Genomic DNA, 57,671 nt, shown 5'->3' with positions numbered 1-57,671 from the left:
AATCGACGGAATTATGGTAGACGCTCCGTATGATTTTGCTCCGGGAGAAATAGAATCTATGCAGGTTTTAAAAGACGCTTCTTCGGCAGCAATTTATGGTGTTCGCGGTGCAAATGGAGTCGTAATTATTACAACAAAAAAAGGGAAAGCGGGCCGAATGGACGTTAAATTCAAATCGATCGTAGGACTTCAGAATGTGGCTAAAAAATGGGATGTTACAGATCGTGAAGGTTACCAAAAAATCACCAGCGAAGCCGAAAGAAACAGAGATATTAGAGCGGGTGTTCCCGTAAGTATTGCACCGGGAAATGATCCAAACAGCCCTTCTTATATTACAAATGTAAACACAGACTGGCAAAAAGAAGCTTTACAAACAGGAGTTGTACAAAATCAGGCGCTTACACTTAACGGAGGTGCAGAAAACATTGCCTATAGTTTTAATGTCGATTATTTTAAAAACACCAGTTATATTAAAACGCCTCAGGATTATGAGAGATTGTCTACCAATTTGAATTTGAATGGTAAAAAAGGAAAATTCAAATACGGTGTAAAAATAGGCTACACACAATCTGATAAAGAAATTTTTAATGAATACAACGCAGGACAAACGGTTATCAGCGACATATTAGGAGCAGTTCCAACAATGCCCGTTTATGATTCTAACCGATTGGGCGGATACGGCGGAACAGATAATTTAACGCAAAGAGCGATTTCTATGAACCCAATTGGATATAATAATCTAATTGAAAACAATGGAAAAAGAAACCGTTTCCTTGGTGATGTATGGGGAGAAATTGAAATCGTAAAAGGATTAAAATATAAACTCGATGTAAGTTATGACAGAACCGACTGGCAAAACAGAAAATTTATTCCGCCAAGTGATTTAGGATGGTATTATATCACCACAAATGACGAAGCTTCCTTAGATATTTCTAACGGAAATGAATTAAGAACGTTCCTGAATAATTTACTGACTTATGAAGTTACGCTTGGAAAACATAAACTAGACGCTCTTGCCGGATGGATTCAGGAAAGAAGAGAAAATTACAATCACTGGTCAAGAGGCGTAGGTTTTAAACCGGGCGAAATAAGCATGATGCAGTACGCAGATTCCAGAGATGCAGGTGAATATAAATTTACCATAACCGGAATATCTTATATCAGCAGATTAAATTATTCTTATGATGACAGATATTTGCTTCAGGCCAATTTTAGACAAGATAAAACCTCTCTTTTTAGTGAGATCAATAATTCGGCAAATTTTTATTCTTTTTCAGGAGGATGGAAAATCAGCAACGAAAAATTCATAACCTTACCAAAATGGATCAGCAATATTAAACTTCGCGGTGGTTACGGTACATTAGGTAATAACACGATTCCGCAATACTTTTTTGCTTCAACAGTAAACAGTTTCGCCGGATACGATTTCAACAACGAACTGGCACCGGGTACAACCGTAGTAAGTTCTCTTGACCCAAATGTAAAATGGGAGAAAACAAGCAGTAACAACATTGCCTTAGAACTTGGTTTTTTTAATAACGATTTACAATTTACAGCAGAATATTTTTCTAAAAAAGTAACAGATATCTTAGTTACGGTGCCGCTGCCGTTTTCTACAGGAGCTTTTCCGGCGAGTATTTTTACTAATGCAGGAGACATGAAAAATCATGGTTTAGAATTTACAGCATCATACAGTAATCATCATCATAAATTTAAATATGATATTTCGGCCAATTTTGGAACGCTGAAAAATGAAGTTACTAAAATTGGAGTGAACTCAAATCCACTTTATGGAGCAGTTTCAAAAACAGAAGTAGGAAGATCTGTGGGTGAACTTTTTGCATGGGAAGCAATTGGAATTTTCCAAAATGCAGCTGAGGTTGCGGCTTCTCCAACACAAACCGGAGCAGCTCCCGGAGATATTAAATTTAAAGATGTAAACGGCGACGGCGCCATTACAGATGCCGACAGAACTTTTCAGGGTGTAACAATTCCTAAATATGGTTTCGGAGTGAATTTTAGTGCTTCTTATGCCAATTTTGATTTCTCCATGTTCTGGCAGGGCAGCGGCGGAAATAAAATTTTCAATGCCATGTACCGTAATTTGATGATTGGACAATATACAAATCACCACACAGACGAATTAAATTACTGGACGCCAACTAATACAAATACTAACGTTCCGGCTCCGGTTATTGGTGATCCTAACGGAAATTCAAGAGACTCAAACAGATTTATTGAAAGCGGTGATTATGTAAGACTGCAAACAATGGAATTAGGTTATAACATTCCGTTAAAAGATAAATTTATTCAAAGCGCTAAGGTTTACATCAATGGGCAGAACTTATTAACGATCACGAAATACAAGGGTTACGATCCTGATTTTAATAGTGACGGACTACTTTCGAGAGGATATGACGCAGGATCTTTTCCAAATCCAAGAACTATTTCTTTGGGTGTTGAAGTAAATTTTTAAACTAGCCTAACCAACTAAAAACGTATTAAAATGAAATATAAAATATTTAACTATATAGCGATTTTCTTTTCACTGGCTGTTGTAACTACAAGCTGTGTTGATGATGAAGATTTGACCCAACTCGACCCAAATAATGATGCAGTAGATTCTTTTTGGAAAACAGATCAGGATGCACTTGAAGGAATTAATGCCGTATACGGGAGTTTATTAACAGATGGAACGTACATGAGAAGTACGCCATTATTATTAGATGCCAAAGCAGATGATTCTCGTACAAACAGTCCTTGGCCGTCTATGTATAATGTTGGACATTTTAATTCCAATGTAGCCGATGCAGCGATTTACGGATGGGCTTTTGAAACTTATTATCAAGGTATTTATCGTGCCAATCAGGTTTTAACCAATGTTCCTGATATTCAATTTGAAAATGAAGCGCTTAAAAACAGAATTTTGGGACAAGCTTATTTTTTAAGAGGATTGTATTTATTTCACGCCGTAAATATGTTTAAAAATGTACCAATTCCGTTAGACGTTGAGGTATATCATCCGCAGAAATCAAATGAAGAAGGCTGGGCTCAGGTTATTGCCGATTTTAAAACAGCAGCTGAATTACTGCCTAATTCTTACGTTGGAGTTACAGGTCCGGATGCAGGTCAAAAAGGACGTGCTACAAAAGGAGCCGCTTTAGGATATTTAGGAAAAGCCTATTTATTTACTAAAGATTTTACAAATGCCAGAACTACTTTTAAACAAGTTATTGATTTAGGAGTGTATTCATTGGTTTCAAACTATCGAGATAATTTTACAACAGCAAACGAAAATAATTCAGAATCCCTGTTTGAAGTACAATTTAGCAGAGATGCCGGCGGTGTTGATTTAGGCTGGGGCGGTGCACCTGCATCTGGCTGGGGGAAAACATCTGCTCGTGCGATTACGTATGCACCAAGAGCTTTTGGATGGACAGATGTGCAGCCAACATGGGCATTATTTAATGAATTTCAGGAAGAAAAAACAAAAACTGGAGACGTTGATCCGCGTTTAGATGCTACTATTTTTTACAATAAACCCGGAACAAAATTATACGGAAGAGATTTTGCGGCTTTTTATGCTTCAAGTCCCGGAGATTTAAACGATTTATTCTGTAGAAAATACCAAAATTCTGATGGAGAATTTGCAGACGAATACGACTGGCGTTCGGGAATTAACGAACGATTGTTAAGATATGCCGATATCCTTTTAATGTATGCCGAAACTTTAAACGAAACTGGCGATACTCCAGGAGCATATACGTATATTCAAATGGTTAGAAACCGAGTAAATCTTCCCGATTTATCCGTTACAAAACCGGGAATGAACCAAGACCAAATGAGAGAGCAGATTGGTCACGAAAGATTTTTAGAATTCCCTCTGGAAGGCCACCGTTTCGATGACATACGCCGCTGGGGTTGGCTTCAAAATCCAACAAAATTAGCATGGCTGAAAACAAGAGACGCCGAGTTTAATTCGTATACAGCAGGACGTGAATATTTCCCAATTCCGCAGTTAGAAATGGATAATAATCCGGGAACAAAACAGAATGACAGTTATTGAGTTTTCAGTTTTCAGTCGCAGTTTTCAGTGAGACTGTGACTGAAAACTGAAAACTGTGACTAAAAATAAATTTTGAGTTAGTTAGAATACCTAATATCATGTGAAGAGTTCAAAACCTTCACATGATATTCCAACATTAAAAACCTATGAAAAAAGCACTTTTAATTACATTTCTTATCGCCTTTTGTAATCAGGCAGGATTCTCCCAAAGCACAGTTGTTACCATAAAAAACAATGCTGATGCTCCAACAATCGACAAAAATATCTACGGACATTTTGCAGAACATTTAGGACGCTGTATTTATGGAGGTTTTTTTGTGGGAGATACATCAAAAATACCTAACACAAAAGGAGTCAGAAATGATATTATCGCTGCTTTAAAAGATCTAAAAATTCCAAATTTAAGATGGCCCGGAGGATGTTTTGCCGATACGTATCATTGGAAAGACGGAATTGGACCAAAAGAACAAAGACCTACAATTGTAAATCAATGGTGGGGTGGTGTAACCGAAGATAACAGCTTTGGAACACACGACTTTTTAAACCTTTGTGAAGTATTGGGAGCAGAACCGTATTTATCAGGAAACGTAGGCAGCGGAACCGTTCAGGAATTATCAGACTGGGTTCAGTATACCAATTTTGGAGGTAAAAGTCCGATGAGTGATTTGCGTGTAAAAAACGGAAGAACAGAACCATGGAAAGTAAAATTCTGGGGAATTGGTAACGAAGCTTGGGGCTGCGGCGGAAATATGACAGCAGATTATTACGCTGGCGAATACCGCAAATTCACCACATTTATGTCTGACTGGAATAATTCAGGCGGAATTACCCGAATTGCATCTGGAGCAAACAGCAGCGATTACAACTGGACAGAAGTTTTAATGAAAAACATTCCACTAAATATGTTAGGCGGAGTTGGCGTTCACCATTATGCCGTAATTGATTGGGGTAAAAAAGGTGAAGGAGTTAATTTTTCTGAAGAAGAATATTTCAAAACCATGCAGTCTGCCTTAAAAATGGAAGAACTCGTTACTAAACACGCAGTCGTAATGGACAAATATGATCCTGAGAAAAAAGTGGCTATGGTTGTAGACGAATGGGGCGGCTGGTACGAAGTAGAAAAAGGAACAAATCCAGGATTTTTATATCAGCAAAATACTATGCGTGATGCTGTTTTAGCCGGAGCAACTTTAAACATTTTCAATAATCATGCTGACAGAGTTCGTATGGCAAATTTAGCACAATGTGTAAACGTTCTGCAAGCCGTAATTCTTACCGATAAAGCTAAAATGATTGTAACGCCAACCTATCATGTAATGAAAATGTACAGCGTTCATCAGGATGCAAAATTACTGCCAATCAGTTTTCAATCGCCATTGTATACCGTAAAAGGAGAAACACTTCCTGCCGTATCCGTTTCAGCATCAAAAGATAAAAACGGAGCCGTTCATATTTCAGTAGTAAATGTTGATGCTAAAAATAAAAACAAAATAGAAATCGACACCAACGATCTTGGCGTTAAAAACTTTACAGCAACAGTTTTAACATCGGCAAAATTACAGGATTACAATTCATTCGATGCACCAAACAAAATTGTACCAACAGTTTTTAAAGGTTTCGAAAACAAAAAAGGAAAACTTGAAATTACAATTCCTCCTTTCTCAGTAATTGTTTTAGAAGGAAAATAAAAGATAAAAAAGATGAAAAAAGCGAATTCCATTTTAAAAATAGTTCCTTTCATCGGGTTTTTGGTGATAGCTGTTTTATCCAGCTGTTCCAAAGATGATCCAGCGTTAGAAACTCCTACTCCGCCGGTAGTCGTAGATTCGCCTGTGGTTACGCCGGCTTTTCCCGGACCGACTTATGCAGATAATTACACAGCAATAGCAAGTTGGGGAAACAGAATACAATGGAATTTAGCCAACGTACACGATCCGTCAGTAGAAAAATCGGGAGAGTATTATTATATGTACCAAACCGACGCTTCTTACGGAAATACTCATGAAGGAAACGGACATTTTTTCTACAGAAGATCAAAAGATTTAATCAATTGGGAATTCATGGGATCTTCAATGACTCAGGCTCCGGCTTGGGTAAAAGATTCCTTAAACAATAAAAGAGCCAGAATGAATCCGGCACTTCCTCCAATTACAAATCCTAATTATGGATATTGGGCACCTTGTGTTCGAAAAGTGGGCAATATCTACAGAATGTATTACAGCATTGTAGTGACCAACCCAATTACAGGAACAGATACAAATACTTCCTGGACAGAACGTGCTTTTATTGGTTTGGCAGAAACGAATGATCTAGCCTCAAACAATTGGACAGATAAAGGAATGGTAGTCTGCTCAGAACCCGACGGCGTAAAAAGTTACGTTCGAAACGGAGGAAACGATTGGGACGCTTATTTTAAATTCAACGCCATTGACCCCAGTTTTATCGAAACTCCCGAAGGCGATCAATATTTAATTTACGGATCTTGGCATTCCGGAATTGCCGCTTTAAAACTAAATCCAGCAACCGGAAAACCAGACAAATTAAAAACAATCGATGATTACGGAACACGAATCGCCGGACGCGGAAATGTAAATACAAACCGCTGGCAGGCACTCGAAGGTCCTGAAATTATCTACAATCCAGATACACAATTCTATTATTTATTTTTGGCTTATGATGAATTATCAGTTGCCTATAATACCCGTGTAGCACGTTCAAAAAACATTTTAGGTCCTTACGTAACCAATACTGGAATCAGTATTACCAACGGAGCAGAATGTTACCCGATGGTAACGCATCCGTATCAATTTAAAAACCATACAGGCTGGGTTGGATTTTCGCACTGTGCTGTTTTTCAAAATCCTACAACCAAACAATGGTATTACGCTTCACAAGCACGATTGCCCGAAGGTGTTGCCGGAATCAACGTTTCAAATGCAGTTATGATGGGACATGTTCACGGTATTCAATGGACAGAAGACGGCTGGCCTGTTGTAGAACCGGAACGTTATGCAGGAGTTCCATCAACTACAATTGCAGATGCAAGTTTAGTGGGAACCTGGGAACAAATTACCATGAATTACCAATATAAAACCATGCAAAAATCAGTTACGATTTATTTAACAGCAGATAAAAAAGTAAGCGGTGATGTAACCGGAACTTGGTCGTATGACGCAACCAAAAAAATTGCAACCATAAACGGAGTTAAATGCAACGTCATCGATGCCTGGGATTGGGAATCAGCAACAAGAAAAGTGACTTTAACTTATACCGGAATAAACAGCTCAGGATTAGCCGTTTGGGGTAAAAAAATAAATTAAAAACTCAATGAGAAAATTCCAATTTTTTAAAATCCCAAATTCCAAGTATTAAAGAATGGTCACAGATTAAAGGATTAAAAAGATTAAAAAATCTGTGTGAGAAAAAATAAGCCACGAATTTCACAAATTTCCACAAATTAAATTCGAGAAAATTGGTGCAATTCGCGGCAAAAAATAAAGCCAAAGATTAAAAAGAAATCATTTTAATCCATTTAATCTGTGGCAAAAAATATAAAACTATATCACAATGAAGAATTTATTTAAAAGCCTATTCATTTTATTCTTAATTGTTTCGTGCAAAAGCATTGCTCAGGTCGATTCGTCAAAATTTAATAATCCCATTATTAAAGATAAATACACCGGAGATCCCGCAGCATTGGTTTATAAAGACAAAGTCTATTTATACGCAGGTTACGACGAAGCACCAAACGATTTTCATTTCTATAAAATGAACGAATGGCTGGTATATTCTTCATCAGATATGAAAACATGGGAATCACATCCCGTACCCTTAAAAGTAACCGATTTTAAATGGGCAAAAAGCGATGCATGGGCTTCGCAGGTAATCGAAAGAAACGGAAAATTTTATTGGTATGTAACAGTAGAACACAGTTCTGTACCCGGAAAATCAATAGGCGTTGCCGTTTCAGACAGTCCAACAGGCCCTTTTAAAGATGCGTTGGGAAAAGCCTTAATTACAAACGATATGACCAAATTTTCCAATATAAGCTGGGACGATATCGACCCAACAGTTTATATCGATACTGACGGACAAGCGTATTTGTTTTGGGGAAACACAGCATGTCATTATGCTAAATTAAAAGAAAACATGATTGAACTTGACGGTGAAATTCATCACATAGAATTACCACATTTCACCGAAGCACCGTGGATTCACAAACATAAAAACTGGTATTATTTATCATATGCCTATGAATTTCCTGAAAAAATCGCCTACGCGATGAGCAAATCGATCAACGGCCCATGGGAATTTAAAGGAATTTTGAACGAAATAGCAGGAAATAGCAACACGAATCATCAATCGATAATTGAGTTTAAAGGACAATCGTATTTCATTTATCACAACGGAGCATCAATTCCCGACGGAGGAAGTTTTAGAAGATCAGTCTGTGTCGATAAATTATTTTATAACAAAGACGGAACGATGAAAAGAGTAATTATGACATCGGAAGGAATTCAATGATTAGTGTTCAGTATTCAGGTTTTTAGTAATCAGTCACAGTTTTCAGCCTCAGCTTATATGACCTAAAAACATTCAGATAAAACCAAACTTAAATTTACTTATATAACTTATATGGTTTACAAAAACATAAAATACGCACTTTCTATTCTAATCTTCTGGATTAGTTTAGTTTCGTTTGCACAGGAAATTGTAGTACACGATCCCGTTGTCATCAAACAAAAAGACATGTATTATTTGTTCTGTACCGGAAAAGGAATCAGTGTTTTTAGCTCCAAAGATTTAAAAAACTGGAATCCCGAACCACAGGTTTTCAAAGACAAACCAGTTTGGGCAGACGGAGTTGCAGCCGATTTCAAAAACCATATTTGGGCGCCCGATATTTCATTTCATAACAACACTTATTATCTATATTATTCCGTTTCGGCTTTCGCCAAAAATACTTCGGCGATTGGCGTTGCGACCAACACAACTTTAGATTCAAAAGATAAAAATTACAAATGGGTCGATCAGGGAATTGTGATTCAGTCGCAGCCAAACCGTGATATGTGGAATGCTATTGACCCGAATTTAATCTTCGATGAAAACAATACACCATGGCTTGCTTTCGGTTCTTTTTGGGAAGGACTGAAAATGGTAAAACTAAATCCCGATTTAAAATCAATTTCACAACCACAGGAATGGCATACCATTTCAAAACGCAAAAGAACTTTTGAACTTCAGGATTCTGATCCCGGAGATGGCGCGCTTGAAGCTCCATTTATCTTTAAGAAAAACGGATATTATTATCAATTTCTTTCTTGGGATTTATGCTGTCGCGGAGAAAAAAGCACTTATAAAGTGGTTGTTGGAAGATCTAAAAATGTAACCGGACCTTACGTTGATAAAGACGGAAAATTATTAACCGAAGACGGCGGAAGTTTAGTCGTTCAAGGCGATGAAAATTACTTTGGTGCAGGCCATAACAGTGCTTATACATTTGAAGGAAAAGATTATATTTTTTACCACGCTTACGAAAAGAAAACCAACGGAACACCAAGATTAGTAGTAAAAGAAATGCAATGGGACGCAGATTTTTGGCCAATTTTAAAATAGAATATCCAAAATAATGAAAAAATATAATTTACCAATAGTAACGATTTTCATGTCAATTCTGATTTTTGTTTCCTGTAAAGAAACGAAGAACGATGGCGTGCAATCAACTAAAACTTCTGTTCTAAAAGCAGGTTACGAAATAGAGCCTGTTAATATTCAAAATGTAAAATTGACAGATTCATTTTGGCTGCCTATTATCAAAAGAGTGCAGGAAGTTACGATTGCATACGCCATTCAAAAATGTAATGAAGAAGGCCGTTTCGACAATTTCTTAATCGCCGGAAAACAAAAAAAAGGAGAAGTTCGAGGGCAAATGCCTTTTGACGATACTGATGTTTATAAGATTATCGAAGGTGCATCAAACACTTTAATTTCTGCTCCAAATCCGAAATTGGAAAAAGTACTCGATTCCTTAATTGCCATTGTAAAAATTGGTCAGGAAAAAGACGGTTATTTAACCACATGGAGAACCATAAATCCTGCAAAACCGCCAGCACCTTGGGTTCCTGTAATTGAAGGAAAACGGTGGGAATCATTGCAAATAAGCCACGAATGCTACAACGCAGGACATTTAATAGAAGCTGCCGTTGTACATTATGAAGCAACAGGAAAAAGAAATTTTCTTGATATCGCCATCAAAAATGCCGATTTATTAGTCAAAACTTTCGGCGATAAACCGGGTCAGGTAAAAGGAGTTCCGGGACATCAAATTGTAGAAACGGGTTTGATAAAATTGTATCAAATTACAGGAAAAGAAGAGTATCTAAAACTGGCAAAATACTTTCTAGACAATCGCGGAAATCCAAACAATCATAAATTATATGGCGAATATGCACAAGATCATATTCCGGTAATTCAGCAAAATGAAGTAGTTGGTCACGCGGTAAGAGCCGTTTATATGTACGCAGGAATGACAGATATTGCAGCGATGACAAAAGACAAAGGTTATACCGATGCGGTAAATAATTTATGGGAAAATATGGTGAACAAAAAAATGTACATAACAGGCGGGATTGGTTCCAGACACGATGGAGAAGCTTTTGGAGCCAATTACGAATTGCCAAACTTAACGGCATACAACGAAACCTGCGCCGCAATTGGCGATGTTTACTGGAACCACAGACTGCATAATTTATACGGAAAATCACAATATTTTGATGTGATCGAAAGAACCATGTACAACGGATTAATCTCGGGGATTTCATTAGACGGAAAAGAATTTTTCTATCCAAATGCCTTAGAAGCCGATGGCATTTTTAAATCAAACAGAGGTTCTTGTACGCGTCAGGCTTGGTTTGATTGTTCTTGCTGCCCAACTAATTTAATCCGATTTATTCCGTCGATTCCGGGACTTATTTATTCGAAATCAAAAGATGTTTTATATGTGAATTTGTATGCTTCAAACAACGCATCATTCGCTCTAGGAAAAACCGATTTACAGATTTCTCAACAAACCGGATATCCTTGGAACGGAAAAATAAATATTTCGGTTAACCCGAAAAAAGAAAGCCAATTCACAATTAAACTTAGAGTTCCGGGCTGGGCAAGAAATGAAGTTTTGCCGGGCGATTTATATTCTTATAAAAAAGCTTCAACCCAAAAACCAACTATTAGTTTGAATGGAGAAACATTGACAATTCAGCCTGAAAATGGATATTATATCATTACAAGAAATTGGAAAAAAGGCGACAAAATCAATCTTAATTTCCCAATGGAAGTTCAGGAAGTAGAAACGAATTCAAAAGTAGAAAGCAATAAAAATAAAGTTTCTTTAGAATACGGGCCAATCGTTTACGCCGTAGAAGAAATCGACAACAAAACCAATTTCGACAAAATAAATGTAGCGTCTGAAGATACTTTCAAAGTAAAAAAAGAAGCCAATTTATTGCAAGGCGTAAACGTCATCGAAAATGAAAAATTCAAAGCAATTCCATATTATTCTTGGTCAAATCGCGGAGTTGGGAAAATGAAAGTTTGGTTGGACTATAAGAACTAAGATTCTATTCCTGCAAGGTTTCCAAAACCTTGTAGGTTTAATTTTTAAACTTGAGGAACTTAATAATACCTACAAGGTTTTGGAAACCTTGCAGGAGAACAAAAAATTAAAAATCCGTTTTTATCCGCGTCCTCTGCGTGCCATAAAAACATAAACATAAAAAAATGAAGCCCAATTTAATTACCAAAATTACCCTTTGCGGAGCGTTACTGACAAGCATGTATACATTGGCACAAAAAAACAATCTTGAGGTTGATGCATCCAAAACCATCACGAAAATTCAGCCGACGATGTACGGAGTGTTTTTTGAAGATATCAATTTTGCTGCTGACGGAGGTTTGTACGCCGAAATGATCAAAAACAGATCGTTCGAATTTCTGTTTCCAATGATGGGATGGAACGAGCCAAACAGCGATCGTCATAAACTAAACCAGCAATCGGGAATTGCAACAGTAATTCAGTATTCGCAAAAAGGAACAAATCACAATTATTGCAGAGTTACGATTAATGATGCAAATGGTTATCAACTGGTCAATGAAGGTTTTAGAGGAATGGGAATCAAGAAAGATTTGAAATACAACCTAACTTTAAAAGCAGCCAAAATTTCCGGGAATATTTCGAAAATCAAATTTCAGTTTATAGATAAAGACAACAAAGTTTTGGGAGAAACTTCTGTGGTACCAACATCAAAAGACTGGTCAAATTATACGGCACAACTAACATCAAATGCAACAGAAGCCAAAGCAAAACTCAAAATCACTTTTGAAGGAAACGGAGTAATCGATCTGGATAATATTTCATTGTTTCCGGAAGATACCTGGGCAGGAAGAAAAAACGGACTTCGTAAAGATTTAGTACAATTATTATACGATTTAAAACCGGGATTTTTACGTTTTCCAGGAGGCTGTATTGTTGAAGGAAGAACTTTGGCAGAACGTTATCAATGGAAAAAATCAGTTGGAAATGTTGAAGAAAGAGAAACCGCAGTAAACCGCTGGAACATGGAATTTGCACACAGACCCGCACCGGATTATTTCCAAAGTTTTGGTTTAGGATTTTTCGAATATTTTCAGCTTTCAGAAGATATTGGCGCTTCTCCGCTTCCCATTTTAAGCTGCGGAATGGCTTGTCAATTCAACACAGGACAATTAGTTCCGATGGATCAGTTAGATCCCTATGTGCAGGACGCTTTAGATTTAATCGAATTCGCAAATGGCGGAACAGAAACCGCTTGGGGAAAAGTTAGGGCAGATATGGGGCATCCGAAACCATTCAATTTAAAATTCATTGGAGTTGGAAATGAGCAATGGGGACCTGATTATATAGAGCGTTTTAAAGTGTTTCAAAAAGCCATCAAATCAAAATATCCAAACATTACTATTGTTTCAGGTTCAGGACCATTTCCTGACGGAGATTTCTATGATTACGGTATGAAAGAATTGAAGCAGTTAAATGCAGAAATTGTTGATGAACATTACTATAAAGATCCAGCTTGGTTTCGTAAAAATGTAACACGTTATGATAATTATGACCGAAAAGGGCCAAAGATTTTTGCTGGAGAATATGCAGCGCAAAGTGTTGCAATTGCAAGTCCTGATAATAAAAATAATTGGGAATGTGCATTTTCTGAAGCCGCTTTCATGACCGGAATGGAACGCAATGCCGAGGTTGTTCATTTAACATCTTACGCACCTTTATTGGCTCACGTTGAAGGCTGGCAATGGACGCCGGACATGATTTGGTTTAATAATTTACAATCGTACGGAACGCCAAATTATTATGTTCAAAAGTTATTCTCAAATAATAAAGGAACTGATTTAATCAACATTACAAAAGATGGAAAAGCAGTTACAGGGCAAAATGATTTGTTTGCATCGGCAGTAAAAGATGTGAATTCTAAAGAAGTGATTTTTAAAATCGTAAACACATCGGCAGCGTCTAAAAATGTATCAATTGATGTAAAAGGAGCAAAATTAGATTCAAAAGGAACAGCTCTAATTTTAAAAGGAGACGGAATAAATGACGAGAATTCTTTTGAAAATCCGACTAAAATAAGTCCAAAAGAAAGTGAATTTAAAGTGTCTGGAAATAAAGTTCAATATGATTTTCCGGCATACTCAGTTACTGTTTTGAAAATTAAGATGAAATAATCGCAATGTAATAAATGTAACACTAACATTTATTTTTTGTTTTGGTCTTAAACCCTTGTTTTAATGCATTATTTGTAAAAATTCAGAAGCTATATTTTATTAAGTGTTTTTAATACACTTATAAATTATTTATAATTATATTTGTCATTATTTAAAATTAATTTCGAATGAAAAATTACGTAATAGGATTAGACTACGGAACAGATTCTGTTCGTGCGGTGCTTATTGATACTGAGAATGGACAGGAATTAGCATCTAATGTTTCTCATTACAAAAGATGGAAAAACAAGCAATATTGTGATGCTTCTATAAATCAATTTCGTCAGCATCCTTTAGACCATATTGAGGGTTTAGAAATCACAATTCAAACTGTTATAAAAGAAAGTAAAGTTGATCCAAAACTGGTTCGAGGAATTTGTATCGATACAACCGGATCTTCTCCGGTTCCGGTTACAAAAGATGGAACGCCATTAGCATTGACAAAAGGTTTTGAGGAAAACCCAAATGCAATGATGGTTTTATGGAAAGATCATACATCAATAAACGAAGCAAACGAAATCAACGAACTGGCACTAAGCTGGGGTGGAGAAGATGTTACGAAATATGTGGGCGGAATTTATTCATCAGAATGGTTTTGGGCAAAAATCCTGCATATTGCAAGACAAGATGAAGCGGTTAGAAATGCAGCGCATACCTGGATGGAACACTGTGATTTAATGACGTATTTATTAATTGAAAATAAAGATTTAAAAACATTCAAAAGAAGCCGTTGCGCAGCAGGACACAAAGCAATGTGGCACGCAGACTGGAACGGACTTCCGCCAGTTGAATTCTTAGAAAAATTGCATCCGTATTTAGCTCAGCTTCGCGGAAATTTATATGATGAAACGTATACATCAGATTTATCAGCAGGAAATTTAAGTAAAGAATGGGCAGATCGTTTAGGGCTTTCGACAGAAACGATTGTTGCTGTTGGAACTTTCGACGCGCATTCTGGAGCGGTTGGAGCTAAAATTGGAGAAAATACTTTAGTTCGTGTTATGGGAACTTCAACCTGCGATATTTTGGTTGGTTCTTATGATGAAGTAGGAACAAAAACTGTTCGCGGAATCTGCGGACAAGTTGATGGTTCGGTTATCCCAGGATTTATTGGTTTAGAAGCCGGACAATCTGCTTTTGGCGATTTATTGGCTTGGTATAAAGAATTATTGCTTTGGCCAACAGAACATTTATTAGGTTCTTCAACTATTTTAAATGATGCTCAAAAAGAACAATTAAGAGAAGAATTCAGCGATAAATTAATTGTGGAATTGACTAAAGAAGCAGAGAAAATTCCAGTTTCAGAAAGTCTTCCAATTGCTTTAGACTGGATCAACGGAAGAAGAACTCCAGATGCTAATCAGGAACTAAAAAGTGCGATTTCAAATCTTTCTTTAGGAACAAAAGCACCTCATATTTTCAAAGCTTTAGTAAACGCAATTTGTTTTGGAGCTAAGAAAATCGTAGACCGTTTTGAAGAAGAAGGCGTAAAAATTGACAGCGTAATCGGAATTGGAGGCGTTGCCCGTAAATCTCCTTTTATAATGCAGACTTTGGCAAATGTTTTAAATAAGCCAATTAAAATTGCGGCTTCAGATCAGACTCCGGCTTTGGGAGCAGCAATTTACGCAGCGGTTGCAGCAGGAATTTATCCAAATGTAATCGAAGCAAGCCAAAAAATAGGAAGTGATTTTGACGGAGAATATTTCCCTCAATTAGATAAAGTGGCAGCGTATCACAAACTGCTTTTGGGATACGAACAATTAAGTGCTTTTGCAGATCCAAACCTTAAAATATCGGAACATGAGCTCTCTTTATAAAGATTTAAAACAGGAATGTTACGAAGCCAATATGCAGTTAAATGCATTGAATTTGGTGGTATATACTTTTGGAAATGTGAGTGCCGTGGACAGAAAAAATGGTGTTTTTGCTATTAAACCAAGTGGTGTTCCGTATGAAGATTTAAAACCGGAAGATATCGTAATTGTCGATTTTGACAACAACATTATTGAAGGCACAATGCGTCCGTCATCAGACACTAAAACGCATGCTTATTTATATAAAAACTGGCCAAATATTGGCGGAGTTGCACATACACACGCAACCTACTCTGTTGCTTGGGCACAGTCGCAAAGGGATATTCCAATTTTCGGAACAACACACGCTGATCACTTGACTGCTGATATTCCGTGTGCTCCGCCAATGGCAGATTCTCTTATTGAAGGAAACTACGAACACAATACCGGAATTCAGATTTTGGATTGTTTCAAAGAAAAAAATCTTTCCTACGAAGAAGTAGAAATGGTTTTGATAGGAAATCACGGTCCATTTGCATGGGGAAAAAATGCAGCAAAAGCAGTTTATAATAGTAAAGTTTTGGAAGTAGTGGCTGAAATGGCGTACCTCACTTTGCAAATAAACCCAAACGCACCAAAATTAAAAGATTCATTAATAAAGAAACATTACAACCGTAAACACGGAAAAGATTCGTATTACGGACAGTAAGGATTTTAGATTTTAGATTAACGATTTTAGATTTAGGATTGAAATCTGAAACAAAACAAAATAATAAAATAACAATTCAAGCTTTTTAGGTTCAACAACCTGAAACCTGAAACTTGAAACAAAATAAACAAAACAATGATTGATATATCTCAAAAAGAAGTATGGTTTGTAGTAGGGAGCCAGGAATTATACGGTGAAGAAACATTAAGAAAAGTAGCGGAACATTCTCAGATAATTGCAAAAGGATTAGATGCTTCATCTTCAATACCAGTAAAAGTGGTTTATAAAGATGTGGTAAAATCGCCTTCGCAGATTTTAGATGTTTGTTTAGCGGCGAATTCTACTAAAAACTGTATTGGAATTATTGCCTGGATGCATACTTTTTCACCGGCAAAAATGTGGATTGGCGGATTAAATATCCTAAAAAAACCATTATGCCATTTGCATACACAATACAATGCTGAAATTCCGTGGGGATCTATCGATATGGATTTCATGAACCTGAATCAATCAGCTCACGGAGATCGTGAATTTGGTTTCATTATGTCAAGATTGCGTAAAAAACGTAAAGTGGTTGTTGGACATTGGGAAGATCAAAGAGTTCAAAAACAATTAGGAATCTGGTCAAGAGTCGTTTTAGGTTGGGATGAACTTCAAAATTTAAAAGTAGCTCGTATTGGAGATAATATGCGTGAAGTTGCCGTTACAGAAGGTGATAAAGTGGAGGCTCAAATTCGTTTTGGCGTTTCAGTAAACGGATATGATTCTTCAGATGTAACGAAACATATTGAAAAAGTATCGGATAAGGAACTAAACGATTTATTAGCCGTTTACGAACAATCATATACTTTAACGGATTCTTTAAAAGAAGGCGGAGCACAAAGGATTTCTTTAGTTGAAGCTGCAAAAATCGAACTAGGATTAAGAGCTTTCCTTGAAGAAGGAGGTTTTGGTGCTTTTACAGATACATTCGAAAATCTTGGTGTTTGGAAACAATTACCGGGAATTGCTACACAAAGATTAATGGCCGATGGTTACGGTTTCGGTGGAGAAGGAGACTGGAAAACCGCTGCAATGGTGAGAGCTTTAAAAGTAATGAATATTGGGCTTGAAGGGGGAACTTCTTTCATGGAAGATTATACGTATCATTTTACACCACAAAAATCATATGTTTTAGGATCACACATGTTGGAAATTTGTCCATCTATTGCCGATGGAAAACCTTCTTGCGAAGTACATCCTTTAGGAATTGGTGGAAAAGAAGATCCTGCACGTTTGGTATTTAATTCGCCTGCAGGGGATGCAATTAATGTTTCTTTAGTTGATATGGGAACTCGTTTCCGTTTAATTGTAAACGAAGTTGAAGCAGTTAAACCAATGGCTGAATTACCAAAATTACCAGTTGCAAGAGTTTTATGGGATTGTAAACCAAACCTTGAAATTGCTGCAACAGCATGGATTCTTGCCGGAGGAGCGCATCATACCGTTTACAGTCAGTCATTAACAACAGAATATATGGAAGATTTCGCTGATATTGCCGGAATCGAATTATTGGTTATTGATGAAAAAACTACAGTAAGAGAGTTTAAAGATAAGATTAATGCCAATGAAGCTTATTTTCATTTGTTTCAGCATGGACTTTAATTGAAGTTGCAAAGGTTCAAAGAGGCAAAGGTTCAGAGTTTTTTGTACTTTTAACCTTTAACATCTAACTTTTTACAAACCAAAAAATATCATTTATGAATGTATTAAAACGTTGTATTTTTGGAATCGGCCTCTTAAGTGTGGCTTTAGTTTCAGTTCAATGCAAAAACGATAAAAAAATGGATTCGACAGTTTCAGATCAAAAAGCAGCGGTAACAATTGAAAAATCTTCTTATGGAACAACTGCAAAAGGAGAAAAAATCGATAGTTACAAGCTGAAAAACCAAAACGGAATGGAAGTAGATATCATCACTTTTGGTGGTATTATTACGGATTTAAAAGTTCCGAATAAAGAAGGTGTTTCTGAAAACGTGGTAACTGGGTTCAATTCTTTGGCAGAATATGAAAAAGAAAACCCGTTTTTTGGAGCTTTAATTGGAAGATTTGGAAACCGAATCGCTAAAGGAAAATTTACTTTAGATGGAAAAGACTATCAATTGGCAATTAACAACGCTCCAAATGCTTTACACGGCGGACCAAAAGGTTTCTTTAAAGTGGTTTGGAAAGCTGAGCAAATTAAATCGGGTGAAACAGCTTCTTTAAAATTATCTTATTTAAGTAAAGATATGGAAGAAGGTTATCCTGGAAACTTAAAAGTTTTTGTAACATACACGTTGACAAACAATAATGAATTAGAGGTTTTGTATGAAGCTGAAACAGATAAAACAACGGTTGTCAATTTAACACAGCATACTTATTTCAATTTATCCGGAGATTTTTCGAAAACAATCTTAGATCATGAATTGACTTTAAATGCTGATAAAATTGTTCCGGTTGATGCAACTTTAATTCCAACAGGAAAATTAGACGATGTTGCCAATACGCCTTTTGATTTCAGAAAACCAAAATTAATTGGAAAAGATATCGAAGTGAAGAATGAACAATTAGAAAGAGGAAAAGGATACGATCACTGCTGGGTATTGAACAATCCTGAAAAGGGAAAAACCATCATTGCAAAAGTATATCACGCACCAAGCGGAAGAATTCTGGAAATGACTACAGACGAACCTGGAATTCAGTTTTACTCAGGAAATTTCCTTGACGGAACTCTTCCAACACGTGATGGAAAAACATACGCTCACAGAACTGGACTTTGTTTAGAAACAGAGCATTATCCGGATTCTCCAAACCAGAAAAATTTCCCAACAACGGTTTTAAACCCGGGAGAAAAATACAAAACTAAAACTACCTTTAAATTCTCAGTGAAGAAATAGTTTTAGAATTTGTTTATTAGTTTAATTCTCTAAGAAACCTCGAAAGTTTATGCTTTCGAGGTTTTTTTATGTTTTCTGCGGTTTAAAAGTGAGTTTTTTGAATCTCGCAAAGGCGCGAAGACGCAAAGTTTTTATTTTCTTGGCGTCTTCGCGCCTTTGCGAGATTAATCTATTTAGAACTTATAAAAATCTTAACTTAGTGAAATGAAACATTTATTTAAAGCGCAACTAAACTGGACTTCGAAACAAAGCCCATCTGAAGAATTAAAAAAATTCTACAGCAAAAACCATCAAATTAAAATTGAAGGAAAACCAGTTTTAGATGTTTCAGCAGCAAAAGCGTTCAAAGGAGATCCATCATTATATAATCCTGAAGATTTATTGTTGAGTAGTTTGGTTTCCTGTCATATGATGTCATACTTATATGTATGTTCTCAAAATGCAATTGAGGTTCTCGAATATTCAGACAACGCTGAGGCAACACTCGAAGTTTCTCCAGACGGAAGCGGACGTTTTGTTGAGGTTAGATTATATCCGAAAGTAAAAATCTCAAATCCAGATCAAATCGAACTAGCTCTGGATTTACATTTTAAAGCAAATCAATTGTGTTTTATTGCTAATTCGTGCAATTTTCCTGTTTTGCATGAGGCGAGTTGTGAGATTGATTAATGAATAATAATAAACTATGAAAACAGAAAAGATAAAAAATAAGAATGAAGATGATGAATCTTTATTAAGTGATTTTCAAAAGAGAGCTATTGATGAGGCTTTGGATGATATTGAAAAAGGAAAAGTGATTCCTCAGGATGAGGTTATGAAGGAAACTAAAAAACGTTTTCCTCATTTGTTCAATAGATAGTCTGGTTGATGAAAATTAACGACATATATGTTGTTTCGTTTTAAAGATTATGGATATCCGTAAATAAACAAAATCTAAAAAGAATAGATTTGATAATTACAAATTTTAATAAAAGGAAATGAAAAAAACATTAATACTATTGTTTATTGTCTTTGCTTCATGCGAAAAAAAAGAATTACCTTCTAATGTATCAAGTGCGTTGTATGATTTAGATGTCTTTAAAAAAATATGTAGAGATTATGATAGTTTAGTAAGCACTTTAGATGAGTCAAAGATAAATGGTTTACCAATCGATTCTTTAAATAGTATAATTGTAAGAATAAAAGTTAACCGGGAGATGCTTCAAGAAAGAGAATATAAAGTAGAAGAGTTTCTAAAATATAATCCAGAATATTCAGATTATGATGAAATTAAAAATAGAAAAACTATACCATTAATTGATATTAATGAAAATTATGATTTAATTTTAAAAAGACATACTGCTTTAAAAATAAAAAACAACGTTCATAAATGATTATTATTTAAAATCATTCATATAGAGATGGTCAAGAATTGTTTCTTTTAACTTTTCTTAATTCTACAAACTAAAAAAACCTCTTCCGTTAAGAAGAGGTTTTTTGTACCCGGAGCCGGAGTCGAACCGGCACGGTTTCCCACAGGTGTTTGAGACCAGCGCGTCTACCAATTCCGCCATCCGGGCTTAGCAGACGAAAAAATAACTATAAATCAGTTATTTTAACGCAATAGAATGAGATCAAAAATGTGCCCATTCCTTTAACACGGTGCAAATGTAAAAAATAAAATTAAATCATCTACTAAAAATACTTAAATATTTCCTTTCAGTGTCCAATAAATTTTATAAATTTGCACCTCGCTAAAACGACGCACACACAACTAACTACAAAACAACAAATTATAATGTCGCACCTAGAACCAGAAGCTAAAATTTTTGCTTGTTCACAAAGTGTTTATCTTGCAGAAAAAATTGCAGAACAATACGGAATTCCGTTAGGAAAAGTAACGATGTCAACGTATAGTGACGGAGAATTTCAGCCGTCTTACGAAGAGTCAATCAGAGGATTACGTGTTTTTATTGTGTGTTCAACTTTCCCATCTGCAGATAATTTGATGGAATTGTTATTAATGATTGATGCGGCAAAACGTGCATCAGCAAGACATATTACAGCTGTTATGCCTTATTTTGGTTGGGCAAGACAGGATAGAAAAGACAAACCAAGAGTGCCGATTGGAGCGAAGTTAGTAGCAAATCTATTAACTGCTGCAGGAGCAACAAGAATCATGACAATGGATTTGCATGCAGATCAAATTCAGGGATTCTTTGAAAAACCGGTAGATCATTTATTTGCATCTACAATCTTTTTGCCTTATGTACAGAGTTTAAATTTAGAAAATTTGACTATTGCATCTCCAGATATGGGAGGATCAAAAAGAGCTTATGCTTACTCTAAGTTTTTAGAATCAGATGTAGTAATCTGTTATAAACAAAGAAAAGCAGCCAACGTTATCGACACTATGGAATTGATTGGTGAAGTAAAAGGTCGTAACGTAATCTTAGTAGACGACATGATCGATACAGGAGGGACTTTAGCAAAAGCTGCCGACTTAATGATCGAAAAAGGAGCGCTAAGCGTAAGAGCAATTTGTACACACGCTATTTTATCAGGCGGTGCGTATGAGAAAATTGAAAATTCAAAATTAACAGAATTAATCGTAACAGATTCAATCCCGTTAAAGAAAGAGTCAAATAAAATTAGAGTAGTGAGTTGTGCACCTCTTTTTGCAGAAGTTATGCACATGGTGCACCACAACAATTCCATTAGTGGAAAATTTATAATGTAAAAGCAGTAGGCTGTAGGCTTTAAGCCGTAAGCTCTGTTTCTCATTTTAAAAAGCCTAAAGCCTATGGCTAAAGCTTAAAGCAAATTAAGAATATTTATTAATAACTATATTTTTTTACAATGAAATCGATTACAATTAAAGGATCAGAAAGAGAAAGCGTGGGCAAAGTGTCAACTAAAGCCTTACGTAATGCTGGAGCGGTTCCTTGCGTGTTATACGGAGGAAATCAGGCAGTACATTTCTCAGCGGACGCTGCGGCATTCAAAAACTTGGTTTACACTCCAAACGCTCACACAGTTGTGATCGAACTTGGAAAAGGAAAATCATTCAATGCAATTTTGCAAGACATTCAGGTTCACCCGGTATCTGACAAAATTTTACACATTGACTTCTTCCAATTATTTGATGACAAAGAAATCACAATGGAAGTTCCTGTGAAAATTGTTGGTACATCTAAAGGTGTTCTTGCTGGAGGTGTTTTACGTTTAAACACTCGTAAATTAAAAGTAAAAGCTTTACCTAAAAATCTTCCTGATTTTGTTGAAGCTGATATTACTCCACTTGAAATGGGTAACAAATTATATGTTACTAAAGTTGGTGCTCCAGAATACAAAATCATGCACCCAGACAACACAGTTGTTGCTCAAGTAAGAATTTCTCGTGCTGCTATGAAAGCTGCTCAAGAAGCTGCAAAAGCTGCAAAAGCTCCTGCAAAAGGAAAGAAAAAATAATTTTTTTCACTCAATACAAAAAGCCTCAATCTTACGATTGGGGCTTTTTTTTTAAAGGTTCTAAGTTGCTGAGATTCTAAGGTTCTAAGTTTTTCTGCTGTCAGGCTGAGCGAAGTCGAAGCCCACACAAAGTATTATAATTTAGATTATAGAGCACCTTGCGGTCCTTCTCCCGAGACTTCGGGATCGCTCAGGATGACAATATTATACATACAAATAAAAAACCAGTGTAAAACCTGTTTCATCCGCATCATACGTGTGCCATCCTTAAAGAATATTCACAGTTAAAAAAATAATTATCTAATTAACCAATTGGCACATTCTCTAATTAATCTTACTTTTGCAAACATGATAAAATGGATAACAAAACTGTTTTCATCAACACAAAAAGAAGAGAACATAGATAATATGAAGAAATATTTAATCGTTGGTTTAGGAAATATTGGAGCCGAATACGTAAACACAAGACACAATATCGGATTTAAAGTATTGGACTTTTTAGCCAGAAAAGAAAGCCTGTCATTTGAAACCGTAAAACTAGGATCTTTAGCCGAATATAAGTTTAAAGGAAGAACATTTCTTCTGCTTAAACCAAACACTTACATGAACCTTAGCGGAAAAGCAGTAAAATACTGGATGGATAAAGAGAATATTCCGCTGGAAAATATTCTGGTAATCACAGATGATTTAAACCTGTCATTCGGAACCATCAGAATCAAACCAAAAGGAAGCGATGGAGGCCATAACGGATTAAAAAACATTAATCTCGTTTTGAATACACAGCAATATACCCGTTTTAGATTTGGAATCAGCGATCAATTTAAAAAAGGACAGCAGATAGATTATGTTTTGGGAGAATGGAATGATGATGAAAATTCGAAATTACCGGAACGTTTAGAAACTTCAGCCGAAATTATTAGATCTTTTGGAACGGCAGGATTAGAAAATACCATGACAACGTTTAATGGAAAATAAAGATTTTCAGTTATTTATATTAAAAAAAATCAATTTATCAATTAATTAAATTGAATTATAACGAAATAGTATTTTCAATTCCAAAGTTAAATGTCTAAATTTGGGATAAATTATTATAAACCATAAAAATCCTTATATCATGGCTTTTGAATTACCACAATTACCTTATGCATATGATGCATTAGAACCACATATTGATGCGCGTACAATGGAGATCCACCATACAAAGCACCACAATGCATACACTACAAATCTTAACGCTGCTATCGCAGGAACAGATTTAGAGGGAAAAACAATCGAAAATATCTTAATTAACTTAGATAAATCAAACGCTGCAGTTCGTAACAATGGTGGAGGTTTTTACAACCACAACTTGTTTTGGACAGTAATGTCTCCAAACGGAGGAGGATTACCAACAGGAGATTTATTAGCTGCTATCGAAGATTCTTTTGGAACTTTTGAAGAATTTAAAGCAAAATTCGCTAAAGCCGGAGCAACTCAGTTTGGTTCAGGATGGGCTTGGTTAACAGTACTTAAAGGAGGAAAATTAGAAGTTGTAGGTACTCCAAATCAAGATAATCCATTAATGCCGGAAGTTGCTGGTAACGGTGGAACTCCAATCTTAGGAATGGACGTTTGGGAGCACGCTTACTACTTAAACTACCAAAACAGAAGACCAGATTATATTGAAGCTTTCTTCAGTGTAATTAACTGGACAGAAGTTGCTAGAAGATATGCTTTAGATAAATAAGAAAATCGAGCAAAGAATAAAGAGAAAAGACGAGTAACCTTTCGGTACTCGTCTTTTTTTATTTTACCATTTTCCGAAGAAACTGTTGATATCAAAATAATATTTAACCTCTTCTCCTTTTTCGTTAGTTAAACTTAATAAATCGTAATGTTTATTTCCTTCACTCAGTAGAGCCTGTCCGTTCATTTTGCAATTAGGGCACAGCTGTCTCACAATTTGATATTCTTCTGAAACACTTTTTACTTTGATGGCGTTTTTAATAGAACTGCCATCTTTAGTTGTATTTGCAGTAGTAGATTTTGTTCCGGAACAACTGATAAAAGAAAGACTTAGAATAATAAGAATAAAAAACTTTTTAAGGAATTGCATATGATTGGTTTAAATAATTGAAGTGCGATATTAATAATTTTATAAACCGAAAAACTTTGATTTTATTGTAATAAAAAAGGCGGAATCTCTTCCACCTTTTTTGCCCCAAATCTACCATAAACTTAACCTACTAATGTTATGGTTTTATAAATGTATGACAGTTATTTTTATTAAGAAAATTTTTCGGATGAAAGGTAAATATATCCGATGAAATGACTATAATATGTTAAAGGAGAAATACTTGAGTTTATTCCAATAAAAAAGGTGGAATCTCTTCCACCCTTTTTGCCCCAAATCTACCATAAACTTAACCTACTAATGTTATGGTTTCCCAAAAGTATTGTAGCTTTTCATTTTTACCAAACAAACAGGATAAACGGCAAAAAAAACCGATGAAATGCACAAATTAACCTTTTATTAATACTTTTTTAATACGCTCTGGCGTCTTTTCCTTCGTAGAAATTCATAAATGCTCGATTTACAACGCGGTTTCCTCCTGGGGTAGGATAATCACCTGTAAAGTACCAGTCTCCTAAGTTTTTAGGACATGCAATATGTAAGTCTTCTACTTTTTGGAAAATAATTTTTACCTCGGCATTAATTTCCGGAGAACTTAACATCTCGGCAATTTTATCTGAAATTTCTTCTGGTGTAAATTGATCGTAAATTGCAGTTACATAATTCACAACATCTGTGTCTGCAAAGTTTTCCTGAGCTTTACATTTAGCATAAACTTCGTCAACAATATGATATAAGTTTCTTTCTTTCAATAACGTTAAAGCAGCTCTAAAGGCAACAAGTCCTTCAAGTTTTGCCATATCGATTCCGTAACAGTCAGGATAACGAATTTGTGGTGCCGATGAAACAATAACAATGCGTTTTGGTTTTAAACGATCCATCATTTTAATGATACTCATTTTTAATGTAGTACCACGAACAATACTATCGTCAATGATAACCAAATTGTCTTCTGGTTTAATTACACCATAAGTAACATCGTAAACGTGAGCCACTAAATCGTCACGACTGCTGTCTTCAGTAATAAAGGTTCTAAGTTTAGCATCTTTAATGGCTACTTTTTCTGTACGTATTTTTACAGCTAAAAGCTCCTGAAGCGTTTCTGCAGTAAGCGTATTTCTGTTTTCCAGAATATAATTGTTTTTTCTCTGATTTAAGAAATCCTGAGCAGCTTCAACTAAACCATAAAATGAAGTTTCGGCTGTATTTGGAATATAAGAGAAAACCGTATTATCTGTATCGCTGTCAATTGCGTTAAGAACAGCAGGTAAAATTAATTTACCTAAATTTTTACGTTCCTGATAAATTTCAGCATCACTTCCTCTTGAAAAATAAATTCTTTCAAACGAACAAGCTTTCTTAACCGTTGGTTCTAAGATTTGATTCATAGAAACTTTTCCATTTTTCTTGATAATCAAAGCGTGACCCGGATCGATTTCCTGAACACTTTCAAAAGGGACATTAAATACAGTTTGAATAACAGGTCTTTCAGAAGCTACAACTACTACTTCATCATCTTGGTAAAAGTAAGCTGGACGAATTCCTGCTGGATCTCTAAAAACAAAAGCGTCACCATGACCTAATAAACCAGCCATTGCATAACCACCATCTAGGTTTTTAGCAGAGCGGGCTAATATTTTTGCAATATCTAAACGTTCAGCAATTACTGGCGAAGCTTCTCTTTTTGAGTAACCTTCGGCTTTACAATCTTGGTACAACTGCATAACTTCTTTATCTAAGAAGTGACCAATTTTTTCCATTACAGTAACAGTATCAGCCATTTCTTTTGGGTGCTGTCCAAGTTCAACTAAGTTTTCGAAAAGTTCTTTAACATTAGTCATGTTAAAGTTCCCTGCCAAAATCAAGTTACGGTGCATCCAGTTACTTTGACGTAAAAATGGGTGAACACTTTCGATGCTGTTTTTTCCAAAAGTTCCGTAACGAACGTGTCCTAAAAACAATTCGCCAACATATGGAATTTCAGATTTTATTTTTTGAACATCGTCACCAATTTCAGGCTGTGCTTTTAATTCCTCACTGATTCTCTCATTGATTTGTTTAAAAACATCTTGTATGGGCTGCGAATGGTTTGAACGAACTCTGCTGATGTAGCGTTGTCCAGGCTCAACATCAAGTTTGATGCTTGCAAAACCAGCTCCGTCTTGTCCGCGGTTGTGCTGTTTTTCCATCATCAAATACATTTTCTGAATTCCGTAAAAAGCAGTTCCGTATTTTTCTTTATAATATTCAAGCGGTTTAAGAAGTCTAACTAAGGCTATACCACATTCGTGTTTTAAAGCGTCGCTCATTGTTTCTTGTATTTTGTGTTGTTGTAAGTTGTGTGTATTAACGTAATAAAAAAGCCCCGTTTTATCGAGGCTTTTGGGCATTATATTTCTATGTCAAACTGAGTTAACGACTTAAATTGCTGTAATCGAATCGCTACTTCTGCTTTGCTTAATGTTTCCATCCTTTCAGTTCCAAATTTCTCTACGCAGAACGAAGCTAAATTTGAACCGTAAATAATTGCATTTTTCAAATTGTTAAACGAAATGTTTTCGCTTTGTGCAATGAATCCAGAAAATCCTCCTGCAAACGTATCTCCGGCTCCGGTTGGGTCAAAAACATCTTCAAGCGGTAAAGCTGGTGCAAAGAATACCTCTCTATTGTGGAATAAAAGTGCGCCGTGTTCTCCTTTTTTGATCACCACATATTTTGGTCCCATATCCTGGATTTTAGCCGCTGCTTTTACTAATGAATATTCACCAGAAAGTTGTCTTGCTTCTTCGTCATTGATTGTAATAACATCTACACGTTTAATAACGTCTAATAATTCCGGAAGAGCACAGTCCATCCAAAAGTTCATTGTATCTAAAACAACTAATTTTGGTTTTTTCTCTAATTGATCTAAAACGCTGCTTTGTACTAACGGATGTAAATTTCCTAACATTACAACATCAGCATCTTTGTAGTTTTGAGGAACTTTTGGCTGAAAATCAGCTAAAACGTTTAACTCAGTTACTAATGTATCTCTAGAATTTAAATCATTGTGGTATAAACCGCTCCAAAAAAACGTTTTACCGCCTTTTACAATTTCGATACCAGAGATATCAATATTTTTTGAAGTTAATAAGTCTAAATGTTCTTGAGGAAAATCATCGCCAACTACAGAAACTATGGCCGATTGCAAGTTGAAAAATGATGCTGATAAACCAATGTACGTTGCAGCACCACCTAAAATTTTATCTGTTTTTCCGAAAGGAGTTTCAATCGCGTCGAAAGCAACCGTTCCAACAATCAATAATTTATTCATTTTATGAATTTCGAATTAGGGTGCAAAGATACTCTATAAGTTACAATCTTGCAACGGTTTAGGTTCTCAAAATTTTCTTAAAAAAACAATAACGATTTCGGGTCTAATTCTATTGTAAATGAATGAATTATATTTAGTTTTCCAGAGTGCTTAAAATATGTTTTCCGGATTTAAATTGCAAGTTTTATTTTGAAAAAAAATCAAGATTTTATCGAAGTCTTTTAAAGGAGGAAACTTTTCTTTTTCCACTTAAAGCGCCAAGAATTGTAATGTAATTGTTTTTTGTTTTGAATATAATGAGCCAATTATTGTATGTAGTAGTTTGTTGGCACTAATGAATCTTCTTTTTTTACTTATGATTTTTTAATTTATCTACATTTTTAATCCAATTGATTGCATCCTTCATAGGCTTTTCATCGTCTGAAAATGCAGTATTGTGTCCCAAGTTTGGAAATAATTTATATTCATAAGGATTTCCTTTAGATTTCAATTTGTTAAGATATTCGATTGATAGCTTTACAGGAACTTGAATGTCTTTACCTCCAAAAATCCACAGTCCTGAAATTGATAATTTAGAAAGAATATCATTGGGATTTGTGTCAATAAACTGATATCTGTCTGGGTCATTGAATACATGTTTTCTTGCCTCTTCTTCTGAGTGCGTATTCCAAAAGTTTTGATCTCCATTTGTATAAAATTGGAATCTCAATTGCTCTTTAACTGTTATAAGGGCTCCGCTGAAGATTGTCATAAATTTAACTTTCTTATTTTTCTCTGCCGTCAATGGAATTATCCATCCAGCTTGGCTACCGCCTATTAAACCAATAGGTATTTTATTATTTGACAAGGATTTAGATAAAGTATTTACAGCAGCGCTAGCATCTAAAGACAAAAGATTTAGATTGGAGAAATCAACATTGTTAGTTCCTACTTCTGGTCCGGCATATACACCAGCTGATTCGCCGACACCACGCTTATCATAGGTTAAAACTGCAATTCCGTTGTTGGCCAGGGTTGTAGCAAAATTTATCATTCTTTTTTCTTGTCCAGATCCGTGAATAATCACAACGGCTGCCTCTACGTTGTAAGGTGTAAAAATAGTTCCGGCGAGTGAAACTCCTTCGCTAACAAATTTTATTTCCTTAATTGTAAAGTTTGGTGCAATTGCTGATACATAACTAGTGAAAAACAACAGGATTAAGAAATAATACTGGCGTATTTTTTTTGCTCTTATAATGCTTTTAAAAAATACCAGTTTATTTTTCATTTTTTTAAATCTTGATTAAATAAATTGCTTTTGCTTTCATTTCTTGAGTTAATCTACAACTGATACTTCTTATCAAAATAATTTTTCAAAAGTCCAACCTGAACTAAAATCATAAAAGGAACAATCAAAAAGGCGTACAAAATATTTTTCGAAAAATGAATTCCTGAAAATGCTGTTGAAATTTTGTCAGAATATAATTTTCCAATTTCGTCGATTTTCCAATTGTTTTCTGAAACTGAAAAAAGAGAAATATAAATTACTAATGCTGCTACAGCCAATCCGATAAAAATCCAAACAGGTTTAGAAATTAAAGGTTTGTATACTTTGATTTTTTTCTCTTCTAATAATTCGACTTTTGCCATTATCTTTGAGGTAAAATCTATTGATGGCGACTGCAGTTTTTCTTCGGCCATCATTTTTTCAATAAGCTGCTCTATATTTTTATCGCTCTCTTTCATAACATTCTATTATTTCAGGTTCTAACTGCTGTCTCAAAATTACGGCTAATTTTTGTCGGCTTCTAAATAATTTTACTTTCGCATTATTTGCGGATATATTCATGATCTTTCCAATTTCTTCTAAATTTTGATCATCAAAATAAAATAAAGTTAAAAGGAAATTTTCATCACTTGGTAACAAATTTAAACATTTTTGAATGGTTTGCTTTCGTTCTTTGTCTTCTAAAGCGCTTAAAGCAGTATCCATTGTTTTTATTAAATGAGATGAAAAATCATCTATCGAAATATTAAAATCATCTTTTTTACTTTTCTTTAATCTGTCCAGACAAGTATTATAAGCGATCTTATAAATCCAGGTTGAAAATTTCGAGTCGCCTTTAAACTTACTTAGAGAATTATAAATTTTGATAAACGTGTCTTGCGAAACCTCTTCTGCTTCTTCTCTGTTTTTTACCATTTTGAGTGCCAAAGTAAAGATCATATCCTTATAACGATCCACCAGCACGGCAAACGCATTGGTTTGTCCCTGTAAAACTTTATCGATATAATGCTGATCATTTATTGTACTCATATTATATAGGACGACAGTTTGTTTAATTAGGTTACAAGAAAATTAAAATAAATTCTATTTTTTTTGAAAGAACAAATTCTAAATGGAAAATCCAATATTAAAATTCCAAATTCCAATTTTGTTATATACATATTATATATATAAGTATAGAGCTTTGTCAAAGTTTTAAACTTTGACAAAGCTTGACATTTATTAAAAAATATATTAATTCAAAATTAGTTGATAATCAGTAAGTTTTGGAATTTGGAATTTAAAAATTTAAATTTTTTTAATTTTCTTGTAACCTCAATTTAAAAAGGCTCGTCATATGGGTATCAATCAATTAAAAAAATATAAAATTATGGGACCAGAAATTTTAGTACCACTTAGCTTTTTTGCAATGATCTTCGGGATCGTTTATTTAGTTTACTCAACAAGAAACAGAGAGCGTTTAGCACTTATAGAAAAAGGTGTTGATGCGAGTATCTTTTTACAAGGAAAAACAAACGGGGTATCAGCATGGAAAATTCTTGTAGTAAACCTGGCATTTTTATTAATAGGTAGTGGTGTTGGAATTTTCCTTGCTTTGGTAATTACCACTTACACTTCTCTTAATGATGGAGCTGTTTATCCTTCAATTATTTTTATAATGGCAGGAATTGGACTTTTGACTGGATTTAAAACAGCAAAAGATTTAGACAAAGAGTAGCAGAGTATGTAAAGATTTTAAGTTAGAACTAAAAAACGCGTTTAAAGCAATTGTTTTAAACGCGTTTTTGTTATTCTTTAGATCCAATAGTTTCGTAATAAACATCTACAGAAAGCTTTGGCTGTGCTGATGCCATAACAGCAAGTTCGTCGCAGCGTTCGTTTTGTGGATGATTATTGTGACCTTTTATCCATTTAAAATCTACTTGATGTTTACGATAAATAATTAAAAAGCGTTTCCATAAATCGGGATTTTTTCTACCGGCAAATTTCTTTTTCTCCCAGCCTAAAACCCATTTTTTTTCAACAGAATCCACTACATATTTAGAATCAGAAATTACAAGAACCTTCATATTTGGCTTTTTCAGTTTTTCTAAACCAACAATTACAGCCAAAAGTTCCATTCTATTATTAGTAGTAAGGCGAAAACCTTCGTAAAATTCTTTTTTATGCGGAGTTCCCACTAATTCCATGACCACGCCATAGCCGCCATTTCCCGGATTTCCTTTTGCAGCGCCATCTGTATATATATGTACTTCGTGTTGGGTCATTTTATTTTTTTGTTAACCATATAAGTTATATAAGTCCATTTAAAATATTGTCTTATATTTCTTAGGTTATTAAAAGTTCATTCTAATTTTTAGTATTTCTTATCTAGTTTTTTAAACGCCAGCCTTAAATTATCTTATATAACTTATATGGTTTAAATTTTAGAATCTGAATCTTCTAGTATTCTATGAATAATCTCAGGAAAATGTTTTTGTTCTAATTCATGAATCTTTTCAGCCACCGTTTCAGGAGTATCTTCATCAGTTAAAACAACATTTTGCTGAAATATGATCCCGCCTTCATCATAATTTTCGTTTACATAATGAATAGAGATTCCGGTTTCTTTTTCCTTATTATTAACTATCGCCCTGTGTATATGCATTCCGTACATTCCTTTGCCTCCATATTTAGGTAAAAGTGCAGGATGAATGTTGATTATTTTGTTTGGATACTGCTCAATTATATTTTCAGGAAATTTCAACAAAAAACCAGCAAGAACTATCAAATCCGGGTCGATTTTTTGTATTTTTTGTAATACGTTTCGCTCTAAAAGTTCGTTTTTTTCGAAAATTTCGACTGGAATTTGATGATTTTTTGCTCTTTCAATAACTTTTGCCGAAGCATTATTTGTAAAAACCGAAACGACCTTTGCAATTTCAATGTTCGAAAAATATTTTATAATGTTTTCTGCGTTAGTTCCTGATCCTGAGGCAAAAACGATAATTTTTTTCATAATAGAATTTATTTTGAGAATGCAAAAAACGGAATAAAAATCGAAAATAAATAGCTTTAAAAGACCTTTCTTGAAATTAATTTTATAAATTAGTGTCACATTTATAAACTAAATAGTTGTTTTAAAATAAAGTTTTTTATTTTTGCCAACAAATTAAATTCTAAAATTAAAGATTATGTCAGACATTGCATCAAGAGTAAAAGCGATTATCGTAGACAAATTAGGTGTTGACGAAAACGAAGTTGTAACAGAAGCAAGCTTCACTAATGATTTGGGAGCTGACTCATTAGACACTGTTGAGCTTATTATGGAATTCGAAAAAGAATTTGATATTCAAATTCCAGACGATCAAGCAGAAAACATTGCTACTGTAGGTCAAGCTATTTCTTATATCGAGGAAGCTAAAAAATAATAATACCACACCCGAATTTTAAAAATTCCAAAGTTTGAATGTCCAAATTCCAAAATTGGAATTTGTTTTTTTTAAAAAATTGGAATTTCTAGAAATCGGGTGTTATTATTTTTTTAAATTTAAATTTCGATTGATTTTCAATCAAAAAGATATATTTATATTGTAATACCCATGGCTCTTAAGTAACAAAACTGTTAAGAAAGCGTGGGTTTTATTTGTTTAAAGACACAAAATACATAATTTATGACATTAAGGCGAGTTGTGGTAACAGGATTAGGTGCACTTACTCCTATCGGGAATAATATCCAGGATTATTGGAATGCACTTGTGAATGGGGTAAGCGGAGCCGCTCCTATCACATATTATGATACAGAGAAGCATAAAACGAAATTTGCCTGCGAAGTGAAAAACTTCAATATTGAAGATTACATGGATCGCAAGGAATCTCGAAGATTAGATAAATTTGCTCAATATGCAGTTGCTGCCAGTGATGAAGCTATTAAAGATGCCGGACTTACAGATGATAATGTCGACAAAACAAGAGTTGGTGTTATCTGGGGAGCAGGAATTGGAGGTTTAGAAACATTCCAGGAAGAAGTAATTTATTATGCAAAAGGTGATGGAACCCCAAAGTTCAATCCGTTTTTTATTCCAAAAATGATTGCCGATATCGCACCGGCGCATATTTCTATGCGTAACGGCTATATGGGACCAAATTATACTACAGTTTCTGCATGTGCATCTTCTGCAAATGCATTAATTGATGCTTTCAACTACATTCGTTTAGGAATGTGTGATATTATTGTATCTGGTGGTTCTGAAGCTGCAATTACCATTGCCGGTATGGGAGGTTTTAACTCTATGCACGCTTTATCAACAAGAAACGAAAGTCCGGAAACAGCTTCAAGACCTTTTGATGCAACCAGAGATGGTTTTGTTTTAGGAGAAGGAGCAGGAGCTTTAGTTCTTGAAGATTACGAACATGCAAAAGCAAGAGGTGCAAAAATTTACTGTGAAATTGGAGGAGGCGGAATGTCATCTGATGCTTACCATTTAACAGCACCACATCCGGAAGGAATTGGAGTTATTGCAGTAATGAAAAATACGCTGAGAGACGCTGGAATGAACCCTGAAGATGTTGATCATATCAATACTCACGGAACTTCTACTCCACTTGGAGATGTTGCAGAATTGAAAGCTATTAGTGCTGTTTTTGGTGATCATGCAAAAAACATCAATATCAACTCAACAAAATCAATGACAGGACATTTACTTGGTGCTGCCGGAGCTATCGAAGCTATTGCTTCTATCTTAGCAATGAAACACGGTATTGTTCCTCCTACGATTAACCATACAGTAGTTGATGAGAATATTGATCCTGCATTAAACCTTACCTTAAACCAACCTCAAAAAAGAGAAGTGAATGTTGCTATGAGTAACACATTTGGTTTTGGTGGTCACAATGCTTGTGTATTGTTTAAAAAAATCGCTGACTAATTTTCGTATATGAATATTATCAAAAAAATATTTTCTAAATCCCGTTCTCTAGAAGACGGGATTTTTTTTGACACTATTCAGAAAATTCTTGGTTTTCAGCCTGTAAATATTGAATTTTACAAAAAAGCTTTTACCCATAGATCGTCAAATAAATTAGATGAAGCAGGGCATCCTATAAATTACGAACGTTTAGAATTTTTAGGAGATGCTATGCTAAGTGCTGTAATTGCTGCGCATTTGTTTAATAAGGCACCAAATGGAGACGAAGGATATTTAACAAAAATGCGCTCAAAAATCGTAAGCCGCGAACATTTAAATGAACTTGGCAAAGATTTGAATTTAGTGCGTTTTGTAGAAAGTAAAGTACCTGTTCAGCATTTTGGAGAAAATATTCATGGTAATATTTTCGAATCGCTTATTGGTGCTATTTATTTAGATAAAGGTTATTCGTATTGCGAAAGATTTATCCAAAAAAGAGTAATTACACCTTATGTCGATATTGCAAGACTTGAAGGAAAAGTAATTAGTTATAAAAGCTTAGTTATCGAATGGTGTCAGAAAGAAAAGAGGATCTTTCATTACGACATTTTCGAAGATAACGGTATTGACGGACAACGCTTGTTTGGTGTCAAATTAAGTATAGACGATAAGGTGATCGCACGAGCGCGGGCAACCTCAAAAAAGAAAGCAGAAGAGAAAGCTTCACAAAGAGCCTATTTTGCATTTCAGGAAAAAATAGATAAGAAATAATTACAATTTTGATGTAATTTTCTTAATGCTAAATCGTTTTCGTTTATAAATTAACAAAAACAAGCTGCTTATAACTATTGATGCTCCGTTAGAAATAGTATATTTACAACTTGATTTTTCATGACATGGCTATTCATAGATTGGATTTAGACGAATTTGACGAAATTGATTATTATTTAATGGCAATTCATACTTCATTAGAAGATTATAGACTGGCCTATTTTATCAATAAGAACCTTCCGATTAACTTAAGTAAGAGCAAAAACGAGATCCATGCTCAGACTAAAGAAGGTGAGGCAAATTTTTCGAGATTTTATTATTATGATTCTGAGAAAGCTGTATCGTGGAATTTGATTCAGAATAAAAATGAGATCATTTCTGTGAGTACAAATGATTTCCAGAATTTGTTTTCTAATGAGACAAGTGAGGTTTCTACAACAATTCATTTACTTCCTGAATTCAAAAAAGTAGATTTTTTCCTGAAAATCGATAACAGTGAGGAAGCTGTCGATTTTTCAGAAATTCAGCAACAACTAAATTCAATAGAAAGTATTGCGGCAATTTATGCTGTGGATACCAATAAAATAAAATCAAAAAACAATCTAATTTTTTAAAAAAAATGTTAACAAACAAGAAAACCAAAATTGTAGCTACATTAGGCCCTGCATGTGGTACGAGAGAGATTATCAAGGATATGATCGACGCAGGGGTGAATGTGTTTAGAATCAATTTTTCGCATGCAGACTACGAAGGAGTAAAAGAAAAAATTAACATTATTAGAGGCCTGAACGAAGAGTTTGGTTACACTACAGCGATCTTAGGAGATTTGCAGGGACCAAAACTTAGAGTTGGTGTAATGGAAGAAGGAACGGTTGTACATGATGGTGACGAAATTACTTTCACTACAGCAGAAGATATTATCGGAAATGCAAAAAAAGCATTCATGAAATATCAAAATTTCCCAAATGATGTAAATGTTGGAGAACGTATTTTGCTTGATGATGGTAAACTGATTTTCGAAATTGTTTCAACAGATAAAAAAACAGAAGTTGTTGCTAAAGTAATTCAGGGTGGAGAATTAAAATCTAAAAAAGGAGTTAATCTTCCAAACACTAAAATTTCTTTACCGGCTTTAACTGAAAAAGATATTGCAGATGCCATTTTTGCAATTGAACAAAAAGTAGACTGGATCGCACTTTCATTTGTGAAAACTCCTCGCGATTTACAAGATTTACAAGAATTAATCGCTAAGCATTCAGAATATAAAATTCCAATTATTGCTAAAATTGAAATGCCGGAAGCTCTTGAGAACATGGATAAAATTGTAGCATATTGCGATGGTTTAATGGTTGCTCGTGGAGATCTTGGAGTTGAACTTCCTGCTCACGAAGTACCATTAGTACAAAAAGATTTGATTCGCAGAGCAAAAACAGCTAGAATTCCTGTTATCGTTGCAACCCAAATGATGGAAACAATGATTACAAGTTTAACACCAACAAGAGCAGAAGTAAACGACGTTGCTAACTCAGTAATGGATGGTGCAGATGCTGTAATGTTGTCTGGAGAAACTGCAACTGGAAATTATCCGGTACAAGTTATTCAAAGAATGACACAAATTTGTGAGGCTGTTGAGAATTCTCCACTAATTCAGGTTCCACAAAACACTCCACAAATTAAAACAAAACGTTTTGTTACTAAAACAGTTTGTCACCAGGCAGCTTTATTAGCAAACGAAATCGAAGCTAAAGCAATTTGTACATTGACAAACAGCGGTTATACAGCTTTCCAAATTTCGGCTTGGAGACCATCTTCGGCACATATTTTAGTATTTACTTCAAACAAAAGAATCTTAACACAATTGAATTTATTATGGGGAGTTAAATCATTCTTCTATGATAATGAAGAAAGTACAGATGATACTGTAACCGATGTAAATAAAATTGCAGTTGAAAAAGGCTATGCATCAAAAGGTGATTATTTAATTAATCTTGCTGCAATGCCAATTAAAGAAAAAGGAATGGTTAATACCATGAGAGTTTCTGAAATAGAATAGTTTTCTTTTTTAAGATCACGATATTTTAAAATCAAATCCACCCATTCGGGTGGATTTTTTTTGCTTTATATATTCTTCAGTTTATAAATCCTGACGTTTCAAGTTATAATTTGCAACATCATGGAGCAAAATAAAACCATTTTCATGTTGCAAGTTATAATTTGCAACAACGTAAAGCCTTAAAAATAGGATTATTCGTGTTTTTATTACTTAATTTTGAGATACTTAACAAAACGTTAAAAAAAACAGTTTCTGCAAATTCCCTCAAAGGCAACAGCTAAATGTTCTAAGAAATTGCTTTACATACAGGTTACTTTTTCTACTTCATTTTTGTAGAAAATTATAGTTCGATTTTTAGATAAAAACCATTATACAAACGAATTATTAACAAATCTTATTACCATGAAACAAAGTAAATTTAGAAATGCCATAATGCTTTTTGCATTCATATGCTTCACGATTGTTCAGGTGAAAGCTCAGAAAAAAGTCAACATTTTAGTATTGTGGGGCGATGATATTGGTACTACCAATATTAGCGCCTATAGCGATGGACTTATGGGATATACTACACCCAATCTTGATCGTTTAGCCAATGAAGGAATGCGTTTTCTTCATTATTATGGAGAACAAAGTTGTACTGCAGGACGTGCTGCTTTTTTAACAGGACAGCATGGTCTTAGAACCGGACTTACAAAAGTTGGTTTTCCTGGAGCGCCAATGGGTATGAGCCAGTTAGATCCTTCTATTGGAGGGATAATGAAAAGTTTAGGATATGCAACAGGTCAATTTGGTAAAAATCACGTGGGAGATCGTAATGAAAATTTACCAACCGTAAACGGTTTTGATGAATTTTTTGGAAACCTCTATCACTTGAATGCTGAAGAAGAACCAGAATTGCCTGATTATCCTAAAGATCCGGAATATCTAAAAAGATTTGGACCAAGAGGGGTATTAAAATGTACAGCCACAAGTGCAGATGACGGAACTGTAGATCCTCGCTTTGGAAAAGTTGGAAAACAAAGAATCGAAGATACAGGTCCACTTACTAAAAAAAGAATGGAAACGGTAGATGACGAAACTTCGGCAGCAGCTATTGACTTTATCAAAAGACAAAATGCAGCAGGCAAACCATTTTTCTGTTGGTTCAATGCTACACGTATGCACCTTCGTACACACGTTAGAGCAGAGCACAGAGGAAAATATACACATGGAGACAGTGAGTATATTGATGGTATGATTGAGCACGACGAAACTATTGGAAGTATTTTAAAAGCTTTAGATGATCTAGGAATTGCCGACAATACGATCGTGGTTTATTCAACAGATAATGGCCCTCACATGAACACATGGCCAGATGGAGCAATGACACCATTTCGCTCTGAGAAAAATACAAACTGGGAAGGAGCTTTTCGTGTACCTTGTATTGTACGCTGGCCAGGACATATCAAAGCAGGAACTGTAACTACTGAATTGATGAGTCATAATGACTGGATTCCTACATTTGCTTCAATTGCAGGAGAACCCGATATCGTTAACAAGCTTTTAAAAGGTTACTCAGCAAACGGAAAAAACTATAAAGTACATTTAGATGGTTTTGATCAAAGTAAATTTTTAGAAGGCAAAACACCAAAAAGTGCCAGAGATAAATTCTTTTATACAGATGATGATGGTCTTTTAGTTGGTTTAAGAGAAGGCGATTATAAATATGTTTTTGCAGAACAGCGTTTGGGAGGTACATTGGGAGTTTGGGCAGAACCTTTTACCAAACTGCGTTTACAAAAAATATTCAATTTGTACCAGGATCCTTTTGAAAGAGCCGATATTACTTCAAATACTTTTTGGGACTGGCAGATGAATCACGTACAATTAATGTATGGAGCGATACAAGATGTGGTAGTTTTTGCAGAAACATTTAAAGAATATCCTCCAAGATCAATTCCTCCAAGTTTCTCAGCTTATACTATCATGGAAGAAACAATGAAAGATATTAAGGCACAAAAATATATTGAGAAAAACGTTTTACCTAAATTAAAAGAGGAAGAAGCAACAGATTCAAAAAAGAAAAAGTAGAAAATAAATGTTTAGTAGAGCTTGAATTATTACCCCATAATTCAAGCTCTATAACTTAAAAATCAATACTATGTATAAGAAAATATATGTATTGTCTCTGCTTTTATTTTTATTGGTTTCATGCAAAAATAAATCAGATGACGCTACAACTGTTAATCCTAAAGACAGTTCGGCCGTTATAGTTGGAGATCCGCTTCCCAGCTGGAACAAAGGAACTTTAAAAGATGACATTATTGCTTATGTCGAAAAAGTAACCAAGAAAGGAAGTCCTGATTTTATTCCAATAGAGAATAGAATCGCCACTTTTGATAACGACGGAACATTATGGGCAGAAAAACCATATGTTCAGGAATTATTTGCTTTTTATCAGGTAAAAAAAATGGTAGGAGCCAATCCGGCTTTGGCACAAAAACAACCTTTTAAAGCGGTAATAGAAAAAGACAAAGCCTTTTTTGAAAAAGGAGGCGATAAAGCCCTTATAGAACTTGTAGCTGCAACCCACACCGGAATGACCGAGGACGAATTTGAAACATCAGTAAATGATTTTTTTAAAACCGCTCGTTATCCGGGCAAAAATATTCCGGTAAAACAAATACGATATCAGCCTCAATTAGAACTGCTGAATTATCTCCGTGCCAACGGATTTAAAACCTATATCGTAACAGGCGGTACAATTGAAGTGGTAAGAGCAATATCTCAGGATTTCTACGGAATTCCAAAAGATCAGGTCGTAGGAACTTCTTTTAAATACAAATACGACGATGCTAAGAATGCCGTACAAAGAGAACCAGCTTTAGATCATTTTAATGATAAAGTAGGAAAACCGGTTGGCATCCAGCTGCATATTGGCCAGCGTCCGGTTTTTGCCTGCGGAAACGAAGGCGGAGCAGGAGATATTGCCATGCTCAAATATTCGCAGGGAAACAAATACCCATCCTTTCAATTATTGGTCAATCACAATGATTCAATTAGAGAATACAGCTATCAGGAAAAAGATAATTTGTCATTAAGCACAGCCGCAAAAAACAAGTGGCATGTAGTAAGTATAAAAGACGACTGGAAAAAAGTTTTTGCAGATAAATAATTTGAATTAGTTAGGATCTCAAATGAAGCAGCTTTTGACATCAAAAGTTGTTTCATTGAGATTTTTAGATGGATTAAAAAACTTAAAAAAACAGTTATGAAACGAATCAGTTATTATATCAGTCATAAATTATTTTTCAGCGCTCTGTTTTTTACTTTCTCTTTTGTTATTTCCGCTCAGGAAGCCGCGCCAAAAGCCGGAGCAAGTGCGCAGGAATTAGCAGATAAACTCGCAAATCCAGTGGCGAGCTTAATTAGTGTGCCTTTGCAGAACAATTTAAATTATGGTATTGGCCCTTTTAACGGATCAAAATATATAATAAATATACAGCCGGTAATTCCGTTTAAATTAACAGAAAATTTAAATCTAATTACCCGTTATATATTGCCAGTAGTTGATCAACGAGATATTACAGGAAACAATACACATCAATTTGGATTAAGCGATGCAACGGTTACCGCTTTTTTTGCTCCAAAAACAAAAGGCCTTATTTTAGGTATAGGTCCGGCATTTTTAATTCCAACTGCAACAGATGAATTATTAGGAACAGAAAAATTTGGAGTCGGTCCAAGCGCATTAGTAATGCATCAGGGAAAAGGACTTTCAGTAGGTTTCATAGCCAATCAAATTTGGTCAGTTGCCGGAAATGAAGACCGCGCCGATTTTAATCAGTTTTACACCCAGATATTTCTTTCTCACAGTTATAAAAGCGGTGCCAGTTTAGGCGTAAATGCCGAAATAACTCAAAACTGGGATGCAAAAACAACCCTAATCTCATTAAACCCTTCTATTGGTGCCGTAACAAAATTAGGCGATCAGGTCGTTCAGTTTGCGATTTCGCCTTTAATTCCAATTACAGGTCCTTCTGAATCAAAACCAGATTGGGGATTACGTGCTATTTTGGCCTTTGTATTTCCGGGTTCATAACATCGTTTAGGAGTTTCTTTCATCTTAAAAAAACAAATCATGAAGTTAAAAATTTTATTCATTATAATAATGAGCTGTCTGGTCTCGTGTACCAATTCTACAACAAAAAAAGAAACTTCAACACCTGCCGATACTACAAAAACAGCAGTATTTAAACCAGCAGATTTTGAAGAACAGCTTGTTTATAATCGAGCATTTGAAGCCGTGATTTGGGGAATTCCCGCCGTTAATTCAGAATTGCTTCATGAAAGTCTTTTAAAAGTAAAAGGCGATTACAATCAAATTATTTATTGGTCGGGATTAATCAATTCCAAAAACCAAACCTTAACCCCAAATCCAGACGTGATTTATGTAAATCCATTATATGATACACGACAAGGCCCGGTTGTTTTAGAAATTCCTCCCGTTGAAGGCGTTTCATCATTAACAGGAAGTTTAGATGATGGCTGGCAGACCGCAATAGAAGATATTGGTCCCGCAGGAGTTGACAAAGGAAAAGGCGGCAAATACCTCATTTTACCACCCAATTATAAAGATGCCGTTCCGTTAGGTTACATTCCAATGCCATCTTCAACTTTTACAGGATATGCCATACTTCGTTCAAATCTTACAGACGGAAGTCCAAATGATATTAAAAGAGCGGTTGATTACGGAAAAAAAGTTAAGATATATCCGCTTTCTGAAGCAGATAATCCACCCGCAACGACATTTGTTGATTTATTAGAAGTTCCATTCAGTAACACCATTCCGTACGACTTTCATTTTTTTGAAATATTGAATCAGTTTATTCAAAGAGAACCCTGGATAACCCGCGACTTAGCAATGATTGATCAGTTAAAAACTATTGGAATTGAAAAAGGAAAAATCTTTCAGGCCGATGCCAGAAGGCAGGAAATTTTAAATGCCGCAATAAAAGATGCTCATACCTGGATTGATTCAGAATATCAAAGTGCATTTAAAATGCCTTTTTATAATGATACTAAATGGGCATTACCGGTTTCGCAGGATTTTGTAAAATCAATAGCGAGTGATTATTCCATACCAAATCTTTACCCGGTACGCGAAAGAACGATCGCCTATTCAATAGCCTATTTTAGTGCGAAACATTTAGGAACCGGACAATTCATATTTAATATCAATTAAAGATGATAAAGGCGAAGAATTTGACGGCTCAAAATTGTATAAACTTCATTTGCCTGCAAAAGTTCCGGTAAAATTATATTGGTCAGTAACAGCCTACGATCGTGAAACCCATGCACTTATTTTAGGAATGAAATATTCTAGCCGCGCCTCAACATCGCCGGGACTTCAAAAAAACAATGATGGTTCTGTAGATATTTATTTTGGAGCAAAAGCTCCGACAGGGAAAGAATCAAATTGGGTTCCGACAGATCCAAAACGAAAATTTGAATTACTGGCACGTTTCTATGGCCCGGAAAAAGGATTTTTTGACAAAACATGGAAAATGGGAGATGTTGAAGAAGTGAAATAATTACTCCCTGATTTTAAACCAAAATGATTAATCATTATGAAAAATAGATGTTTTATAATTTTAGCAGTAATTACTCTGATATTAAATTTTGGATGTAAAAAAGAAACATCAGAAACCACATCATCAACGCTGGTTTCAGAAAATGGAACTCAGATTAAATTAGATGGCGAACTGCCTTCAAAAGAATCTATTCCGGCATTGTTTGACGAAATGGATTTTCAACAGGCAACGCAATGTTACTTATGGGGATTGCCTATTGTGGCTTTCGCCGAATGGCAGCAGCAACACTACAAAACATTTAAAGCATCAAGTAACGATCTTGTTTTATATAACTCTTATGACGATCGTTTAGGAATTCTTACCGCAAATGCTACAACGCCTTATATCATGACGTTTATAGATTTAGCAGCAAATGGTCCAACCGTTATCGAAATGCCGGCTGGACATACTGCCGGTGGACTGGCAGATTTTTGGCAGCGAGAACAAGCAGTAATTGGAGAAATGGGGCCAGATAAAGGAAAAGGAGGTAAATACATTCTGGTTCCTCCAACAATTAAAGATTTTAAAGCCGATGGATATTTTATAGTTCCATGTAATACCGTAAATATGTTTTTCGGGTTTAGAGCTTTAGATCCTGATCCTAAAATTACAGAAACGCTGCTAAAACAAGTAAAAATTTATCCGTACGCACAAAGAGCAAACCCTGGACCAACAAAAGTGGTTAGCCCGCCGGCAGGTAAAAAATGGTTAGGAATTCAGCCGGCAGGAATTAAATATTGGGAACGCCTTCATGCTATTTTACAAAATGAACCAGTGGAAGAAAGAGATCGTTTTTTTATGGCTTGGTTAAGAAATCTTGGCATAGAAAAAGGAAAAGCTTTTGCTCCGGATGAACGTCAGAAGAAAATTTTAATTGACGCTGCAGAGAAAGGCCAGCAAATGGCAATGGCAAATTCCTTCAGTAAACGTTTTGCAGATATAAAACACTGGCCGGACAAAAAATGGGATTATGTACTGATTATGAAAGATCCATCGCAGCATGCCGATAATTATGATGAGTTTTTTGAAAGATCATCCTATTTCTATGAAGCCGTTACGTACTCTAAAGCCATGATAACCAAAATACCAAATGTGGGTCAGGCCTATTTGGGATCATATTATGATAATCAAGGAAATTGGTTAGACGGAGGGAAAAATTATACACTAAATATTCCGGCAAATCCGCCAGCAGTTAATTTTTGGTCCATTACGATTTATGATTCGGCAACCCGATGTTTAATAGATAATCCGCAGAAAAATGCAGACTTATCTTCCCGTAAGGATTTAATAAAAAATACAGATGGTTCTGTCGATTTGTATTTTGGACCAAAAGCCCCAGCCGGAAAAGAAAAAAACTGGGTTCAGACTTTGCCGGGAAAACATTGGTTTACTTATATGCGTTTTTACGGCCCAACAACAGCTTATTTTGATAAAAGCTGGAAAATGGATGATATAAAAGAAGTAAAATAAGAATCATTTTATGGTCGAAAAAACAGCAGATAAAACAGAAATTTCATTTGATCCATTAGCATCAAAAGCAGAACGTTATGAGAAAGGTGCAGCGATTAGAAAGACCGTGCCGCACTCTTTACATCAGGAATATATTGCTGCAAAAGACAGGGAAGATCCTATCGATATTTTGATAAAAACCAGTATTGGGAGAATAGAAAGTTTACTGCCCATTCGATACAGGAGAATGATGGAATCGCCATTTGCCTTCTTTCGCGGTGCGGCAGCAATTATGGCAGCAGATTTGGCACAAACGCCAAACACGGGAATCGATTTACAGCTTTGCGGCGATTGTCATTTAATGAATTTTGGAGGTTTTGCAACGCCAGAACGTAAATTGGTTTTTGATATAAATGATTTTGATGAAACTTTTCAGGGTCCATGGGAATGGGATGTAAAACGGTTAGCTGCAAGTTTTGCGATTGCAGGAAGATGGCTCAAATTTGCTGATAAAAGCAATAAAGAATTTGCCTGGCACGTGGCAGACAGTTATAAAAGGCATATGCTGGATTACAGCAAATTATCGGCGCTTCAAATTTGGTATGCTGATATTGATCTGGCCGAACTTATTGAACTGGGAAAAGATGAAGAAATTAAAGAATTTCATCAAAAGCGAATAAAAAAAGCAGCCGAATATACGGCACATGAAAAGGAATTTGCAAAAATGACCTATCAGGATGGAGTTCGGGCCCGAATAAAAGATGAACCGCCTTTGATATTTCATTCATCGGGAAATGATGAAAAGATCATTATGAAAGAAGCAGAATTGGTTCATAAACGCTACATAGAATCATTGCCAGAAGACAAGCAAATTTTGTTAAGCAGATATTCTATGCATGACTTTGCTATAAAAGTGGTAGGCGTAGGAAGTGTAGGAACACTTTGCGGTATAAGTTTATTAATGTCTGCCACGGGCGAGCCCATTTTTTTGCAGTTTAAAGAAGCAAGACAAAGCGTTTTAGAACAATATGTAAAATCTAAAAAGAAATACAATCAGGAAGGAGAGCGAATTGTAATGGGACAAAAACTAATGCAGTCTGCTTCGGATATATTTTTAGGATGGACCAATGACGATAGAGGAAGATTTTTTTACATCCGTCAGCTTCGTGATGCAAAAGTCAAACCCGTTCTTGAAATAATGAAAGAAGAAAACCTGAAAGATTATGCCAAAGCCTGCGGATGGGCACTTGCAAGAGCGCATGCCCGCTCTGGAGATCCATCTGTTATATCCGGATATATTGGTGATAATAATGAATTTGCCAACGCAGTTTCGAAGTTTTCCCTTTTATATGCAGATCAAAATGAGTTAGATTACAACAAAATGATCCAAGCCATAAAAGAAGGAAGACTGCCGGTTTCTGCAGAAATATGATTTTGCAGGATAAATAAAGCAATTATAAATAAGTAAGAATTTTTCGCTAAATGTTTATGTCAATAAAATAAATTGATTATCTTTGAGTGTTTGCTAAAAGCCTGTAATATAGTTCTTTGTGTTTTTTAACGCATTATCGAAGCCGTATATTCTTTCATTCAAGATTTTTCAGAATTAATAATTTCGAGTTAAGTAATTAATCATTAATTTAAATTCTACAAAATGAATATTAAAAGAACAAATCTTCGCATAATCCCAATTTTGTTTTTGGGTTTAATTTACAGCTGTTCCCCAACAGTTAAGGTTACAACAGATTACGATCACTCTGCAAATTTTAGTGAATATAAAACTTTTGCAGTTTATGATTTAAAAGCGCAGCAAGGTCAGGTAAATCAATTAAATGTAGACCGTGTTACAAATGCAATTCGTGCTGAAATGATTGCAAAAGGATTTACAGAAAGTTCAAATCCTGATTTAAAAGTAAATGCAGTTTCTATTTTAAAAAATAAAACACAAGTTACAGCCGACTCTAATTTTTACGGTTATGGCGGAATGTATCGTCCGTATGGATATTGGGGCGGCGGAGCCATGATGGGCGGCGGCACAACAACATTTAATACTTATGATTATGTTGACGGTTCATTAGTTATCGATATAGTTTCTACAAAAACACAAAAATTACTTTGGCAGGGAATTGGAAATGCTCAAATTGACAGTAAACCAGATAATCCTGAAGAATTTATAAATAATTCTATCAAAAAAATCTTAGAAGGATTTCCTCCTGGGGCAGTAAAAAAATAGCATAAAACTACTGTTTTAAATAGGCTGTACTTTCAAATTTAGTAAGTACAGCTTATGATCGCACATTTTATTTTCTTTGAAAATCCCCCTTTTCAGAGAAAAGGACAAACTAATCAAAGCTTAAAACGTATGACCGATATAGTACTTTCGCTTTTCTTTTTTATAGCTACAATTGTAGGATTTGCGACTTCATTTATGGTTCTTTTCTCGAAGAAAAACTATTCTAAAAGTTTTTTCTTAGGACTGTTTTTGTTTAGCCTTGCCCTTGTAAGCGTCTATAATTTTTACTTATCGGCAAATGTTTTTAAGGAATTTCCGGATCTGTTCATGATCACCAAATCTTTTATTTTTTTAGCAGCTCCCTGCGCGTTTTTATACGTTCGCAATATTTTATTCCCAAATTCATACTATAAAAAATACGACTGGTTTCATTTCCTGCCATTCCTCATTTATTTCTCATTAACTATTTTAGTCTGGATTGGAAATTATACCAATATTTATTTGATAGACTATATTTCGGTAAAAACAAAAAATCCTTTTTCAATGTTAAGTCTCAGCGTTTGGCTTATGTACGCATTTTGCCAAACTATGATGATTTTAAATTATGACATTAAAAAATTTAAGGAAAATCACCTGCAGCGAATCAAAATATTAGGCTGGATCAGGGTTTATAATCTGGTCATCTTGTTTTTGTTTTCAACACTTTTTGTGCATTTCTTTTTAATCAATAATGTCGACAATTTAGACTTATCCTGCTACATTCTTATTTCATCTGTTTTAATCTTTACGGTTGGCTGGCTGTATTTTAAACCGCAGCTTTTTTATGATGCAAATGAAAACGAAACAGATTTTGTCAATGAAGATTTGAGAACCTACGCTTCACAGGAAACCAAAAACTCACACCCAATAGTAAAAGAGTTAACGCTGGAAAAACGACAGCTGTATCTGGCAAGACTAGAAAGTATATTTGACTCTAAAAAACTCTTTTTAAAGAAAGATTTAGTGATACGTGATATTTCAGAAGAAACCGGAATTACCGTAAACAATCTTTCCTGTTTAATTAATTCAGAATTCAACCTGCACTTTCAGGATTATATTAATTTAAAACGAATCGAATATTTTAAAGAAAAAATAAACGATTCAGACTGGAAAGATCTTTCCCTCGAAGGAATGGCCTGGGCATCTGGTTTTAAATCCAGAACAACCTGTTTTAGGGCTTTTATAAAACATACAGGAAAATCTCCTTCAGAATATTTTAGGGTAATCAGGATTAACCCTGAAAAAAGCAGTTCTTATTTTTTTAAGCAATCTACAAATTAAAATAATTTGTAAAGACGGATTGTAAAGTCTCATCAATTTAAAGAAGAAACCATGAAAACGAAATCAAAACAAACCATAAAATCAGTATACATCTTATTATTTCTGTTCGTTTGTTTTTTAGGAAATGCACAGTTAAAAGGAGGTCATATTCTTGGAGCAATGGGATTACAATCCGGAACTCAGACTCCGGCAAATACTTTAAGCGTTTACGTGCCGGGTTATTTGTATGATGCGGGTTCCTTGCGAAATTCAGACGGTGACGAATCTGTTGCAAATCCAGATATTACCATGTTTATAACAGGAGTTGGAGCTAATTATATAAGTGATTTCAAAATTTTAGGAGCTAATTACGGAGCTACTATTTTGCTGGCTTTTGCTTCAAATACCATTCAGGGAAATTCACTTGATGCAACAAATTCACTCGCTTTTACAGATATGTATGTACAGCCCATTCAATTAGGCTGGCACAACAAAAGAGCCGATTTTGTTTTTAGTTATCAATTATATCTTCCAACTGGAAAATTTACCGCAGGAGCTTCAGATAATGCCGGTTTAGGAATGTTGATGAATGAATTTTCGGCCGGAACAACCGTATATTTTAATGACAAAAAAACATTTCATTTTTCGGCTTTAGCCTCTTACGAAATAAACGGAAAAAAGAAAGATACCGATATAAAAACCGGAGATATTTTAAGTGTTGAAGGAGGTTTAGGAAAAACCTTTTACACGCTCAATGCTGCGAAAACTGCTCCAAGCGGAATACTAAATGCAGGTTTAATTTACTATTTGCAATATAAAATTTCAAACGATAAAATTCCGGTGGGCAATTTCGTGATTGAACCAGACAAAGACAAAATTGGAGGCGTTGGTGCTGAGGTAAATTATTTCCACATAGGCTGCAAAACTTCTGCAGGACTTCGCTGGATTTCAGAATTTGGAGCCGAAAGCCGTTTTCAGGGAAATACTTTTTTCCTGACACTTGCGCATGTATTCAGCTTGGCAAAAGAGAAAAAAGAATAATCCTCAGAATGATTTAAGTTGATGTTTTTTAAAGGAATAAGATAAATTTTAAATTGATTTAAATGAGAAATACATATTCAGAAACTTCCATAAAAAACAGAAAACTTTTTCTACAACTGGTTTTCATTTTTGCTTTGTGTTTTTTTTCTCTTCAAAACACAATCGCACAAACAGCACAGACACCACATATAACCACAAAAGATTCTCTCGACGGAGCTTTTGACTTAAGCGATTATATTATTTATGCACACGGCTTTATTGTAGTTCCTACCGTTATTACAGAACCGGCATTGGGCGGAATTGGAGGTGCAATCGTTCCCGTTTTTCTTAAAAAACGTCCGCCGGTTGTAGACGAAAATGGTAAAAAACGTTTTATAAATCCAGACATAACAGGAGGAATTGGTATGTATACCGAAAATAAAAGCTGGATGGCAGGCGCATTTCGGTCTGGAACCTTAGTCAAATCCAGAATTTTATATCGTGTTATGGCCGGTTATGGCGATATGAATTTATCTTTTTATGCCAATAATATCCACAATGCAAAAGATCAGGAATTTAAACTCAATTTTAGGTCAACTATTTTTTATACACAATGGCTGAAACAATTTAGAAACGCAAAATGGAGTGCCGGACCGCAATATCTTTTTTTAAACTCAAAAATAAATCTGCCCGATGTTGATCTTCCGCCGCCATTTGTACAGCCAAAAGATATTAAAAGTACCATAAGTCAGCTTGGAGCTGCGCTTCAGTTTGACGGACGTGACAATATATTTACACCAGATAAAGGAATCCGGCTTCAGTCAGATTTCTTTTGGTCAGATGATGCAATAGGGAGCGATTATGATGCGTGGCGCGTCAATTTATCGGCAATAGGATTTTATCCCTTAACAAAAAAATTAATTGGCGGGCTTAGGGTAGAAGGAGAGCAGGCGTTTGGGAGTCCGCCTTTTTATCTTTTGCCCGGAATCAATTTACGCGGAATTCCCGCCGCCCGATATCAGGGAAAAACCAGCATAGTTACCGAAGCCGAATTGCGATGGGATTTATACCGAAGATGGAGCCTTATGGGTTACGGCGGCCTGGCAAGTGCTTTTAACGATTGGGATAAAGCGTTCGCCAAACCCGTTGTCTACAGTTACGGAACAGGATTTAGATATCTATTAGCCCGAAAATTCAAACTCAGAATGGGAGTCGACGTTGCAAAAGGCCCTGAAGATTGGGCGTATTATATTGTTTTTGGAAGCAATTGGCTTAGATAATTGTTAATTATTAATTGTGAGTTGTTAATTGTGAAAAGTGAAATAAAAATTCCCGATAATGTTACCGGGAATTCAAATATAATTTGTGGAAATTCGTGCAATTCGTGGCAAAAAAAACTCTATTTCGCCCAATACGGCTTGATAATTTTATTCTGTTTGTGGTTTAAAACTAATAGAATAATAGTTGCAGTGGCACAGAATATAATAGCCTGAACCGATCCTTCGGGACCAAATTCTCCTCCGGTAATAAATTCCGGACCTTGTATTTTTGCTTCTAATAAACTGCTTGTTTTTTCGTTTCCGGAAGTTATGGCTCCAAAAATTCCCGACTGCGTAAAATTCCATGCAAAATGCAAAGCAATTGGCATCCATAAATTACGGCTGTACATGAAAATAGCTCCAAACAAAAAACCTGCAGTTGTAATACAGATTGCTGAAATCAAAGTGCCGTGAGGATTTGCCAAATGAAAAACACCAAATAGAACAGCAGAAATTGTGAGAGAAATATAACTTCCCAGTTTTTCTTCTACAATTCTAAATATAATCCCGCGCACCAATATTTCTTCAATAATGGCAACGGTAAACATTATAGTAAACGGAATCAGGATAAACGAAACAGGATTGATATTTACAACGCTGTAACTTCCGTTAAGGTAAATTACTAAAATGGTTAAGGATTGTAAAACAAAACCAATTAAAGTTCCAATAATAATATTTTTGGCAAGTCCTTTTGTAGAAAATTCTGTAATGGTTCTTTTTTCATATTTTTTAAAGAAAAGAATGTAACTGAAAATACACGAAAAGGAAACAAAAAGTCCTTTTAAAAGATTTCTATAATCTTTGTCAAGAGATGTCAAAGCCAATAATTTTACGGCAATTTGCTGGCCAATAATAACAACAGCCATAAAAGTAAGCAGAGCAAGAAAGATTTTGACAACAGGGAAATTAAATATTTTTTGTTTTCTGGTAAGGGTTTCCATTTGGTTTGTTTTATTGATTTATGATGAGACAAAAGTATCGCGCATCAAAAACAAAAAATAGAATGAAATTTGCCTCTTTATAATTTTTGAAATTGTTTGGGTAAAAATCCCGTTTGACTTTTAAACGTTCTAATAAAATGGCTTTGATCTGCAAAACCACATTCGAGTGCAATTTCGGTTAAATTACTTTCGTGCGATTGTATCAGCGAAAGCGAACGATTTATTTTAATTCGGCGCATGTATTCGCCTAAAGTACAGCCAAAATATTTCGGAAAATGTTTAGAAATCGTAATCGGATTTAAATTTAAAACCAATCCCAAATCATGCAGATTCGGGTTTTCGTTCCAGCAGTCATTCAGTAATTCCTGCAAACTCTTCACCCAAAACGGACTTTTCTCAAAACGTTCTAAATGATTTTGAGCATTCGAAATCTGCGAAAAAAGCATCGTAATCGTATCGGCAGAAAAAGTATCAGAAGTAAGCGTTTCTTTAAAAATCTTTAAAATTAAAAACTTAGTAAACGCCGAATTTTGAACCGATTTTTCGATCACAGCTTCAGATAGTTGAAGATCTTTCAGCAGATTTTCTTCAATTTCAATATTAATATTTCGGGACGGAAAAAGCGTATTTTGATTTAAATGCAGTTCGTCGCTGTGGTAAAATAATAACGAACCGGGACCTACGGTTTCGCTGAAATTTTTTCGTTTTTCGGTAGTTCCGCCTTTTAGGAAAAGCGTAATATGCGCATTATTGTGCGAGTGCCAGCCTTCGTAAACCTTGTTTTGATACTCGGTTTCGACAACCGCAATTCCCTGCTGGGTATTGAAGCTCTTTTTAGTATTGCCTAAGTATTTCTCTTTTTCGAGTTCGTACATTTTGGGGTTTATAGCGTGGCATTTCAACAGCCAAATTACTATTTATTTGCATATAAAATCAAAAAACATTTGATTGTAAACAGATTATGTTTTTATATAGTTTGTAAGGTTTTGAGGATTAATAAAAACATTGTATAAACATTAACTGTTAAATAATAGTTTATTTACCGAATATTTAATTTTTTTGTAACAAAAATATAATACAGGCTACTAATAAGTAACTATTTAAATCTTTTGATTATGTATAAAAATACGATGAAATCAGTTTTCGCGGCATCTGCTTTTTTAGTTGGTGTAAGCGGCTGTTTTGCGCAGGACATTTTGGTAAATTCCTTAAAGCTAAATGCGAGTGATAAAAGTAAAGAAGCTTTTAAATTCACTGAAGTAGTTAACTTAGGAACAACGTCGATTAAAAACCAGGGTTCATCAGGAACTTGCTGGAGTTATGCATCAAACTCATTTTTAGAGTCAGAAATGATTCGTTTAGGAAAACAGCCTGTTGAGCTTTCTCAGGTTTTTTCTGCAAGAAATGTGTATGTTGACAAAGGAGTAAATTATGTTCGTATGCACGGCGCGATCACTTTAGGTGACGGAGGTTCGCTGCACGATGTAATTAATATGTACAAAAAATACGGAACCGTACCAAGAGAAGTTTACACTGGTTTGAACTACGGAACGGATAAAAATAAATTCGCCGAAATGTCTGCACTTATCGAAGGTGTTTTGGCTGCGGTGGTTAAAAATCCAAACGGAGAGTTAACTCCAAACTGGCAAAAAGCGTATGCTGCTGTTATCGATTCTTATTTAGGAAAAGTGCCGGATAACTTCAACTACAAAGGAAAAAACTATACGCCGCAGTCTTTTGCTAAAGAAGTGGTAGGAATTAATCCTGACGAATATGTAGAAATGTCTTCGTTTACAACTTCTCCATATTACCAAAAAACAGTTCTTGCTGTGCCGGATAACTGGTCTTTAGATCAGGTTTACAACGTAAAAGTAAACGACATGACTGATGTTATCGACAATGCATTGAAAAAAGGATATACTGTTGCTTGGGCGACAGACGTAAGCGAGAAAAGCTTTAGCTGGAAAAACGGTGTGGCTTATGTGCCAACAAAGAAATTTGACGACATGACGGCTGAAGAAAAAGCAGATATGTTTAACGGACCAAAAGCAGAACCGGAAATTACTCCAGAAATGCGTCAGGCTGCGTTTGACAATTACGGTACAACAGACGACCACGGAATGCACATTATTGGTCTTGCAAAAGATCAAACCGGAAAAGAATATTATATCGTAAAAAATTCTTGGGGAGAAACAAACGACTACAAAGGTTTCTTGTTCGTTACCAAAAATTTCGTAAAATATAAAACAACTGCCTTAATGGTAAACAAAGGCGGAATTCCTGCTGAAATTGCTAAGAAGTTGGGAGTTTAAGGAGTTTTAAGGTTTTTAATGAAAATAGAAAAGCGCTGTGATCTTTGGATTACGGCGCTTTTTTGTTTTTGAAAGATTTTAAAATTTTCAAAGTATAAAACACATATTGATAGTAAATTACTTATTTTTATTTTTCAAAGATCTCTTATACTTATGAATAAATATAAAAAATGCATTAAAAGTTTTTTTATAAAACTAAAGAATTCAATTTTTGGTTTTTTTTTGAATTTCAAAAAATCTATTTTAAATAGTAGTTTTTATGTTTATTTAACCACTATTATTTCTAATTTCTTAAATAAGATAATTTGCTATTTTAAAAAGAAAAGGAATTCTTTTGATAGAAGTCTAGGATATCCGCTCTCTAAGAATCCTAACGGATTTGAAGATTTAACTCCTTCAATAATTGAAAATGAAAAAATTTATATCGATTCATTATATTGGGCTTTAACAAACTCCAATATTACGAATGTTGCACTTACAGGATCTTATGGTTCTGGAAAAAGTAGTATACTTAAGACTTTGAAAATTAAGCATAAAGAGTTTGATTATCTTAGTATTTCTTTGGCAACTTTTGAAGAACAAATCGATAATATTGATAATGAAAAACCAAAAACACTAGATGAAATAAATGAAAATAAAAAAAGAAGGGAAGAGCTAAATCAAAAGATCGAACTTAGTATTCTCCAACAAATGTTGTATTTGGAAAAAAGTATTAGTTTGCCAAACTCAAGATTTAAAAGAATTAGAAATCTTAAAAGTTATTCTTTGGTAATTTTCACTATTATAGGTTTCTTCGTTGCTTTGAGTTTTGCATATCTATTTTATCAAGATTTATTTAAAAAATTAATAATATTTTCTTCAATATCTAAAGAAAGTAAGGGTATACTAGAGTTAACCTCTTTGGCAATTTTTATTTGTGGGTCTTTATTTATTGTAAAAAGTTTTATTAAATCACTATATCATTTTAGGTTTGAGAAAATTAATCTAAAAGGTGACATTGAACTAAATCGAGAGATTGATAATAATTCCATTTTAAATAAAAACTTAGATGAGATTATCTATTTTTTTGAGAAAACTAATTATAATGTGGTTTTAATTGAAGATTTGGACAGATTTAAAGAACCTGAAATTTTTACTAAATTAAGAGAAATTAATTTAATACTCAATAACTCAAAACAAATTGGCAGGCACATAACATTTATTTACGCATTAAAAGACGAAATGTTTAAGGATGGGAATAGAACTAAATTTTTTGATTTTATAGTTCCAGTTATCCCTATAATAAACCCATCAAATTCTTATGATTTACTTCATGACAAACTAAAAAATGAAGGCATAAATGATCAATTATTAGATGATATCTCATTATATGTTGACGATATGCGATTACTTAAAAATATTGTAAATGAGTTTAAAATTTACAAAGAGAAGCTAACTATCATTGATTTGGATAAAAGTAAGCTTTTATCATTTATCATATATAAAAATAAATATCCGGAAGACTTCGCGAAATTGCATTATAATAAAGGTATGATTTACAGTGTGTTTAATGAGGATGAGCAAAAAATAAAACGAAAACAAATTCTTGATGAAGAAACAGAAATTAAAAGGATAAGATTAAAAATTGAGGAAATTAGTGATTTCGGAATTGACAGTATTGAAAATTTGCGTAGGCTGTACATATTAAAAATTATAGAGAATTTCCCTTCAAGTCAAAAAATAACGACTCTTAATTTAGATAAATCTTATCCATATAATGATGTTGAGCAACTAATCACTGATTCGGCATTTGAAAATTTGACAGATAGAAAATCTATTAATTATACTTATCAAAATTATGATTATAACTATAGAAGATGGGATAATATTAATGAAAACCTGTCTGTTTCTTTTAATGATATTGAAGAACAAATCGGAGCTAAACATTCTTATTTTGAAAGTAAATCTCTGATAAATGAAAATACAAAGGAATCAATTGATGTATTAAAGTTTGAATTGTTTAATTGTGAAAATAATATTAAAGTGATTAGAGATTACTCTATTCAAGAGCTAATTAGAGATTCTAGTAAAGGATTAAATAAAGAAATTATAAAGGAAGATATTTTGATTTATTTCTTAAGAAATGGATTAATTGATCAAGATTATTGGTATTATATTTCTTTATTTCATGAAACAGAAGATGGATTATCAAAGAATGATCAAAATTATATTTTAGGAATTAGAAATAACAAACCTCGTGAATTAACCTATAAATTAAATAATATTAAAAGAATTTTAAAGAAAATTAATGATGATTTTGATAAAGAAATTATATTAAATTTAGATTTAGTCGAATATATATTTGAGAAAAAAAATAATGAGACAATCAAGGAATTGTTTTCTTTATTTCAATCGACATCCGTTTTAAAAACGAGCTTCATTAAATTATATATAAATCAAGGAAAGAATATTGATTTGTTTATAGAAAAAATAGCTGGAGTTTGGTCTGGATTTTGGGATTATATTGAAGCTGATAACTTTTATTTAATTGAAAAAAAAGATAAAATCTTAATAAGACTTTTACAGAATCTTAAAGGCCAAAATCTTATTAAACAAAATAGTAAAGGGAATCTTTTAAAATATATATCAAATAAAACGAATTTTCTAATCTTAATGGAGAATGATAATGTAGACACGGAGAAAATTATTGAGAATTTGGTTTCATTAAAAGTGAAATTTATAGATTCTTTAGAAATTGGAAAAAATAAAAGTTTATTTAACTTGATTTATGAGAACGATTTATATGAATTAAATGAAACTATGATTGAATTTGTTTTTAAAAATAAAGCGGAAGATGTTAATGATTTAAAAGTTTCAAATTACAGTACAATTCAAAATTCACAATTAGATTTATTAAAATTATACGTTGAAAATAATATTGAAAAATACATTTCAAATGTTTTTCTTTCAATTGAAACTAACACTAATGAAACAGAATTAGGATTGGTGAAGTTATTAAACAATCAAATTCTAAAAACGGATATTAAATTAAAAATTATTGAAGATCAAAATATAAAAATTTCTACTTTTTTAAATCTGCAATTTTCTGTTTGGCCTTCACTACTTGCTTTGGATAAAGTAGAACCTACTTGGGATAATTTAATTAATTATTCATTAAAATATGAGTTTGATGAATACTTAATTTTATTCTTGAACAATTTGAAAAATGCAGAGAAAATATCTAAACTTAAAATCAATGACTCTAAATTTGACGATTCCACAAAAAATAAATTTACTCGAGAAATACTGGAAAAAGATGAATTAAATGAGAATTCATATTTCTTAATTTTAGATAGTGTAACACAAAATTATAATGAATTAAATTTAGAAGAAATTAATGATATAAAAATTCAAAAGCTGATCGAGAAAAAAATTATTGCCTTTAGTAAAGAAAATTTTGATTTAGTAAAAGAGGCTTCACATGATAATATACAACTTGTATTAGTAGAGTTAAATTTTCGTGAGTATTTAAAAGTTAGGGATGAATTTTTATTTGAATTAATTGAATATGAATATCTATTAAAGTCAGATAAATTATCTTTGGATAATAAAATTGATTTGATTTATGAATTAGATGCTACAAGTCTTGATGTGGGAGTAAGTAATATAGTTGCAGAAATACTTTCAGTAAATAAAATGATTAGCATAGATTATGAATTTTTGCTAGAATTAATTACGAATAGCAAGAATGTTAGAAATAAAATATTGTTGTTCAATAAGTATTTTACTTTGTTTAAGAATAATATTGAGTCTCTTGAAAGTGTTTTGGTTAAATTAGGTAATCCGTATTCTGAAATTACTCAAAAATGGAAAGAGATTAAATTTACAAAGAACGATTTAAATACTGCTTTTATAAATAATTTAAAAAGTATTAGATATACTAATATTTCATCAGACAAACTTGAAGATAACTATATTAAAATTGTAACTAAGAGAAAATAATTAAAAAACAGGAGCAATAATTATTAATAAAAAATAAAAAAGAGGTTCTACTAGAGCCTCTTTTCATTAGAATATATTTTAAAAATAGAAATTTCTACTTCCCTTTCAACAATTTCTCCAAATACTCAACCTTATCTTTTTCAGCCTGAACCAAACGTTCGAAAAGCTCAACCATTTTATCAAGTGGATTGAAATTACAGTTATATGCATTTCCATTGACAACATTGCTTTCATGATAAGTATTTCCAATAATATTTAAAACCGCTTCTTCAGAGAAATTTTTAATTCCTTCAACAGTTACGCCTAATATTTCGGCAATTGCCTGAAGTTTTTCATCATCAATTGTTTCGCTGTTTTCAATA

General features: G+C 34.2%; 49 protein-coding genes and 1 tRNA gene (1 of these 50 running past the window's edge). 38 read left to right on the top strand and 12 right to left on the bottom strand.

All coding sequences use genetic code 11. The features are described from left to right. The 15 genes from APR43_RS21280 to APR43_RS21215 all read left to right on the top strand — a co-directional run. Positions 1-2,476: the 3' portion of a SusC/RagA family TonB-linked outer membrane protein gene (locus tag APR43_RS21280; RefSeq protein ID WP_053472924.1), read on the top strand. Its footprint begins 581 nt before the window's first position; 2,476 of the gene's 3,057 nt are visible here — the last part of the coding sequence; its start codon lies off the left edge, out of view; the stop codon is at positions 2,474-2,476. A 30-nt stretch (positions 2,477-2,506) separates the two neighbouring features. Beyond that, on the top strand, positions 2,507-4,066 hold the full coding sequence (locus tag APR43_RS21275) for a RagB/SusD family nutrient uptake outer membrane protein (RefSeq protein ID WP_053472923.1): 1,560 nt from the start codon (positions 2,507-2,509) through the stop codon (positions 4,064-4,066). 146 nt (positions 4,067-4,212) lie between these two features. Then, positions 4,213-5,754 (top strand): alpha-N-arabinofuranosidase, encoded by a 1,542-nt coding sequence (locus tag APR43_RS21270; RefSeq protein WP_053472922.1) that lies wholly within the window; start codon positions 4,213-4,215, stop codon positions 5,752-5,754. A 12-nt stretch (positions 5,755-5,766) separates the two neighbouring features. Further along, positions 5,767-7,386, top strand: coding sequence for an arabinan endo-1,5-alpha-L-arabinosidase (locus APR43_RS21265; RefSeq protein ID WP_053472921.1), 1,620 nt, complete (start codon positions 5,767-5,769; stop codon positions 7,384-7,386). 247 nt (positions 7,387-7,633) lie between these two features. After that, a complete protein-coding gene (locus APR43_RS21260; RefSeq protein WP_053472920.1) occupies positions 7,634-8,590 on the top strand; it encodes a glycoside hydrolase family 43 protein in 957 nt (318 codons plus the stop codon). A gap of 111 nt (positions 8,591-8,701) precedes the next feature. Then, on the top strand, positions 8,702-9,682 hold the full coding sequence (locus tag APR43_RS21255) for an arabinan endo-1,5-alpha-L-arabinosidase (RefSeq protein ID WP_082356450.1): 981 nt from the start codon (positions 8,702-8,704) through the stop codon (positions 9,680-9,682). Between the two features lie 13 nt (positions 9,683-9,695). Beyond that, a complete protein-coding gene (locus APR43_RS21250) occupies positions 9,696-11,678 on the top strand; it encodes a glycoside hydrolase family 127 protein (protein WP_053472919.1) in 1,983 nt (660 codons plus the stop codon). A gap of 164 nt (positions 11,679-11,842) precedes the next feature. Next, positions 11,843-13,828, top strand: coding sequence for an alpha-L-arabinofuranosidase C-terminal domain-containing protein (locus APR43_RS21245; protein WP_053472918.1), 1,986 nt, complete (start codon positions 11,843-11,845; stop codon positions 13,826-13,828). A gap of 167 nt (positions 13,829-13,995) precedes the next feature. Further along, positions 13,996-15,687 (top strand): ribulokinase, encoded by a 1,692-nt coding sequence (locus tag APR43_RS21240; RefSeq protein WP_053472917.1) that lies wholly within the window; start codon positions 13,996-13,998, stop codon positions 15,685-15,687. After that, the gene (locus tag APR43_RS21235) at positions 15,671-16,372 is read left to right on the top strand and encodes an L-ribulose-5-phosphate 4-epimerase (protein WP_053472916.1); all 702 of its coding nucleotides are present in this window, start codon (positions 15,671-15,673) and stop codon (positions 16,370-16,372) included. Before APR43_RS21240 ends, APR43_RS21235 begins: the two co-directional genes overlap by 17 nt. A 135-nt stretch (positions 16,373-16,507) precedes the next feature. After that, complete coding sequence (gene araA / locus APR43_RS21230; protein WP_053472915.1) at positions 16,508-18,016, top strand: L-arabinose isomerase; 1,509 nt, start codon at positions 16,508-16,510, stop codon at positions 18,014-18,016. A gap of 95 nt (positions 18,017-18,111) precedes the next feature. Further along, on the top strand, positions 18,112-19,290 hold the full coding sequence (locus tag APR43_RS21225) for an aldose epimerase family protein (protein WP_053472914.1): 1,179 nt from the start codon (positions 18,112-18,114) through the stop codon (positions 19,288-19,290). A 204-nt stretch (positions 19,291-19,494) separates the two neighbouring features. Continuing rightward, entirely contained in the window at positions 19,495-19,959 is a 465-nt protein-coding gene (locus APR43_RS21220) for an OsmC family protein (RefSeq protein ID WP_053472913.1), read from the top strand. 16 nt (positions 19,960-19,975) lie between these two features. Next, the gene (locus APR43_RS24545; protein ID WP_165590696.1) at positions 19,976-20,149 is read left to right on the top strand and encodes a hypothetical protein; all 174 of its coding nucleotides are present in this window, start codon (positions 19,976-19,978) and stop codon (positions 20,147-20,149) included. A gap of 118 nt (positions 20,150-20,267) precedes the next feature. Continuing rightward, entirely contained in the window at positions 20,268-20,663 is a 396-nt protein-coding gene (locus APR43_RS21215) for a hypothetical protein (RefSeq protein WP_053472912.1), read from the top strand. A 106-nt stretch (positions 20,664-20,769) separates the two neighbouring features. Here APR43_RS21215 and APR43_RS21210 read toward each other — a convergent pair. Continuing rightward, positions 20,770-20,849: transfer RNA gene (locus tag APR43_RS21210), tRNA-Leu, on the bottom strand. A gap of 218 nt (positions 20,850-21,067) precedes the next feature. Between APR43_RS21210 and APR43_RS21205 the strand changes: the two genes are divergently transcribed. From APR43_RS21205 to APR43_RS21190, 4 genes are all read left to right on the top strand, one after another. After that, positions 21,068-22,009, top strand: coding sequence for a ribose-phosphate pyrophosphokinase (locus APR43_RS21205; protein ID WP_053472911.1), 942 nt, complete (start codon positions 21,068-21,070; stop codon positions 22,007-22,009). Positions 22,010-22,128: 119 nt separating this feature from the next. Next, positions 22,129-22,740: a 50S ribosomal protein L25/general stress protein Ctc gene (locus tag APR43_RS21200; RefSeq protein WP_053472910.1), complete on the top strand. Its 612-nt coding sequence runs from the start codon at positions 22,129-22,131 to the stop codon at positions 22,738-22,740. 348 nt (positions 22,741-23,088) lie between these two features. Beyond that, the gene (gene pth, locus APR43_RS21195) at positions 23,089-23,715 is read left to right on the top strand and encodes an aminoacyl-tRNA hydrolase (RefSeq protein WP_053472909.1); all 627 of its coding nucleotides are present in this window, start codon (positions 23,089-23,091) and stop codon (positions 23,713-23,715) included. A gap of 139 nt (positions 23,716-23,854) precedes the next feature. After that, on the top strand, positions 23,855-24,466 hold the full coding sequence (locus APR43_RS21190) for a superoxide dismutase (RefSeq protein ID WP_053472908.1): 612 nt from the start codon (positions 23,855-23,857) through the stop codon (positions 24,464-24,466). Between the two features lie 63 nt (positions 24,467-24,529). Here the strand turns inward: APR43_RS21190 and APR43_RS21185 are convergent, their stop codons facing one another. From APR43_RS21185 to APR43_RS21160, 6 genes are all read right to left on the bottom strand, one after another. Further along, the gene (locus tag APR43_RS21185; protein ID WP_053472907.1) at positions 24,530-24,835 is read right to left on the bottom strand and encodes a hypothetical protein; all 306 of its coding nucleotides are present in this window, start codon (positions 24,833-24,835) and stop codon (positions 24,530-24,532) included. A gap of 428 nt (positions 24,836-25,263) precedes the next feature. Continuing rightward, positions 25,264-27,162, bottom strand: coding sequence for an amidophosphoribosyltransferase (locus APR43_RS21180; protein ID WP_053473031.1), 1,899 nt, complete (start codon positions 27,160-27,162; stop codon positions 25,264-25,266). 80 nt (positions 27,163-27,242) lie between these two features. Next, entirely contained in the window at positions 27,243-28,166 is a 924-nt protein-coding gene (locus APR43_RS21175) for a PfkB family carbohydrate kinase (protein WP_053472906.1), read from the bottom strand. A 349-nt stretch (positions 28,167-28,515) separates the two neighbouring features. Beyond that, positions 28,516-29,433: an alpha/beta hydrolase family protein gene (locus tag APR43_RS21170; protein ID WP_053472905.1), complete on the bottom strand. Its 918-nt coding sequence runs from the start codon at positions 29,431-29,433 to the stop codon at positions 28,516-28,518. A gap of 53 nt (positions 29,434-29,486) precedes the next feature. Continuing rightward, complete coding sequence (locus APR43_RS21165) at positions 29,487-29,891, bottom strand: hypothetical protein (protein WP_053472904.1); 405 nt, start codon at positions 29,889-29,891, stop codon at positions 29,487-29,489. Next, positions 29,875-30,462 (bottom strand): RNA polymerase sigma factor, encoded by a 588-nt coding sequence (locus APR43_RS21160; RefSeq protein WP_053472903.1) that lies wholly within the window; start codon positions 30,460-30,462, stop codon positions 29,875-29,877. The genes APR43_RS21165 and APR43_RS21160 overlap by 17 nt, the downstream gene beginning before the upstream one ends. A 340-nt stretch (positions 30,463-30,802) precedes the next feature. On the opposite strand from APR43_RS21160, the gene APR43_RS21155 reads away from it, so the two are divergent. After that, positions 30,803-31,150, top strand: a complete 348-nt coding sequence (locus APR43_RS21155) for a DUF6249 domain-containing protein (protein WP_053473030.1) — start codon at positions 30,803-30,805, stop codon at positions 31,148-31,150. A 70-nt stretch (positions 31,151-31,220) separates the two neighbouring features. On the opposite strand, the gene rnhA is transcribed toward APR43_RS21155, so the two are convergent. Both rnhA and purN read right to left on the bottom strand, forming a co-directional pair. Further along, complete coding sequence (gene rnhA, locus APR43_RS21150; RefSeq protein WP_053472902.1) at positions 31,221-31,700, bottom strand: ribonuclease HI; 480 nt, start codon at positions 31,698-31,700, stop codon at positions 31,221-31,223. A 152-nt stretch (positions 31,701-31,852) separates the two neighbouring features. Then, positions 31,853-32,431: a phosphoribosylglycinamide formyltransferase gene (gene purN / locus APR43_RS21145; protein WP_053472901.1), complete on the bottom strand. Its 579-nt coding sequence runs from the start codon at positions 32,429-32,431 to the stop codon at positions 31,853-31,855. Between the two features lie 175 nt (positions 32,432-32,606). Between purN and APR43_RS21140 the strand changes: the two genes are divergently transcribed. From APR43_RS21140 to APR43_RS21070, 16 genes are all read left to right on the top strand, one after another. After that, complete coding sequence (locus tag APR43_RS21140; RefSeq protein WP_007137004.1) at positions 32,607-32,843, top strand: acyl carrier protein; 237 nt, start codon at positions 32,607-32,609, stop codon at positions 32,841-32,843. A 243-nt stretch (positions 32,844-33,086) separates the two neighbouring features. Further along, complete coding sequence (fabF, locus tag APR43_RS21135) at positions 33,087-34,340, top strand: beta-ketoacyl-ACP synthase II (RefSeq protein WP_053472900.1); 1,254 nt, start codon at positions 33,087-33,089, stop codon at positions 34,338-34,340. Between the two features lie 9 nt (positions 34,341-34,349). Beyond that, on the top strand, positions 34,350-35,090 hold the full coding sequence (rnc, locus tag APR43_RS21130) for a ribonuclease III (protein ID WP_053472899.1): 741 nt from the start codon (positions 34,350-34,352) through the stop codon (positions 35,088-35,090). A gap of 125 nt (positions 35,091-35,215) precedes the next feature. Further along, a complete protein-coding gene (locus APR43_RS21125) occupies positions 35,216-35,704 on the top strand; it encodes an IPExxxVDY family protein (protein WP_053472898.1) in 489 nt (162 codons plus the stop codon). Positions 35,705-35,709: 5 nt separating this feature from the next. Beyond that, positions 35,710-37,143, top strand: a complete 1,434-nt coding sequence (gene pyk / locus APR43_RS21120) for a pyruvate kinase (RefSeq protein ID WP_053472897.1) — start codon at positions 35,710-35,712, stop codon at positions 37,141-37,143. A 402-nt stretch (positions 37,144-37,545) separates the two neighbouring features. Continuing rightward, a complete protein-coding gene (locus APR43_RS21115) occupies positions 37,546-39,213 on the top strand; it encodes an arylsulfatase (protein ID WP_053472896.1) in 1,668 nt (555 codons plus the stop codon). A 70-nt stretch (positions 39,214-39,283) separates the two neighbouring features. Continuing rightward, positions 39,284-40,297, top strand: a complete 1,014-nt coding sequence (locus APR43_RS21110) for an HAD family hydrolase (RefSeq protein ID WP_053472895.1) — start codon at positions 39,284-39,286, stop codon at positions 40,295-40,297. A gap of 96 nt (positions 40,298-40,393) precedes the next feature. Continuing rightward, positions 40,394-41,224: a hypothetical protein gene (locus tag APR43_RS21105; RefSeq protein WP_053472894.1), complete on the top strand. Its 831-nt coding sequence runs from the start codon at positions 40,394-40,396 to the stop codon at positions 41,222-41,224. 39 nt (positions 41,225-41,263) lie between these two features. After that, positions 41,264-42,367, top strand: coding sequence for a DUF1254 domain-containing protein (locus tag APR43_RS21100; protein ID WP_205720341.1), 1,104 nt, complete (start codon positions 41,264-41,266; stop codon positions 42,365-42,367). Between the two features lie 34 nt (positions 42,368-42,401). Next, positions 42,402-42,716 carry a DUF1214 domain-containing protein gene (locus APR43_RS24620; RefSeq protein ID WP_240514978.1) on the top strand — a complete coding sequence of 105 codons (315 nt, stop codon included), beginning with the start codon at positions 42,402-42,404 and terminating at the stop codon, positions 42,714-42,716. Between the two features lie 36 nt (positions 42,717-42,752). Continuing rightward, a complete protein-coding gene (locus tag APR43_RS21095) occupies positions 42,753-44,225 on the top strand; it encodes a DUF1254 domain-containing protein (protein WP_082356449.1) in 1,473 nt (490 codons plus the stop codon). Positions 44,226-44,235: 10 nt separating this feature from the next. Beyond that, positions 44,236-45,636, top strand: a complete 1,401-nt coding sequence (locus APR43_RS21090; RefSeq protein ID WP_053472893.1) for a DUF2252 domain-containing protein — start codon at positions 44,236-44,238, stop codon at positions 45,634-45,636. 222 nt (positions 45,637-45,858) lie between these two features. Continuing rightward, a complete protein-coding gene (locus APR43_RS21085; protein ID WP_053472892.1) occupies positions 45,859-46,437 on the top strand; it encodes a DUF4136 domain-containing protein in 579 nt (192 codons plus the stop codon). A gap of 129 nt (positions 46,438-46,566) precedes the next feature. After that, positions 46,567-47,757 (top strand): helix-turn-helix domain-containing protein, encoded by a 1,191-nt coding sequence (locus tag APR43_RS21080; protein ID WP_053473028.1) that lies wholly within the window; start codon positions 46,567-46,569, stop codon positions 47,755-47,757. 51 nt (positions 47,758-47,808) lie between these two features. Then, on the top strand, positions 47,809-48,777 hold the full coding sequence (locus tag APR43_RS21075) for a transporter (RefSeq protein ID WP_053472891.1): 969 nt from the start codon (positions 47,809-47,811) through the stop codon (positions 48,775-48,777). A 62-nt stretch (positions 48,778-48,839) separates the two neighbouring features. Next, entirely contained in the window at positions 48,840-50,036 is a 1,197-nt protein-coding gene (locus APR43_RS21070; RefSeq protein ID WP_053472890.1) for a BamA/TamA family outer membrane protein, read from the top strand. Positions 50,037-50,155: 119 nt separating this feature from the next. On the opposite strand, the gene APR43_RS21065 is transcribed toward APR43_RS21070, so the two are convergent. After that, positions 50,156-51,016: a CPBP family intramembrane glutamic endopeptidase gene (locus APR43_RS21065; RefSeq protein WP_053472889.1), complete on the bottom strand. Its 861-nt coding sequence runs from the start codon at positions 51,014-51,016 to the stop codon at positions 50,156-50,158. 77 nt (positions 51,017-51,093) lie between these two features. After that, complete coding sequence (locus APR43_RS21060; protein ID WP_053472888.1) at positions 51,094-51,891, bottom strand: helix-turn-helix transcriptional regulator; 798 nt, start codon at positions 51,889-51,891, stop codon at positions 51,094-51,096. A gap of 240 nt (positions 51,892-52,131) precedes the next feature. Here APR43_RS21060 and APR43_RS21055 point away from each other — a divergent pair, with 240 nt between their 5' ends. Both APR43_RS21055 and APR43_RS21050 read left to right on the top strand, forming a co-directional pair. Beyond that, positions 52,132-53,328 carry an aminopeptidase C gene (locus APR43_RS21055; protein ID WP_053472887.1) on the top strand — a complete coding sequence of 399 codons (1,197 nt, stop codon included), beginning with the start codon at positions 52,132-52,134 and terminating at the stop codon, positions 53,326-53,328. Between the two features lie 153 nt (positions 53,329-53,481). Then, complete coding sequence (locus APR43_RS21050) at positions 53,482-57,309, top strand: hypothetical protein (protein WP_053472886.1); 3,828 nt, start codon at positions 53,482-53,484, stop codon at positions 57,307-57,309. 94 nt (positions 57,310-57,403) lie between these two features. Here APR43_RS21050 and APR43_RS21045 read toward each other — a convergent pair. Beyond that, the coding region (locus tag APR43_RS21045) for a transcriptional regulator (RefSeq protein WP_123959176.1) at positions 57,404-57,671 on the bottom strand (268 nt) is incomplete at its 5' end.

This window comes from Flavobacterium sp. NLM (genome assembly GCF_002210235.1).
Lineage (GTDB): Bacteria > Bacteroidota > Bacteroidia > Flavobacteriales > Flavobacteriaceae > Flavobacterium > Flavobacterium panici.
This window is presented reverse-complemented; position numbering and strand designations above follow the sequence as displayed.

Coding starts and splice junctions, on each gene's coding strand:
- APR43_RS21200 (WP_053472910.1), top strand. CDS start 22,129: ATGAAATCGATTACAATTAAAGGATCAGAAAGAGAAAGCGTGGGCAAA.
- fabF (WP_053472900.1), top strand. CDS start 33,087: ATGACATTAAGGCGAGTTGTGGTAACAGGATTAGGTGCACTTACTCCT.
- rnc (WP_053472899.1), top strand. CDS start 34,350: ATGAATATTATCAAAAAAATATTTTCTAAATCCCGTTCTCTAGAAGAC.
- APR43_RS21260 (WP_053472920.1), top strand. CDS start 7,634: ATGAAGAATTTATTTAAAAGCCTATTCATTTTATTCTTAATTGTTTCG.
- APR43_RS21065 (WP_053472889.1), bottom strand. CDS start 51,016: ATGGAAACCCTTACCAGAAAACAAAAAATATTTAATTTCCCTGTTGTC.
- pyk (WP_053472897.1), top strand. CDS start 35,710: ATGTTAACAAACAAGAAAACCAAAATTGTAGCTACATTAGGCCCTGCA.
- APR43_RS21270 (WP_053472922.1), top strand. CDS start 4,213: ATGAAAAAAGCACTTTTAATTACATTTCTTATCGCCTTTTGTAATCAG.
- rnhA (WP_053472902.1), bottom strand. CDS start 31,700: ATGACCCAACACGAAGTACATATATATACAGATGGCGCTGCAAAAGGA.
- APR43_RS21095 (WP_082356449.1), top strand. CDS start 42,753: ATGAAAAATAGATGTTTTATAATTTTAGCAGTAATTACTCTGATATTA.
- APR43_RS24545 (WP_165590696.1), top strand. CDS start 19,976: ATGAAAACAGAAAAGATAAAAAATAAGAATGAAGATGATGAATCTTTA.
- APR43_RS21085 (WP_053472892.1), top strand. CDS start 45,859: ATGAATATTAAAAGAACAAATCTTCGCATAATCCCAATTTTGTTTTTG.
- APR43_RS21050 (WP_053472886.1), top strand. CDS start 53,482: ATGAATAAATATAAAAAATGCATTAAAAGTTTTTTTATAAAACTAAAG.
- APR43_RS21140 (WP_007137004.1), top strand. CDS start 32,607: ATGTCAGACATTGCATCAAGAGTAAAAGCGATTATCGTAGACAAATTA.
- APR43_RS21180 (WP_053473031.1), bottom strand. CDS start 27,162: ATGAGCGACGCTTTAAAACACGAATGTGGTATAGCCTTAGTTAGACTT.
- APR43_RS21240 (WP_053472917.1), top strand. CDS start 13,996: ATGAAAAATTACGTAATAGGATTAGACTACGGAACAGATTCTGTTCGT.
- APR43_RS21105 (WP_053472894.1), top strand. CDS start 40,394: ATGAAACGAATCAGTTATTATATCAGTCATAAATTATTTTTCAGCGCT.
- purN (WP_053472901.1), bottom strand. CDS start 32,431: ATGAAAAAAATTATCGTTTTTGCCTCAGGATCAGGAACTAACGCAGAA.
- APR43_RS21055 (WP_053472887.1), top strand. CDS start 52,132: ATGTATAAAAATACGATGAAATCAGTTTTCGCGGCATCTGCTTTTTTA.
- APR43_RS21265 (WP_053472921.1), top strand. CDS start 5,767: ATGAAAAAAGCGAATTCCATTTTAAAAATAGTTCCTTTCATCGGGTTT.
- APR43_RS21205 (WP_053472911.1), top strand. CDS start 21,068: ATGTCGCACCTAGAACCAGAAGCTAAAATTTTTGCTTGTTCACAAAGT.
- APR43_RS21190 (WP_053472908.1), top strand. CDS start 23,855: ATGGCTTTTGAATTACCACAATTACCTTATGCATATGATGCATTAGAA.
- APR43_RS21100 (WP_205720341.1), top strand. CDS start 41,264: ATGAAGTTAAAAATTTTATTCATTATAATAATGAGCTGTCTGGTCTCG.
- APR43_RS21175 (WP_053472906.1), bottom strand. CDS start 28,166: ATGAATAAATTATTGATTGTTGGAACGGTTGCTTTCGACGCGATTGAA.
- APR43_RS21110 (WP_053472895.1), top strand. CDS start 39,284: ATGTATAAGAAAATATATGTATTGTCTCTGCTTTTATTTTTATTGGTT.
- pth (WP_053472909.1), top strand. CDS start 23,089: ATGATAAAATGGATAACAAAACTGTTTTCATCAACACAAAAAGAAGAG.
- APR43_RS21160 (WP_053472903.1), bottom strand. CDS start 30,462: ATGAGTACAATAAATGATCAGCATTATATCGATAAAGTTTTACAGGGA.
- APR43_RS21070 (WP_053472890.1), top strand. CDS start 48,840: ATGAGAAATACATATTCAGAAACTTCCATAAAAAACAGAAAACTTTTT.
- APR43_RS21090 (WP_053472893.1), top strand. CDS start 44,236: ATGGTCGAAAAAACAGCAGATAAAACAGAAATTTCATTTGATCCATTA.
- APR43_RS21080 (WP_053473028.1), top strand. CDS start 46,567: ATGACCGATATAGTACTTTCGCTTTTCTTTTTTATAGCTACAATTGTA.
- APR43_RS21275 (WP_053472923.1), top strand. CDS start 2,507: ATGAAATATAAAATATTTAACTATATAGCGATTTTCTTTTCACTGGCT.
- araA (WP_053472915.1), top strand. CDS start 16,508: ATGATTGATATATCTCAAAAAGAAGTATGGTTTGTAGTAGGGAGCCAG.
- APR43_RS21165 (WP_053472904.1), bottom strand. CDS start 29,891: ATGAAAGAGAGCGATAAAAATATAGAGCAGCTTATTGAAAAAATGATG.
- APR43_RS21245 (WP_053472918.1), top strand. CDS start 11,843: ATGAAGCCCAATTTAATTACCAAAATTACCCTTTGCGGAGCGTTACTG.
- APR43_RS21225 (WP_053472914.1), top strand. CDS start 18,112: ATGAATGTATTAAAACGTTGTATTTTTGGAATCGGCCTCTTAAGTGTG.
- APR43_RS21170 (WP_053472905.1), bottom strand. CDS start 29,433: ATGAAAAATAAACTGGTATTTTTTAAAAGCATTATAAGAGCAAAAAAA.
- APR43_RS21185 (WP_053472907.1), bottom strand. CDS start 24,835: ATGCAATTCCTTAAAAAGTTTTTTATTCTTATTATTCTAAGTCTTTCT.
- APR43_RS21115 (WP_053472896.1), top strand. CDS start 37,546: ATGAAACAAAGTAAATTTAGAAATGCCATAATGCTTTTTGCATTCATA.
- APR43_RS21250 (WP_053472919.1), top strand. CDS start 9,696: ATGAAAAAATATAATTTACCAATAGTAACGATTTTCATGTCAATTCTG.
- APR43_RS21215 (WP_053472912.1), top strand. CDS start 20,268: ATGAAAAAAACATTAATACTATTGTTTATTGTCTTTGCTTCATGCGAA.
- APR43_RS21155 (WP_053473030.1), top strand. CDS start 30,803: ATGGGACCAGAAATTTTAGTACCACTTAGCTTTTTTGCAATGATCTTC.
- APR43_RS21220 (WP_053472913.1), top strand. CDS start 19,495: ATGAAACATTTATTTAAAGCGCAACTAAACTGGACTTCGAAACAAAGC.
- APR43_RS21255 (WP_082356450.1), top strand. CDS start 8,702: ATGGTTTACAAAAACATAAAATACGCACTTTCTATTCTAATCTTCTGG.
- APR43_RS21075 (WP_053472891.1), top strand. CDS start 47,809: ATGAAAACGAAATCAAAACAAACCATAAAATCAGTATACATCTTATTA.
- APR43_RS21125 (WP_053472898.1), top strand. CDS start 35,216: ATGGCTATTCATAGATTGGATTTAGACGAATTTGACGAAATTGATTAT.
- APR43_RS21235 (WP_053472916.1), top strand. CDS start 15,671: ATGAGCTCTCTTTATAAAGATTTAAAACAGGAATGTTACGAAGCCAAT.
- APR43_RS21060 (WP_053472888.1), bottom strand. CDS start 51,891: ATGTACGAACTCGAAAAAGAGAAATACTTAGGCAATACTAAAAAGAGC.